Source organism: Pseudoalteromonas luteoviolacea H33-S (assembly GCF_001625695.1).
GTDB classification, from domain to species: Bacteria; Pseudomonadota; Gammaproteobacteria; order Enterobacterales; family Alteromonadaceae; genus Pseudoalteromonas; species Pseudoalteromonas luteoviolacea_B.
This window is the reverse complement of record NZ_AUXY01000046.1, coordinates 1-57,671: the sequence shown is the minus strand read 5'-3', so window position 1 is coordinate 57,671 and position 57,671 is coordinate 1. Positions and strand designations below refer to the sequence as shown.

General features: G+C 42.1%; 50 protein-coding genes (1 of these 50 running past the window's edge). 28 read left to right on the top strand and 22 right to left on the bottom strand.

Going from position 1 to position 57,671, the window contains the following annotated elements:
• From N477_RS03420 to arfB, 4 genes are all read left to right on the top strand, one after another.
• Nucleotides 1–220, top strand: partial view of an ABC transporter ATP-binding protein gene (locus N477_RS03420; RefSeq protein WP_063364315.1) — the 3' portion only. The gene continues 470 nt to the left of window position 1, outside the view; the window shows 220 of its 690 coding nt (coding positions 471–690); the start codon falls outside the window, past its left edge; it ends in the stop codon at nt 218–220.
• Nucleotides 221–231: 11 nt separating this feature from the next.
• Nucleotides 232–1,560: an ABC transporter permease gene (locus tag N477_RS03415; RefSeq protein WP_063364314.1), complete on the top strand. Its 1,329-nt coding sequence runs from the start codon at nt 232–234 to the stop codon at nt 1,558–1,560.
• A 13-nt stretch (nt 1,561–1,573) separates the two neighbouring features.
• A complete protein-coding gene (locus tag N477_RS03410) occupies nt 1,574–2,779 on the top strand; it encodes an ABC transporter permease (protein WP_063364313.1) in 1,206 nt (401 codons plus the stop codon).
• A 207-nt stretch (nt 2,780–2,986) separates the two neighbouring features.
• The gene (arfB, locus tag N477_RS03405; RefSeq protein ID WP_063364454.1) at nt 2,987–3,400 is read left to right on the top strand and encodes an alternative ribosome rescue aminoacyl-tRNA hydrolase ArfB; all 414 of its coding nucleotides are present in this window, start codon (nt 2,987–2,989) and stop codon (nt 3,398–3,400) included.
• On the opposite strand, the gene N477_RS03400 is transcribed toward arfB, so the two are convergent.
• Genes N477_RS03400 through N477_RS03385 form a run of 4 tightly spaced genes read right to left on the bottom strand, consistent with a single transcriptional unit; the run spans nt 3,390 to nt 6,722 of the window.
• Complete coding sequence (locus N477_RS03400) at nt 3,390–4,640, bottom strand: ATP-binding protein (protein ID WP_063364312.1); 1,251 nt, start codon at nt 4,638–4,640, stop codon at nt 3,390–3,392. The two genes, arfB and N477_RS03400, sit on opposite strands and share 11 nt — an antisense overlap.
• Before the next feature lie 6 nt (nt 4,641–4,646).
• Nucleotides 4,647–5,339 carry a response regulator gene (locus tag N477_RS03395; protein ID WP_063364311.1) on the bottom strand — a complete coding sequence of 231 codons (693 nt, stop codon included), beginning with the start codon at nt 5,337–5,339 and terminating at the stop codon, nt 4,647–4,649.
• Complete coding sequence (locus tag N477_RS03390) at nt 5,339–5,737, bottom strand: DUF3019 domain-containing protein (RefSeq protein WP_063364310.1); 399 nt, start codon at nt 5,735–5,737, stop codon at nt 5,339–5,341. The genes N477_RS03395 and N477_RS03390 overlap by 1 nt, the downstream gene beginning before the upstream one ends.
• Complete coding sequence (locus tag N477_RS03385) at nt 5,727–6,722, bottom strand: MipA/OmpV family protein (protein WP_063364309.1); 996 nt, start codon at nt 6,720–6,722, stop codon at nt 5,727–5,729. Before N477_RS03385 ends, N477_RS03390 begins: the two co-directional genes overlap by 11 nt.
• Before the next feature lie 155 nt (nt 6,723–6,877).
• Here N477_RS03385 and N477_RS03380 point away from each other — a divergent pair, with 155 nt between their 5' ends.
• Nucleotides 6,878–9,022, top strand: coding sequence for a beta-propeller domain-containing protein (locus N477_RS03380; RefSeq protein ID WP_063364308.1), 2,145 nt, complete (start codon nt 6,878–6,880; stop codon nt 9,020–9,022).
• An 80-nt stretch (nt 9,023–9,102) separates the two neighbouring features.
• Here the strand turns inward: N477_RS03380 and N477_RS03375 are convergent, their stop codons facing one another.
• The 4 genes from N477_RS03375 to N477_RS03360 form a co-directional block, all read right to left on the bottom strand.
• Nucleotides 9,103–9,630, bottom strand: coding sequence for a GNAT family N-acetyltransferase (locus tag N477_RS03375; protein ID WP_063364307.1), 528 nt, complete (start codon nt 9,628–9,630; stop codon nt 9,103–9,105).
• 27 nt (nt 9,631–9,657) lie between these two features.
• Nucleotides 9,658–10,392 carry a 5-oxoprolinase subunit PxpA gene (locus N477_RS03370; RefSeq protein ID WP_063364306.1) on the bottom strand — a complete coding sequence of 245 codons (735 nt, stop codon included), beginning with the start codon at nt 10,390–10,392 and terminating at the stop codon, nt 9,658–9,660.
• 17 nt (nt 10,393–10,409) lie between these two features.
• On the bottom strand, nt 10,410–11,207 hold the full coding sequence (locus N477_RS03365) for a D-glutamate cyclase family protein (RefSeq protein WP_063364305.1): 798 nt from the start codon (nt 11,205–11,207) through the stop codon (nt 10,410–10,412).
• Between the two features lie 79 nt (nt 11,208–11,286).
• Nucleotides 11,287–13,056 carry a glycoside hydrolase family 3 protein gene (locus tag N477_RS03360; protein ID WP_063364304.1) on the bottom strand — a complete coding sequence of 590 codons (1,770 nt, stop codon included), beginning with the start codon at nt 13,054–13,056 and terminating at the stop codon, nt 11,287–11,289.
• Between the two features lie 215 nt (nt 13,057–13,271).
• Between N477_RS03360 and N477_RS03355 the strand changes: the two genes are divergently transcribed.
• Nucleotides 13,272–14,063 (top strand): substrate-binding periplasmic protein, encoded by a 792-nt coding sequence (locus N477_RS03355; protein WP_063364303.1) that lies wholly within the window; start codon nt 13,272–13,274, stop codon nt 14,061–14,063.
• Here the strand turns inward: N477_RS03355 and N477_RS03350 are convergent.
• Both N477_RS03350 and N477_RS03345 read right to left on the bottom strand, forming a co-directional pair.
• Nucleotides 14,060–14,464, bottom strand: coding sequence for a hypothetical protein (locus tag N477_RS03350; protein ID WP_063364302.1), 405 nt, complete (start codon nt 14,462–14,464; stop codon nt 14,060–14,062). The genes N477_RS03355 and N477_RS03350 overlap by 4 nt on opposite strands.
• Nucleotides 14,465–14,476: 12 nt before the next feature.
• Nucleotides 14,477–15,676 carry a hypothetical protein gene (locus N477_RS03345; protein ID WP_063364301.1) on the bottom strand — a complete coding sequence of 400 codons (1,200 nt, stop codon included), beginning with the start codon at nt 15,674–15,676 and terminating at the stop codon, nt 14,477–14,479.
• A gap of 258 nt (nt 15,677–15,934) precedes the next feature.
• On the opposite strand from N477_RS03345, the gene N477_RS03340 reads away from it, so the two are divergent.
• Nucleotides 15,935–17,554, top strand: coding sequence for a methyl-accepting chemotaxis protein (locus N477_RS03340; protein WP_063364300.1), 1,620 nt, complete (start codon nt 15,935–15,937; stop codon nt 17,552–17,554).
• Nucleotides 17,555–17,612: 58 nt separating this feature from the next.
• On the opposite strand, the gene N477_RS03335 is transcribed toward N477_RS03340, so the two are convergent.
• A complete protein-coding gene (locus N477_RS03335; RefSeq protein WP_063364299.1) occupies nt 17,613–17,969 on the bottom strand; it encodes a hypothetical protein in 357 nt (118 codons plus the stop codon).
• A gap of 300 nt (nt 17,970–18,269) precedes the next feature.
• Between N477_RS03335 and N477_RS03330 the strand changes: the two genes are divergently transcribed.
• From N477_RS03330 to N477_RS03315, 4 genes are all read left to right on the top strand, one after another.
• Nucleotides 18,270–18,989, top strand: a complete 720-nt coding sequence (locus tag N477_RS03330; RefSeq protein WP_155731783.1) for a winged helix-turn-helix domain-containing protein — start codon at nt 18,270–18,272, stop codon at nt 18,987–18,989.
• 135 nt (nt 18,990–19,124) lie between these two features.
• Complete coding sequence (locus tag N477_RS03325) at nt 19,125–19,685, top strand: RNA polymerase sigma factor (protein ID WP_196760570.1); 561 nt, start codon at nt 19,125–19,127, stop codon at nt 19,683–19,685.
• On the top strand, nt 19,678–20,736 hold the full coding sequence (locus tag N477_RS03320) for a FecR family protein (RefSeq protein WP_063364297.1): 1,059 nt from the start codon (nt 19,678–19,680) through the stop codon (nt 20,734–20,736). The genes N477_RS03325 and N477_RS03320 overlap by 8 nt, the downstream gene beginning before the upstream one ends.
• A 12-nt stretch (nt 20,737–20,748) precedes the next feature.
• A complete protein-coding gene (locus N477_RS03315) occupies nt 20,749–23,580 on the top strand; it encodes a TonB-dependent receptor (RefSeq protein ID WP_063364296.1) in 2,832 nt (943 codons plus the stop codon).
• 61 nt (nt 23,581–23,641) lie between these two features.
• On the opposite strand, the gene N477_RS03310 is transcribed toward N477_RS03315, so the two are convergent.
• The 3 genes from N477_RS03310 to N477_RS03300 all read right to left on the bottom strand — a co-directional run bounded on the left by N477_RS03310 (nt 23,642) and on the right by N477_RS03300 (nt 29,788).
• Nucleotides 23,642–25,753, bottom strand: coding sequence for a hypothetical protein (locus N477_RS03310; RefSeq protein WP_063364295.1), 2,112 nt, complete (start codon nt 25,751–25,753; stop codon nt 23,642–23,644).
• Between the two features lie 293 nt (nt 25,754–26,046).
• The gene (locus N477_RS03305; RefSeq protein ID WP_063364294.1) at nt 26,047–28,305 is read right to left on the bottom strand and encodes a calcium-binding protein; all 2,259 of its coding nucleotides are present in this window, start codon (nt 28,303–28,305) and stop codon (nt 26,047–26,049) included.
• Nucleotides 28,306–28,807: 502 nt separating this feature from the next.
• Complete coding sequence (locus N477_RS03300; protein WP_063364452.1) at nt 28,808–29,788, bottom strand: GlxA family transcriptional regulator; 981 nt, start codon at nt 29,786–29,788, stop codon at nt 28,808–28,810.
• 94 nt (nt 29,789–29,882) lie between these two features.
• On the opposite strand from N477_RS03300, the gene N477_RS03295 reads away from it, so the two are divergent.
• Complete coding sequence (locus tag N477_RS03295) at nt 29,883–30,488, top strand: LysE family translocator (protein ID WP_063364293.1); 606 nt, start codon at nt 29,883–29,885, stop codon at nt 30,486–30,488.
• A gap of 71 nt (nt 30,489–30,559) precedes the next feature.
• Nucleotides 30,560–31,912 carry a serine hydroxymethyltransferase gene (gene glyA, locus N477_RS03290; RefSeq protein ID WP_063364292.1) on the top strand — a complete coding sequence of 451 codons (1,353 nt, stop codon included), beginning with the start codon at nt 30,560–30,562 and terminating at the stop codon, nt 31,910–31,912.
• A gap of 72 nt (nt 31,913–31,984) precedes the next feature.
• On the opposite strand, the gene N477_RS03285 is transcribed toward glyA, so the two are convergent.
• On the bottom strand, nt 31,985–32,719 hold the full coding sequence (locus N477_RS03285) for an MBL fold metallo-hydrolase (protein WP_063364291.1): 735 nt from the start codon (nt 32,717–32,719) through the stop codon (nt 31,985–31,987).
• Complete coding sequence (locus N477_RS03280; protein ID WP_063364290.1) at nt 32,716–33,333, bottom strand: hypothetical protein; 618 nt, start codon at nt 33,331–33,333, stop codon at nt 32,716–32,718. Before N477_RS03280 ends, N477_RS03285 begins: the two co-directional genes overlap by 4 nt.
• A 171-nt stretch (nt 33,334–33,504) precedes the next feature.
• Between N477_RS03280 and N477_RS03275 the strand changes: the two genes are divergently transcribed.
• The 9 genes from N477_RS03275 (at nt 33,505) to N477_RS03235 (ending at nt 45,718) form a co-directional block, all read left to right on the top strand.
• Complete coding sequence (locus N477_RS03275; protein WP_196760569.1) at nt 33,505–35,784, top strand: EAL domain-containing protein; 2,280 nt, start codon at nt 33,505–33,507, stop codon at nt 35,782–35,784.
• A 665-nt stretch (nt 35,785–36,449) separates the two neighbouring features.
• Nucleotides 36,450–36,659 (top strand): cold-shock protein, encoded by a 210-nt coding sequence (locus N477_RS03270; RefSeq protein WP_023398377.1) that lies wholly within the window; start codon nt 36,450–36,452, stop codon nt 36,657–36,659.
• Between the two features lie 330 nt (nt 36,660–36,989).
• The gene (locus tag N477_RS03265; protein WP_063364288.1) at nt 36,990–37,655 is read left to right on the top strand and encodes a GntR family transcriptional regulator; all 666 of its coding nucleotides are present in this window, start codon (nt 36,990–36,992) and stop codon (nt 37,653–37,655) included.
• Nucleotides 37,656–37,678: 23 nt separating this feature from the next.
• The gene (prpB, locus tag N477_RS03260) at nt 37,679–38,557 is read left to right on the top strand and encodes a methylisocitrate lyase (RefSeq protein WP_063364287.1); all 879 of its coding nucleotides are present in this window, start codon (nt 37,679–37,681) and stop codon (nt 38,555–38,557) included.
• A gap of 84 nt (nt 38,558–38,641) precedes the next feature.
• A complete protein-coding gene (gene prpC, locus N477_RS03255) occupies nt 38,642–39,763 on the top strand; it encodes a bifunctional 2-methylcitrate synthase/citrate synthase (protein WP_039610685.1) in 1,122 nt (373 codons plus the stop codon).
• A 102-nt stretch (nt 39,764–39,865) separates the two neighbouring features.
• Nucleotides 39,866–42,454: a Fe/S-dependent 2-methylisocitrate dehydratase AcnD gene (acnD, locus tag N477_RS03250; protein ID WP_063364286.1), complete on the top strand. Its 2,589-nt coding sequence runs from the start codon at nt 39,866–39,868 to the stop codon at nt 42,452–42,454.
• 55 nt (nt 42,455–42,509) lie between these two features.
• Entirely contained in the window at nt 42,510–43,685 is a 1,176-nt protein-coding gene (gene prpF / locus N477_RS03245; protein ID WP_063364285.1) for a 2-methylaconitate cis-trans isomerase PrpF, read from the top strand.
• Between the two features lie 106 nt (nt 43,686–43,791).
• A complete protein-coding gene (locus N477_RS03240) occupies nt 43,792–44,397 on the top strand; it encodes a LysE family translocator (RefSeq protein ID WP_063364284.1) in 606 nt (201 codons plus the stop codon).
• A 22-nt stretch (nt 44,398–44,419) separates the two neighbouring features.
• Complete coding sequence (locus tag N477_RS03235) at nt 44,420–45,718, top strand: hypothetical protein (RefSeq protein WP_063364283.1); 1,299 nt, start codon at nt 44,420–44,422, stop codon at nt 45,716–45,718.
• A gap of 3 nt (nt 45,719–45,721) precedes the next feature.
• Here the strand turns inward: N477_RS03235 and N477_RS03230 are convergent, their stop codons facing one another.
• Nucleotides 45,722–46,495: a putative porin gene (locus N477_RS03230; RefSeq protein ID WP_196760568.1), complete on the bottom strand. Its 774-nt coding sequence runs from the start codon at nt 46,493–46,495 to the stop codon at nt 45,722–45,724.
• 162 nt (nt 46,496–46,657) lie between these two features.
• On the opposite strand from N477_RS03230, the gene N477_RS03225 reads away from it, so the two are divergent.
• From N477_RS03225 to N477_RS03215, 3 genes are all read left to right on the top strand, one after another.
• Complete coding sequence (locus N477_RS03225; RefSeq protein ID WP_063364451.1) at nt 46,658–47,038, top strand: STAS/SEC14 domain-containing protein; 381 nt, start codon at nt 46,658–46,660, stop codon at nt 47,036–47,038.
• 86 nt (nt 47,039–47,124) lie between these two features.
• Nucleotides 47,125–47,823: an SDR family oxidoreductase gene (locus N477_RS03220; RefSeq protein ID WP_063364281.1), complete on the top strand. Its 699-nt coding sequence runs from the start codon at nt 47,125–47,127 to the stop codon at nt 47,821–47,823.
• A gap of 147 nt (nt 47,824–47,970) precedes the next feature.
• Complete coding sequence (locus N477_RS03215) at nt 47,971–48,222, top strand: YdcH family protein (protein ID WP_063364280.1); 252 nt, start codon at nt 47,971–47,973, stop codon at nt 48,220–48,222.
• 108 nt (nt 48,223–48,330) lie between these two features.
• Here N477_RS03215 and N477_RS03210 read toward each other — a convergent pair whose 3' ends face one another.
• The 3 genes from N477_RS03210 to N477_RS03200 all read right to left on the bottom strand — a co-directional run bounded on the left by N477_RS03210 (nt 48,331) and on the right by N477_RS03200 (nt 50,760).
• Nucleotides 48,331–48,735: a hypothetical protein gene (locus N477_RS03210; RefSeq protein WP_081216640.1), complete on the bottom strand. Its 405-nt coding sequence runs from the start codon at nt 48,733–48,735 to the stop codon at nt 48,331–48,333.
• A gap of 130 nt (nt 48,736–48,865) precedes the next feature.
• Nucleotides 48,866–50,203 (bottom strand): NAD(P)/FAD-dependent oxidoreductase, encoded by a 1,338-nt coding sequence (locus N477_RS03205; protein WP_063364279.1) that lies wholly within the window; start codon nt 50,201–50,203, stop codon nt 48,866–48,868.
• Nucleotides 50,203–50,760: a GNAT family N-acetyltransferase gene (locus N477_RS03200; protein WP_063364449.1), complete on the bottom strand. Its 558-nt coding sequence runs from the start codon at nt 50,758–50,760 to the stop codon at nt 50,203–50,205. Before N477_RS03200 ends, N477_RS03205 begins: the two co-directional genes overlap by 1 nt.
• 303 nt (nt 50,761–51,063) lie before the next feature.
• Between N477_RS03200 and N477_RS03195 the strand changes: the two genes are divergently transcribed.
• A complete protein-coding gene (locus N477_RS03195) occupies nt 51,064–52,479 on the top strand; it encodes a chitinase (protein WP_155731788.1) in 1,416 nt (471 codons plus the stop codon).
• 33 nt (nt 52,480–52,512) lie between these two features.
• Here N477_RS03195 and N477_RS03190 read toward each other — a convergent pair whose 3' ends face one another.
• Together N477_RS03190 and N477_RS03180 are read right to left on the bottom strand one after the other, a co-directional pair.
• A complete protein-coding gene (locus N477_RS03190) occupies nt 52,513–53,874 on the bottom strand; it encodes a hypothetical protein (protein ID WP_063364278.1) in 1,362 nt (453 codons plus the stop codon).
• Between the two features lie 510 nt (nt 53,875–54,384).
• On the bottom strand, nt 54,385–55,770 hold the full coding sequence (locus tag N477_RS03180) for an FG-GAP repeat domain-containing protein (protein WP_155731782.1): 1,386 nt from the start codon (nt 55,768–55,770) through the stop codon (nt 54,385–54,387).
• A 288-nt stretch (nt 55,771–56,058) separates the two neighbouring features.
• Between N477_RS03180 and N477_RS03175 the strand changes: the two genes are divergently transcribed.
• Nucleotides 56,059–57,285: an RsmB/NOP family class I SAM-dependent RNA methyltransferase gene (locus N477_RS03175; protein WP_081216638.1), complete on the top strand. Its 1,227-nt coding sequence runs from the start codon at nt 56,059–56,061 to the stop codon at nt 57,283–57,285.
• A 106-nt stretch (nt 57,286–57,391) separates the two neighbouring features.
• Nucleotides 57,392–57,643, top strand: coding sequence for a DUF2999 family protein (locus N477_RS03170; protein ID WP_063364275.1), 252 nt, complete (start codon nt 57,392–57,394; stop codon nt 57,641–57,643).
• The last annotated feature ends 28 nt before the right edge of the window (nt 57,644–57,671 follow it).

The window sequence follows — 57,671 nt, the reverse complement described above, 5'->3', positions numbered from 1 at the left end:
CGGCTCCCCCTCATTTTTATTGGCAGATGAACCGACGGGAAATTTAGATTCTAAAATGGCCAGCGGTGTAATGTCCTTGCTACAAGAGATCAACCAAAAAGGGACTACCATTATTATGGTAACGCATGACCTGTCACAGGTTGCGTTTGCCAGCCGAGTCATAGAAGTAAAAGATGGTGTAATTAATGATGTAGAAAACTACGCTCAAGAAATAGCTTAAGGGGATATTTCATGGGGATTTATTACACCAAATTGGCGATGCTGAGCTTGTGGAAAACCCGTTATATGAGCTTGTTGGCAATCATCATTATAGCAGTGGGTATTGCGGCGACGATGACGACTTATACCATCAACTATATGATGACAAAAGACCCTATACCATCGAAGTCAGATTCCCTTTTTTTAGTGCGAATTAATAATTGGAGCCCAGACGTCATTTATGGCAACGAGGATGAAGAGCACGCGCCTATCTACATGGCTGTGCAAGATGCTGTCAATCTAATCCGCCACGATAAAGCTCAAGCGCAAATTCCAATTGCTGGGTTTAAGGATATGCTTAAATTGCCCACGCAGGATGCTGTTGATGCAAAGATGACGTTTGTGCGCAGCTCCACTCGAGATTTTTTCTCTTCCTTTGATGTGCCTTTTTTATATGGGTCACCTTGGCCCCAAGGCAGTGATAAGAGTGGTGAACAAGTTGCGGTTATTTCAAAAAAACTTAATGATCAGCTGTTTGCTGGTAAAAACTCGGTTGGACAAGTAGTTGAACTTGGAGGGCACCAACTTACAGTGGTTGGAGTGCTTGACGACTGGTCTATTTTACCGCGCTTTTATGGTGAGTCCACGCGTGCATTTAAGGGCCCGCGAGATGTATTCGTGCCATTTCAAACCCAGTTGAATTTAGAGCTATGGTCGCCAAACGTGCAGGCTTTTGAGTGCTGGAAAGAGGCTGACAATGCATCAGTAGAAGCGTTTTGGGCATCAGAGTGTATTTGGGTCTACTTCTGGGTAGAGCTACATAATGAACTAGAAAAAGATGCTTATATGGACTTTTTAGAGTCTTATGTAGAGCAACAAAAAGCGTTGGGTCGTTTTCAACGTCCCATGTTAAATGAATTGCAATCACCTGCCGAGTATTTGAAAGAACGTGAAGCTTATTCATCAGACAGTGAGATAGCGGTTTGGCTTGCTATTTGTTTTTTTGCACTGTGCTTGTTAAATGCGATGAGCATCATAATGACCAAATTCCAAAGCAAAGCGGGTGAAGTAGCGCTTCGACGTGCAGTTGGTGCTAGTAGTGTTGATTTGATCCAACAGTATATGATTGAAACAGGCATTATCGGCTTATTTGGCGGCCTGTTCGGGTTGCTACTGAGCCAAGTTTGCTTGATGTTGTCGAGCCAACTTTATACGCATTTGAGTAAAGATATCATGGCAATGAGCGCACAGTTAATGGTGGTGACAGTCTTGTTGTCTATCGTTTCTAGTTTGATTTTTGGATTGTTCCCAATCGTGAAAGCAATTCGAGTTCAGCCTGCAACACAGCTGAAAAGCTTGTAATGGAGAAGGATGAATGAAGGATTTATTACCAATTATAAAGTCACTCAAAAGTAACTTGAGCGCGTCACTGCTGTTTATTTTACAGGTTGCGATCACCTTTACGATATTAGTTAATGCAATATTCCTTGCCATGGATAAACGGCAGTCGATAGGTCGTGCCTCAGGTCTCGATGAGCAAAATGTATTCTATATTGCGACTAACTTACCCGTTGAAGAGGATGAGCGAGCGAGCATGTTAGACCAAGACCTGGCCAACCTCAATGCGTTATCAGGCGTTGAGTACGCATCGGTTTCCTCCGGAGTACCGCTAAGTGGCTGGGGCCGATTTTTAGAAGTTGCAACTGAGCCCGACGCCAGATATGACACTTTTTCGGGTTACTACGGTGGCGACTTAAATCTATTTAATGCATTCGGCGTAAAACTTGTTGCAGGCAGTGAATTTAGCCCCAGCTCAGAACTGAGAGCCCGTACAGATGGCCACAAGGTTGCCATTGATATTATGATCACTAAGTCCCTCGCTGAATCATTGTACGCTGAGCAATGGGAGCAAGTTGTTGGGAAGACCATTTACATTGATAAAAAGCCACAGCGAGTTGTCGGTGTTATTGATAAATTACAAGCAGCATGGCCAACTTGGGTCGTTGTCGAACATGTGATTTTGGGACCAGTTAAAGAGGCTGATGCCATGGTGTATTACATTATTAGAACACAGCCGGGGCAGCAGAGTGCAGTGATGGAGAGTGCCTTGGCGTATTTGATGTCCTTTCACGGTAGAAAGATAGATAAAATTGAGACGTTTGAGCAAGTAAAGGCAAATGCCTACAGTGCTGAAAATGCCGCAAGTAACACGTTATTTGGCGTGATTGGTGGCTTACTGATGGTAACGGCATTGGGGATTTTTGGTCAATCTCGATACAGTATTATTAAGCGCACTAAGTTGATTGGTATTCGACGTGCTATGGGTGCAAGTAAAGGGCAAATAATTCGATATTTTGTGTTAGAAAACTTTGTACTTTGCAGTATAGGAATTGCTATTGGTATTGTGTCAGCGATAGTCCTGAGCAATGCTTTTAGTAACGCTTTTTCCTTAGGTACTGTGCCTGTACACTACATGTTTTACGGTACGTTGAGCACAATTTTTCTAGGCCAAATAGCTGTATTATATCCCGCTTTAAAAGCATCCCAATTGTCGCCTGCGATAGCGACGCGCACAGTGTAATCTCTTTTAATTAGAAATTGTTAAAGTACTAAGTTCTAGGTAATGGTATTTAGAGCTTAGTACCTTAAAACATCCCCATTACTTGCCTTTTTGTTATAATGTGTATTGCAAACAACGATACACTTACACGCTTATTTACGATGGTAGACGTTTCATTCGGTTTACATGCGAGTACGTGAGTCAATTCAAAAAGGCAATTTAGTTAGTATGTTACGTTTATCAAATAATGTAGAGCTGTCCGCTTGGGAAATAGAATTAACGGCAATTAGAGCGCAAGGTGCCGGAGGCCAAAATGTCAATAAAGTATCGTCAGCTATCCACTTACGTTTTGATATAAATCGCTCTACTTTACCTGCTTTTTACAAAGAACGCTTATTTGCACTTAAGGATAGCCGGATCAGCAAAGAAGGCGTCATCGTGCTAAAAGCTCAGACGTATCGTACTCAAGAGCAGAATAAAGAAGATGCGCTTAATCGGTTGAAGCAGCTGATCCTTGATGCAATCAAAGTTGAGAAAACACGCCGACAAACAAAGCCGACAAGAAGTTCGCAAAAAAAGCGTTTGGATACAAAAAATAAGAGAGCACAGACAAAAGTGCTCAGACGTTCTGTTAAGTTTTAGCGTTTAAATGAGCTGGTAATAAAACGTTGAAGCTCGCACCTCGCATTTCAGACTCTGTGACCCAGCACTTACCATTGTGCCAGCTGAGTATTTTGGTCACAATAGCAAGACCAAGGCCAAATCCGCCTGTTTCCTTGCTGCGACTGCTATCGAGACGTGTAAATGGACTAAATACACTGTCACGCTTGTCTTCAGGTATGCCAGGACCATCATCAGATACAGATAAAATTGCGTGTTCACCTTGAAGTTTGAGCTCTATTTCAATTCTTCGAGCGCCGTATTTTTCAGCGTTTTGTAGCAAGTTTTGTAACACGCGTGCGAGATAGTGCTCGTTTCCTATCACCTGAATATCTGAAGCAATACTTTGCTCAATCTGCTTGTTAGATGACGCTAAGCACTTATCTACCTGTGCTTTAACTAGATCACTAAAATGAACAGTTGTTTTGCTCATTTCACGTTCAGAAAACTCTAAGCGGGCATAACTCAACATTTCGTCGATTAAAAGCTCCATTTCTGTGACATCTTGATTCATAGCCTGAACTTGCTGTGGATCTTTTGGTGCCAACATTGCAAGCGCAAACTTTAATCTGGCAAGTGGGGTTCTTAATTCATGTGATACTGCGTTGACCAAATGTTTTTGGTTTTGCATCAGGCTAGCAGTTTGCAGGGCGAGCTTTTGAATATGCTGAGTAAGCGCTGAAATAGCGGAAAACCTCGAAGGTTTTGTCGCAATATCTAGTTGACCTTTTGCCAGTTGCTCTGTGATCCGTTTAAGTTGTTCTAAGTCACGCCAAAGAGGGCGCAGCCACAGGATTAATAGCAAAGCTAAAAGAGAGAATGAAATGAACTTAAAACCATATTTAATCCATATAGAGGGGCGTTTGGGCTCGAACGGGCCCAGTTTAACGATACTTACCTCATCAGCTAGTCGCATGAAAAGTTGGTAGTTATCATTACTGTCGAAAGAAATGACCACATCGCCCTTATCCAAAGCAGCGCGCTGCTCTGGAAACCAAGCGACATCGTTAATATGAATAATATCTAAGTTGTTTTCTTGAGGGGAGCTTTTAATGCCAACGGTGTTTAGAACGTCTCTTAAGTTGTCCGCAACTTGTTTTGCATAGCCTAATTCATTGGGTGTTTGATTACCCCAGTGTTTCCATATGTACTCACTACTTTGATTGATAGCGATAATACTAAAAAAAACAAAGAAATATAAACTCGCTAACAGTCGGAGCATGGCGCATTAATCCCAAGCTGATTTAGAGCACAAGTAACCTTTACCCCAAACAGTCACTAATCTAAATGGTTGTTCGGGATTATCACCTAGCTTCTTGCGTAGGCGAGAAATACGCACATCTACACTGCGGTCTAAACCATCATATTCACGCCCAACGACTTGATTATAAATGTGCTCGCGGCTTAATGTCTGTCCTGCGTTATTAGCAAGCTCCCATAGCAGGTCGAACTCATAACTGGTTAATTCGACTTCTTGACCAGATAGGTAGGCTTTACGGGCAGCTTTGTTGACTTCTAATTGGCCAAGCTTGATATTGTCAGCATTTTCTTCTTGCTGCTTGCCACCACGTCGTAGCAGTGCATTAACTCGGGCGAGCAAAACGTATGGTTCAACTGGCTTGATCACATAATCATCGGCGCCAATTTCCAACCCTCTTACATGATCAAAATCACTGTCCTTGGCTGTTAAAAATAACACGGGACCTGAATAGGCTTGCCTTATTTCTCTACAAATAGAAAAGCCATCTAAATTGGGCAACATAATGTCCAAAATAACGACATCAGGCTGTTGCTCTATGATGGTATTTACTGCTTTAGCGCCATCATTAACTATGGTGACAGTAAAGTTATTACCTTCAAGAAATTGTCCGGTTAGCGTTGCAAGTCTTTCATCGTCTTCAACAAGGATTACTTTAGCCATTAAAAAAAGCTCCAGTCAGATTTTAGTTTGCGCCTATACTTTCGGCTTACTGCTGCGTTTATCTTTACTTTCTGATTTGCTAATACATGCATCTTTTCGTTTCTAAGTGAAAAAATCATGTCTTCAGAAATAGAGATACTAATATTGGTTTTTGCTTTTTGCGTGTTCTGCCAACACTGCAAAGAGGTATCGTTTTTAAATAAGCATACATTTTGTGGTTTTTGGATAGACCAGTCGACCGAAATAGTCATCTCACAAATTTGGCCCATAGATTTAACCATGCAAACCATGGGTTTAATTTCAAGTTTTGCTTTTTTTGTTGGTGCATTAGCTTGTGCGTTAACCGTTTTTGATAATAACAAACATAAAACAAGGATAGAGGACAGCTTAAAACTCATATAATCCCCCAATAAAAATATTGGACGAAGAGCTTTGATCTACAAGCGGACTATCTTTAATGCCTGCCCCGAGCCAAGTATGTCTTGCACTAAACTTGAATTGCCAGTTTGAATTTAACTTATAGTTAAAAGCAACGCCTACATATGGGTTTACAGTGGCTTTACCTTGATATAAATGGTGCTGTGATTGTGAGTCTTTGAGACTGATCCCATAATAATAATCAACTAAGTGCTTGTTTTTGTATTCGGCCCCAAGTTTGACTTTTAAACGGGATGGACTGTCTGTTTGTATTGGAATGACAAAACTGTAATCGAGGCTGCCGTGATATCCCTTGTAAGTATTTGTAACATCATGGAGCCAAACTAGAGTTAGTTTAGATGAGTTTTCAAAATACCAATGTGCAAGTATGCCACCATCTAACGCCCAATCCCGTTTAGAAATTGTATCTAGTGAGATTGATTTCGCGGGCTCATTTGGTTCAGGGTCTTCTTTATCATTATTCGAATCATTATCGCCATCTGTAACGCCGCTATCACCATCAGAGTTTACGCCATCCGAGTCGGGTTGGCTCGTGGGTGGATTTGAGTCACCTGGCTCGGGTGTTATAACTGGATTACTGGACTCTCCAGTAAATGAATTTTTGACTAATATATTACTCGGGTGGAAGCGTTCAAAATATGCTTGCTCAGTGTTGAGTTGGGTGATAACACTGACATCGAACTTGTTTTGTTCTACAAAAGTGTAGCCAGCAGTTGTGTTGTCAAAGAAGAACTTATCACCGTAATAATTAATGTAAGGCAATACCACTAAAGGCACATTATCCCCGCCCCTGACTGGGTTGGTCGCAACACCCGCACCTACGGCAACAGAGAAATCCCATCTGCCTATTTCGGTGCATTGCTCATTGTTCTCACTACAGTTTGCAATACTATCCTTTGCGAATAAGCTGCAGCACAGAGATAACAATATGAAAAACTGTTTCAATCAATTTACTCCTGTAAAACCTAGAGCTAAATTTACCAGTAATTTTCGTAATTACCAGAAGTGGTTACATTAAATAACAAATAGATCGAGCGAAATAACAGAAGAATGTCGTCACTGTATTAAAGTAAAGTTACTTTCATTCAAGGAGCAAAACTATGTTTTATTCAAAAGTTACGCTTTCGTTAGTACGAGCTGGTGTTGCATTGGTTGTACTACCAGCATTGGTTGCATGCGGAGGTGGCAGTGATAATAATAGCAATAGTGATAATAATGGAGATCAAGGACCGTCGACTTTACCAACCAGTGTCCCTGAATTGAATTGGTTAGGTGAATCATCAGCTAAATTAAAAAAAGCATCGTCCAGTGAGCTTAGTTCACTACTAAAAAATGGTGCTTATTTAAGTCGGGTACCAGTTAACGAAACTGATTCTTCATTGCCTGTCAATGCTTCCCCTGTTTCCGATGGGGAGTCAAGCCCAGGGTTTTCTTCAACCAATGTGGTTGAAGCGGGCGTTGATGAAGGTGATCGTATTGAATATGATGGGGACTATCTTTATATAGCCGCTCACTCTGAACAAGAACTCTCGCATAGTGCTGTATTTAGGCAGTATGTGCGTGTAATGAAGCGAACTGACCAAGGTATCGAAGAAATTACACAAATAGAAGCCTCTGACTCGCTGTATAGTCATCAGGATTTATATTTGCATGAGGGTCGACTTGCATCTGTATTCAAATATCCAGTGCTCACTCTAGAAGCGCCGACTGATTCAAATGAGACTGCCTCTACTTCTCCTTCGTTAAATACGTTTTCTAATACGTTTGAATTAAGTTTTGCGGATGTCAGTTCACCAGAGCAACCACAAGTTATCAACCAGTATCGCATTGAAGGAAGTATTCTTGATAGCCGAGTGATAGGGAGTGAGCTGTATGTGGTCAGTCAGTACCATGCTGCGTTTGATACCGATGAGACAGATGAACTAGCAATTTATCAGGCTCTTTATCAAGCTAATGTGTTGGATCTAATTCCTAAAATTAAGGACTTAAACTCTGGGGAAGAGTCCCCACTGTTTGATGCAAGTGCGTGTTACATACCAACAGATGCAACTGAATCAGACAGCGAAAATATAATTACGACCATCACTAAAATCTCTATGCAGAATCCTACAAGTATTGAATCTACTTGTATTAATGCGCCGTCTGATGGCGTTTATGCTTCTCAAGAGAGCATTTATTTACATAAACGTTTTTGGCCTAGTGACGTAACAAGTTTCGATGACTTATCGCAAACCGCATTGCATAAGTTTTCACTCGACGGTGGGAAGGTTGCCTATAGTGCATCCGGGGCAATAGAGGGGTCGCTCGGATTTGGTGGTAATTTGATAGGTATGATTGAACCTATTCTCGTGTCAAATGTCAGTAATGCGGCTTTCAGGTTGAGTGAATATAACAGCCAATTACGCGTTGTCACTACGCGTTTTAGCGAGTCGAAGGGCATGGTACATCAGTTATTTGTATTGCAGCAACAAGGGACTGATCTTGAAGAGATAGCACGTTTGCCAAATGAAGCCCATCCGACGCCGATAGGTAAGGTTGAGTCAAATGGTATGGTAGAGGAAAATATCTATGCGGTTCGCTTTATGGGCGAGCGAGCTTATGTGGTTACTTTTAGACAGATAGACCCGTTGTATGTATTAGATTTATCTAAGGCGGATGAACCTATCATGGCTGGTGCGCTTGAAATCCCAGGTTACTCTGCATACCTTCACCCCGTGTCTGATGAGCTGCTCATTGGTGTCGGGCAAAATGTCGATGACTTTCCATTTAATGCCTCCGATGATTCCTCAACTGATATAGCGCCCAATTTTGGCGCCAAAGTAAGTTTATTTGATGTGAGTGATATGACATCACCCAGTTTAATTAAAGAACATGTTTTTGCAGGTGGATATACTCCTGTCGAATTTGACCATCACGCTTTCAGTTATTTAAAAGTCAGCGATCAAACGTTCCGCATGACATTACCTGTGGAGTCATGGGAAGTCACTATTCAAGATGACAATACCAGTAATTGGGGTAACAAAAATGAGTTGGCAGCTTTTGAGGTTAGCACCGCAGATTCAGGGTCTTTAACTTACATCGGGAGTAGTGTTGCAACCTATGATGAGCCCCCGCAAAGCGTTCCTTATGTGCGCGCAGCAGATGATAGAGGCGTCATTCATGGAGATACGATCTTTTATGTCCATGGAAATTTCGTCTGGTCTAGTTTATGGCAGTCGCCTGATGTAAACGCTGGCCCTTTCTAAATCGCGTACATTCATGTTCCAAGTGACATCTTGGACAGACCAAGCGCCACCTAATTTACGCAGGGTGGCGCTTTTATGTTTTATCGATGTGGGTTATGTAACGTAAGTTGAAGATCATCAAATATCTGTTCACCTATTTGATAATTTTGTTTAATAATTTGAAAAACAGTAAATCCGAGCTTGTTTAGTAATTGCTCAGATGCATTATTGCCAACAGTGACAGTAGCCAATAGAGTGTCATAACCTTGGTGAATAAATGCATAGTCAATAACGGCTTTGGATGCTTCAAACGCAAAGCCATAGCCTTGTTGAGTAGGACATAACATAAACCCCAGCTCTGCAATGTTTGGCTTGTCAGAGAAGCTTTTAAACCCATGTAAGCCGATACACTCTTCTGTATCAACTCGCTCTATGACTAGCGTGAGCCACGCATCAGTTTGTTTTTGCCAACGAGTACAGCGTTCATCAAAAAGTGATTTCAAAGTTTGCTGTGCTTGTATATCTGCGACGTAAGCCATGACATCTGGATTTTGGTTTAATTTCTTAAACAGCTGCCAGTCATTTTTAGTCAGCGGCCTGAGCCTTAATCTCGGTGTGATCAGCTCCATCGTTATCCCTACTTAAAATGCAAACAGTTACTGTGGATCGTTGAGTATCGTTCTTATTTTCTCTATTTGTTTTATGGCGTGAAGGTTATCGCCGTGCACGCACAGCGTGTCTGCTGCCAGCACGAGTTTGTGTCCGCTTGCGGTTATCACGGATTGACTGCCAGCGAGAAGCTTTACTTGCTCTAATAATTTCTCTTCGCTATGCACTGCGTGAGGCTCAGAGCGAGGTGTGAGCATCCCTTCATCGGTATATAATCTATCGGCAAACGCTTCCAAGAGTAAAGTCACCTCATATTGCTGGGCAAGGGCGCGGTGCTGCTTTGCTTGTGATGTGGCTAAAATCATTAACTTCAGATCACTTGGGTATTGATGGATCGCTTCTATGAGCGTGGTTAATATAGACTCATCACGCATCATGTCATTGTATAGCGCGCCATGGGGCTTAACATAACTGAGCGTCATTCCAGCAACTTTTGCCATCCCTTCTAGCGCTGCTATTTGATAGTGAATACAGTTGATGAGCTCTTGTTTAGCCATGGTGAGCGAGCGGCGGCCAAAACCTTGCAGATCAGGGTAACTTGGGTGGGCACCAAGTAGTACATTATGCTGCTTAGCAAGTGCTATCGTTTTTTGCATAACACTAGGATCACCTGCGTGAAATCCACATGCAACGTTTGCCATGTCTATGAATGGCATAGCCTCTTTATCAAGCCCCATCTCCCAAGCACCAAAGCTTTCGCCCAAATCACAATTTAACAGCATGCCAACCTACTTTTTAATTATTGTATTAACAGATCCATATCTGGCCTATCTGTGACCAACATATGTTGAGGACTGTTTATAATACACAATTCTGGCGCTGCACGGGTAATTGCGAGATGAGCGGTGAGGCTGGTTGTCCAAAATACAGGTTGCTTGTCGTCTGGAATGAAAATCGGGTCGCCAAAGTTGGGCTTTTGCAAATTATTAATCCCAATATCAGCTGGGTTGCCAAAATGAACAGGAATACCATGTGGTACGCGACTGATGCTACCGGCTTGTATGGCACGAATAATTTCTTGTGTATCCATTGGCCTTAAACAGACTACTTTATTCCCTTTAAACGGCCCTACCGATTCACTGGGTATATTACTGATATACATGGGTAGAGTATGTGCAGGGCTGGACGTGGTGTTATCAAAGCCAAAAGTGTGTAATACATAATCAAAGGCGACATAGCTGGCAAGCGCAAAAGTGACGAAGTCATCGCGCCAAAGCCTTTCAATGTCAGTGACTTCATCTACCAGTTGCCCATCGCGAAGCACTCGATATTTAGGCACATCTCTACGTATGTCGATGTTAGTTCCCAGTGCACTGAGGTGGTATTCGCCGTCGTTTACACTGGTTGCTAATAAGGGACAACAATCATGGTTATTTTGGCAATACTTTTGAAAGTCAAAAGCATAAGCCTTAGGCAAAATCACAATATTACATTGCGTGAAGCCGGGCACAAATCCATTGGTTGGACCTGAATAATCCCCGGCTCTGATCATTTCACGAATCGCGTTAGGTGCCGTTAAGGACGCCTTTGGATCCATATTACCCCCACAAAAATAGACGTGATTTCATCAATGCGAGGCGGCTTTTAGGTGACGTATTACTAGTTTGGGTCACTTATTAATCGATGCTGACTGGCAATGTCCCATGGGCTTTTGCGTTACCAGTTATCACCTTTGCCAATGCTGTATATGCAGGCCCGCGCACATCATTTTCAATAACTACATCCACATTATAGGCATAGCTTGCTAAAACCGCTTGATTGTACGGTGCATATTTTGCAATTTCGTATGGCGCACGCAAGCTGACAAATAAACTTTCTTTTTTATGTGTGTGTGCAAACTGCATTAGCTCAAATAATGCTTTGGGCTGTTGCTGCTTTGATACTTCATAAGACGCTAGTTCTGCTAAATCATCCATCCCACCAATTTCTGCCGCGCTTTGCTCGGGTGATGCATAGGCACTTATCACCCAATCAGCTTTTAATATTCCCTGTTTTGCTCGCTCTGGTTTAAAAGCTTGGAGGCTAGTAACTGAGATCGTAATATTTTTATTTATCTCAGTGAGCAAAGCTTGCTTTAAAGCCGCTGCTTTTTGTCTATCAGGCATAATTAAATGAATATGGGCACCTTCTTCAGCTTTGATTGGCAGCACGTTTTGATTTTTCACTTCGGTTATCGCCGCAAGCGCTAATTCAGCTTCAATTTTTCTATGCTGAGGGTTGCCAAGCATGCTTTTTGCGATAGCAAGACTGGGTGTTCCATTTTTGCTGAGCATGCGAGATTTGAGCTTGGCAATTCGTTGATTTGACTGGATCAGGTCATGTTGATTTAGTTTACCCGTTTCAACTGCGTTTGCGAGTGCATCAAAAAACGTGACAAACTCTGCCAAATCTTTTGGATTTCTTACTTGTATTGGCATTAGCGCTATATCCACCCCAGCATTAAAGGTTTCAATAACCGCATCAACAGGTGTAAAGAAGTCACTGACACCAGCCATATCAAGCGCGTCAGTGATAGTTACACCTTGGTAATTCATTTTACTTCTGAGTAAGTCATGCATAATGGCGCGCGACATCGTGGCAGGGCGAATCATTTTTTCACCTTGCTTATTCGTCACTGTACTGCTGTCTAATTCTGGGTATTGAATATGTGCAGTCATGATCATACCCGGTTGTTGTTGCTTGATAATCTGTGCAAAAGGGTAAAGGTCTTGGCGCTCAATTTGTGCCAATGTATGATCAACTCTTGGCAGTCCAGTATGGCTGTCTACATGGGTATCTCCGTGACCTGGAAAATGCTTGAGTGCAGAAATAACCCCGTGATGCTCAAATGCTTTCACTTGTGCAGCGCCTAAAAGTGCAACTCGATTTGGGTCTTCGCCAAAAGAGCGGACATTAATAACTGGGTTCAGTGGGTTGGCGTTTACATCAACAGTAGGCGCAAAGTTAACGTTGATCCCAAGGCTGATCAGCTCCTTGGCGATCACTGTTGCAACGCTTGTTGCATACTTATCACCGTGTTTATCATAGGTTGCACCTATGCTCATATTGCCAGTGAACGAGGTTGCTTCTGCACGGTTGATCCGCGCTACGCGTCCACCTTCTTGGTCAATAGAAATAAACAGTGGCGTCTCGCTGGCTTGTTGCAAGTCGGTTGTGAGTTTAATGATTTGGGCTGTTTGCTGCACATTTTCAGCAAATAAAATCACGCCACCAATATGATATTGTTTGATAAGCGAAGCCAGTTCAGGGGGCAAGGACGTCATGGGCTGACGGCATTGGACGTCGTTTTGGCAAAAGTAGCGAAAGTCCAGCATGAGCTTTTGTCCAAGCAGCTGGCGAATATCGGTTTGGGCGCTGTTGGCGCAGGCTAGTGTACTCATTGTCATAATGCTCAGTAAACCTACAATTTTGAGAGAATTAAAAATACGCACGGCATCAAGTAGTTAATTTTTTGCTTACTGTATCATGTGAATGGCTGAGTTTAGAGGCTTAAAATTGAATTTAATGAAGTTTTTAAACGGCCTAGTTGGTGCTTGTTCAAGGTCTATTTATTTTAAATGGTCTATAACTAACATTAGGAATTTGTGGGCGCGAGAGCCGCATGAATAAGCAATGTTGCATATGTCTATTTTTTTGCCTTTTTAAAAGTGTCGCAAGTGATGCCCAGTGCACGTTAGTGCGTTTGTCTGGTAGTCCAGATATGCCGCCTATTAGTTATGCCATCAATGATGAAAAGCAGGTAGGAATTGGCTTTGAGTTTGTGCGTACCATTATACCCAAAGAAATCACGGTCGAAGTGACAAGACCTGCGCCAATGCAGCGCGTGATGCAGTGGGCACGTGATGGTCATATTGATATGTTTGTTGGCTTACAAAGCGATAATTACCCCAAAGATTGGTTTACTGTACTACACCCTGCCATTACGGATTCTGCTTATGCGGTATTCTATCGTCGTGGCAAGCGCGTTATGAACATGAATAAGTTATATGGTTTGAGAGGCGCAATTTTGCGCGATATGTCGCTTAACCCAGAACCTTCGCTTAATCTTGAGATAGATAATTTACAATTACTTCGTACCGACAGTATCGCTAAAGCCATTCAATTAATTAAATTAAAAAGGATCGATTATTTCATCGCACCTCAGTGGCAAACAATTAATACGTGGTTTGAATCTGGCAAAACAGTGCCTTTGGCGATGTTACCTGAGCCTATTCAAATTAATCATGTGTATCTGGCTTTGTCTAATTTCAGCCCCTGTTTAGATCACAAAGCCTCGATTGAACAAGAAATTGTAAAAGCAAAACGAAGTGGTGTTATGGAAGCTCTGCTAGAGCAGAGCTTCTTATATACTAAAGCAATTGATCAGTTTTATAACTTGATTGAGTCACCTTAGAAGGACATGAGCACTTTAACACTGCCGTCGGCACTGCCACTGGTGACATATCCAATTACATTCGGGTTATCAGCAACTAACTTCATAACTTCCTGATCATTCGCCATGCTTTTAGGCGGTTGACCTTTTCCTGTAAATAAGAGTTTGGACCAATAGGCTTTCAGTTGGCTAGCACTGCGACCAACGACCTTGGTATTGAACTCTTCCGTTACTGGATTGCTGTCAACTTGGCTAATGGGAATAACCTTGGCTGAGCCATCAAAAGTTTTTAATTTACCCAAAAAGATTTGCTCAATTTTGCCTTTATCTAGCGCTGCGTTATTAGAGGGGTGGACAACCACATCAACGGCGAGAGCTGAGGTGGATAACATAAATACAGTAGTAAGTAGTATAGCTTTCATGTTGTCACCCCATTAAAAAACGATGTCTACGCCAGCGCTCAAGACAGTAAAATCTTGGACGTTGGGGCGCGTGTCTTCACCAGATAAATACTGGAATTTGAACGCGGCATTAGAGTGAAAATCATAGCGAACTGACACACCAATCGCATCAAACTCTCTGAGCGACAGTGTATTTCTCAATGCTTTTGCAGTAGCAAATAAGGTTGGGTGAGAGATGCCTTTGAGGAACTCTAAATCCCCTTCATCTTGAATCGATTTCTCGTGATGGACGGTAACAATTGTTTTATCCATCAAGCGATAACCAAACGCGGTATACCAAGCTCGGTTGAAGCCATCTGATGAGTCTTCAACGCCATAGTTAGCGAATTCGAAATCAACAATAAATTTCTCATAGTCGATATGAAAGCCTGAATAACCATATAAGCCGTCCTTACCACCCCAAATGACAGCGTTTTCGTATTCTGTAACCTGTTGCGCGGTCGCGCCCTGGCTAACGGCTAGCTCGACTGCACTTTTAGTGGCACCTAAAATGGCATTGCTGTCGACACTACCCCCTTCAATTTCCACCATGAAGAAGCCTGCAAATACGGTCCACCAGTCTTTGCTCAACTCGACTCTGACAGATATTTCGTCTTTAAAGCCAAATGTTTCGTCATTTTGTGTTGCTGCAAGGAAGGTGGTGCCATCCCAATTACCATAAAGTACCTTAGTAACAAGTGAGTAATCACCAAAAGTGAAGTTACTGTCTAAGGCTATCCCTTCAATGGTTGAAAAATCAAAGCCAGCGTACACGGCGCGAGGAAGGCGGCCAAAATTATTGGTAAAGCCGACGTTTTGATATTCAGATTGGTAAAAGCTTGGGTTTGCAAAACGGCCCATGCTGATGGTGTGCTGAGGCGATAGTTCATAACTGATATATGCCCAACGAGCCTCTGCGTCAAAATCCTCAGTGCCCTCGGCCATAATTTGTATGGTTGCACTAAGTCCTTCGCCAAGGTCGGTTCTCGCTTGAAGTGCAAATAGAGATTCATCTGAAAATGAGATATCTCCATCAGTTTTGTGTGTGGGAAATGCAGATGTTCCGCCGTCACTATCCGCTGAGGTTGCGCGCAGTGATGCGAAGCCATTAAATACCACGTCTGCGTAACTGCAGAAGCTGCATGATGCAAGTGCTCCCCCAATTAACAACTTTACAGCATTATTAGATTTCATAGTTTCACCCTGTCCTGTGGTTGTATTAGGTGCAACCGACTACATGCACCACTCTAACCGTAGAACAAGATTACTTATTTACTAGTTTGTAAAAAAAATTTCCTATTACGAAGACGAACTAACTAGATTTATCGAAAATTGTCGAATAATTGGCAATTTACGTAATTTTGTCCAAGATTATATTTACAAATGTACCAAATGAAGCTGTGTGGGTTATCCCTACTGCTTTTCTAATGACGCTCATGCAGGATACTGAACATGCTGTGGTTCAAAAACCTTCCGCTATTTTATAAAGTTTGTCTGATCGTGGCTCTGTCCATTTCTGTCTTTATTATCAACTTAATCATAAACTTTGCCGCTTTTAAAAGTACGCAACAAGAGCTGTTATTGTTGGAGCAAAAAATATATAAAACGGTTCAATTATCGACGATTAATAGCGTGCTTATCAAAAGAGCTGATGAGTTATTCAGTCAATCAGTGTCTTTTGCTGACAAAGATGTACTTGCTCAAGCGTCGCAGACAGTAGCCGAATTGACCGACAATATTGCCCAACTGGCTGATTTAGATGATAACAATCGGGCCATGCTTAACGAACAACTCGTGGTGATTGACCAGTATCGCAAATTATCTGAAAAGCTGGCTGATGGGATGATCACAAACACCATTGATTTTAGTCAGTTACCTACGCTTGCAAAGCAAAAAGCCGATTTATTTGAGCAAACAGATGCTGACTTAACAAACTACAGGGAAGTGGTCGGACAGTATTTTAAGGAAACCATTGAAAAAGCAAATCAAAGTGGTAACGATGGGCTTTGGATGTCGGTGCAAGCAGGTCTTGTGTTGAGCATTCTGTTATTGGTCGTGGCACTGTCTGTGGCGAGAAATATCAGTAGCACTGCGAATGCTCTGCGTTTATCTTTAAGGGAACTTGCTGATGGGAAAGGGAATTTAAATCAACGCCTAACCGTGATTGGCAAAGATGAGTTGGGACGCACGGCATTTAACTTTAATAAGTTTATGGATACTTTAACAGAGTCTATTAAAGGCGTGATGGCAGTTTCTCAGCCCTTGTTAGATACGTCAAAAAAGCTAGTACATAGCACGGAAAATGTGCGTAACCTCACGGATGAACAAGCGTCACAAGCTTCACAAACTCAGCAGTCTATCAATGAACTCATTCAGTCAATAACGAGCATTAGTGAAGCAGCCTCAGCGGCTAACACTGCAGCGCAAGAAACGGAAGTTGAAGCGCAAAATGGCCTTAGGGCGGTATCTGATAATATCGCAAACTCTAAAGATTTAAACTTACAAATTGGAGAGGCGGCAGACGCGGTCAATGATCTGGCAAAAGGCACTGATAGCGTTTCGTCGATTTTAGATGTAATAAGCTCGATTGCTGAACAAACAAATTTGTTAGCACTAAATGCGGCGATTGAAGCAGCTAGGGCGGGTGAGCAAGGACGTGGTTTTGCTGTTGTGGCCGATGAAGTAAGAACGCTTGCATCCAGAACTGGTGATGCAACAACAGAAATACGCACTTTGCTGGACTCGTTGCAAAATGCGGCTGATCGCAGTGTGAAGATGATGACGCAAGCCAATGATCAAGCGAGTAGTAATGAAACGCGATCGCTTAACGCAGGGCAGGCCCTTGAGGAGATCCAAAGCAAGATCGCTAATATTACCATGATGAATAACCAAATTGCGTCTGCGGCGGAGCAGCAGAGCTCAGTTGCTAACATTGTTGCTGAAACGATTGAAAGAATGAATATTTCTCAGCAGAAAGTGCATGCCTCGTTTTCTGATTTAGATGAGGTATCTCATCAACTTCACGATGCTTCAGACCACTTAATGGAAGCAACAGGTAAGTTCAAGATGTGATCCTCGTGCTCATCTTTATGAATGGCGCGATGAGAACTAGATTGCGCCATAGTTGAGGTTAAAACTCAAAAGTTGCAGTTGATCTATTCGTTCTATCCCATGTACCGTCCTTATATAAAACAATTGCAGACGCTGATGTTGTTGAGCCTGCTCTTACATAGGAGCTGCAGCTTTTCGCGTTATTGCTTGCCCTACAGCCTTGCCATACATGTGCGTTCACAAGGTTTGTTAAATCATTGATTGTAAAAACAACTCGTGCATAATTTTCATTTGTCAGATTAATCGCATAGCAATCTTGACCACTGAGGTTAAGGCCACCTCCCTCTGTGAATATTTCGCATGTAACGTTTGCTGAGTATACAGAGCTTGCAAAGAGAGAACCTGTGACCAAAAAAAGTGCTTTTAAGCTTTTCATATAATTTTCCTTTTATATCAGTTAGTGAGGCGATTTATCGTCTCCACATTAGTTTATGGGGTGTGATAAATTTGTGTCAATAATGTTGGTTTTCTAATTTGGTTAAGGGTACGACGTAATTTATAAGGTGTGGGGCAGTGACAAAGGTTCCATACACCATATTTTTGTAACAATAAAATAAGTAGGGTTTACAGATATTACAGAGTCTCTATTTTATTACCTGAATGTATTCAAAAGTTTGGACGATTAAGATTTGTTACCCGTCATACTTGCAATGAGTGTAATTGTGAGGTGTTAAAGTTGGGTTTAGCCATTTACGGTTATGACCGCTTAATTATCGTTATGGCGAAGATTTTATTGTTTGAACAAAATGAAGCATTGGCAGATAAATTAGCTTCATATATCAATGGCGAAGGACATCAGTGCTATCAGCTGAGAAATGAAAATCATATTGTAGATTGGATTTTATTAAACCACCCTGATCTTGTTATTCTCGACCAAGCTTCCTTAGCTGGGAATGCCATAAAGTTTTGCTCTGAAATATACTATTCATCTAGCACATTATTGATAGTTACAAGCTGTAGTCAGCAAGGAGTTGATCAATTAATTGCATTAGGTTCTGGGGCAGATGATTTTATTTTTAAACCCTATCTCCCTGAAGAAATGGTGGCACGAGTCAACGCCATGTTACGTCGGTTACAAAAACTAGCCGCAATGCGCCATCGTGTTCAATTGCTTGAGCACCATTTTAGAGTCAAATATGCGGATAAAGAAGTGCAGCTCACAGAGGTGGAGTTTAATTTATTTCACTTATTGTATAGCCATCCTCATACTGTCTTTAACAGAGAGGATATTCGCAAACATATGTATAAAGATCATCGAGTTGTATCTGAAAATACAGTGAATAGCCACATTCGTAACCTACGTCGGAAGTTAAAGGTTATTTCCCCCCAACATATGTTAATTACCAGTGTTTATTCAGCGGGCTACAAATATCAACCATGTTTAGATCAGAAATGAGCTTAATTTGGGCACTCAGTATTGCGTTTTAGTAAATTTGGCTGACTTGTCATACTTAAGGGCGCAGTGATAAAATCGCGCATCATTTGGCCATTTCATTGCCACCGTTTTACTTTTGAGCTAGAGAGCACACACTTGTCTGAGACAGTAAAGACAACATCAAAAATCAGCCATTTAAAAAGTCATTTGCTCACTAGTTTGTACCACAAATACAGCCAAGAAATTTGTGCTTTTTTAAAAAGTAAGTTTGGCGAGCCACCAGACTCTGAAGATATAGTACAAGCAACATTTGAGCGCTTTTCCCGGCTTGAGCATCAAGAAAAAATCGAAAATCACCGTGCATTTTTGTATAAAATGGCGCAAAACTTGGTGTTAGATTTTAAGCGTTCAGAAAAAACACGACAGCGCTATATTGACGAACAAATCTCTGATCCTGATGTCAGTTTGGATGACAGAGAGCCTTCACTCGTTTTAAATAATAAGCAGAAATTAGCATTGATAGATAGAGCTTTAATGCAGCTTCCAGCGCAGCAGCGACAATTATTCCTGCTCAACAGGGTTCATCAAATGTCTTATGCCGAAATTGCCAGACGGTGCGAGATGTCGCAAACAGAAGTAAAGCGCCAGGTCGCTAAAGCAGTGCTTATTTGCAGTAATGCGTTAAATCACCAGACAAAGGTAAGTGCTAATGACTAAATCCAATGATGTTTTCAGTCGCATTGACACCGATTTAAATACAACATCTTCGAAGCAACTTATCGAACAACAGGCTACCCACTGGTTGCTGATTCAAGATGAACTGGATCTTGAGCAAAAAGTGCAATTTGAACAGTGGCTGATCATAGACCCTGAACATGAGCGTATTTATAGACGCCTAGAGGACGCGCTTTCATTGGTAGAGCAAGTACCGGTGGCACAAAGCTCAGATCCTGAAATGCTGGTTGAGCAATTAAAAAGTTCGTCAAAAGTCACAATGAGTACTGATGAGTCAGCAGCGAATAACCACATATATCGCTGGTTTGCTGTTGCGGCGAGTGTCATGTTGATAGCTATGTTGGGGTGGTTTGGGCAAGAGCCGCAAGGGGCGAGCCCTGTAATAGCACAGCAGATATATCAAACTGAAACAGCGCAAGTTGAAACATACCAGTTAGTCGATGGCAGTGTGGTGACGCTTGGCCCTGATAGCAAGTTGCTGGTGTCTATCTCAAATCAAGTTCGGTCATTGAAGCTACTTTCCGGTGAAGGGTATTTTGATGTTGTTGGCGATAAAGCTCGACCCTTTATTGTCTCTTCCGGTCAAGTGGCTATTACCGTAATAGGCACTGAGTTCAATGTGCGTTTCAACCCGAGCTCGATTCAGGTGGCGGTTGCTGAGGGGCAAGTTGAAGTGGAGCTGCAAGGCAAGCATGCCAAACTTCAAGCAGGAGAGGTTATTTTTGCAGATAACAGCAGAGGGCTGAGTCAAGTAACGCCTATTGACCCGACGTTGATTGATGATTGGCAGCAAGGCCAGTTGATTTATCAAGATGCGCCTCTGGGTCATATTGTCGCTCAGCTAAACCGGTATTACGCTGGCCAGATCATTGTGGTTGGTGACAATGTTGAACAGCTGAGAGTCACAGCTTCATTTTCAACCCAAGATATTCCGTCTGTGATACAAGATCTTGCTGCGATGTTGTCATTAGAATACACGCAATCAGGTGACACATGGCTGCTTACTAAGCCTGCCATGGTTAAAACGAATTAATGTAAGAGTGTAATGCGAAATCTATTTTTATTGTTGAGTGGTCTGCAGTTAAGCACATTAGCAACTGCAAGTGAGCAAAGTATTCGTGTTGATATTGAGCCTCAGCCCCTAGTCCAAGCGTTATTTCATGTGGCTAAGCAAAGTGAGCAATCTATTTTTACTCAGCCCGCTTTACTTAAAGGGTTCCAAACGGCACAAGTCAAAGGCCAATTTACACTTGATGAACTACTCCAAATATTGCTCAAAGATACTGGCCTTAAAGTTAAGCAAGCAAGTTCTGGCTACATTGTTTACCGGCCAAATAAGGCAAATGATGCCAAAGGGAAAAAGCGTAAGTCTGGGTCCAAGCATAATAGTGAGATCGAAAGAATAAGCGTATTAGGTCAAAAAGGGGCAACCACTGAGGCGGTGTGGCTGAAGCACAATTATCAAGTGGGTCTTGTTGATTTAATTGCTGCGGATGATATTGGCGAGCTGCCGGATATTAATGTCGCAGATTCATATCGTCGCATCGTGGGTGTGCACACCATCAATGATTCAGATGAGGGGCAGTTAGTGACTGTTCGGGGTGTGCAATCAGGCATGAATTCCGTCACGTTAGATGGGATGGCGCTTGCTAGTGACCGGCAGCACACTCGGGGCGTCAATTTGGAAACTATTCCGGCCTCTTCTGTGGGTCAGTTGTGGTTGTATAAAACCCCTGATGTGAGCTTTAACGGCAATTCTGTTGGGGCGGTGATGGACCTTAAGAGCTACAGTGCTTTTGATAAACGCTCCCCACACTTCAGGTTTGATGCTGAATTATCTCAGTATAGTTATCAAGATGTGCCCGATGACGACGACAAGTTGGGCTTAAATATACGTAGCCAATACAGCCGTGTTTTTGGACAAGATTCACAGTTCGGTTTGGTTGCATTTGGGATGTATTCAGAAAAATCACGAGACCAAAGTAACCTCAGTAATCAGTATCATGTCAATAAAGAGGGGCAAGCGTTTATTAATCGCTCTCGCCAATCGGCATATTCAAATGTCTGGGTACGTCAGGGCGGTTCAATCAAGCTTGAAGCGGCTCCAACAGAACAAAGCTATGGGTTTTGGCATAGCTATTATTACCAGCAGACAGAAAATGAGCCGCGTAATAGCTTTGCATTTGAGCAAGTGTCCAGAACGCCAGTAAAAGTGAGGCAAGATCAGGCTGAGATTGAACAGGCTGATTTAGTTATGGATACCATCTACAGGGACACTGAACGTAGACAGCTTGGCAGTCATATACATTTTAAAAATGAGCTTAGCTCACGTCAAAACCTCAGCTTTGATATTGCTTACAGTGAGGCGAGTTCAGATAGGCAAGATGAAGAAAGCGTGTGGCAAAGCGCAACCAGTCTAAAAGAATATCACTTGTTGGGGTATCAATATACGGGGTTCGACAGTGATAGGAGCTGGTCAGTAAACGATCCTCGTTTTGCACAGAGCCCTCGTGCCATAAAGCTTGACGAATTTGAATTACAACGCAGAGAAAATAACAACACCATATTAGACTCTCGAGTATTGTATAACTGGCATGCCGACGGTAGCAGGTTGGGTTGGAGTGTTAAGTCTGGACTGCGCTATACACACAGCAAGGTGCGATCTAATAGAGATGTAAACCGATACGATGTTAAAAAAGATATCTCAATCGGCAAGCTTGTTGGTGACAGCAGGTATTCGGTAGATGCTTTTGGGCTTAATTTACCTTGGTTGTCTAATGAATATGTAAGTAATTACTTTTATAAAAATACCAGTGATTTTGAGTTAAACAATAACGCCAGTGAGTTTGCAAGTTTGAGGCATGACTTTAATAGTGTCGATAAAGTCAGTGCTGCACACCTTGAGTTAATTAACCAATCTGATAGGTGGCGCTGGTCTATCGGTACTCGTTACGAATCATGGCAGCAAGAAACGCAAGGGCAAGATATTAATATGAACACCCGCAGCGTCACGCCAAATGACCTTGCTCTGAAGGACTCACAGTGGTTGGGAGTCTTGCGCGGTCGTTATGATATCACTGATAATTGGCGCATATTTGCCAGTGTTGGGCAAAGCGTTGCGAGACCAGATTATTTTGCTAGTAATAACCTAAATTCTGTGAATGGAAGGCGCGACTATACGGTTATCAAAAGAAGCGATCCAAACTTAAAAACCAGCCTTGCAGAGAGTTGGGATGTATCAACTGAGTACTATTGGCGAGATGGCAATCTGGCCTCAATGGCGCTGTTTAAAAAGTATATTGATGACACCGCAGTGGATACGCGCACAGTACTGGGTGAGCAAGATAACCGAGTGATACTTGAGCAAAAGTCTAACTATGGTCAATCTGAAGTCAATGGCGTTGAACTCAGTTTAACACTGCAGGATTGGTCTGCATGGTCAAAGCATCTAAGAGGTTTTGGGCTGGTGGCAAATGCGACGATTTTGTCACATGAGGTGTGCTACGAAATACCCAATCAAGCAGTGTCCTGCTTAGACTATCAATTTGGCCAAGCTGATAAAACGGCGAACGTGATTGCACATTATCGATTTGGTGGCAGCAAAACAGAGATCCGTTTAGGCTACCACTACGCAGGAGAGTACTCACCTTATCAGCCTTTGCCGCTTACTGCTCAAACCCGAGAGGTGTGGCAAGCCTTTTCTCAGTGGGACATGCAACTGCGCTATGACGTTAACAAAAACTGGGTGGTGAAAGCCAAAGTGCGTAATCTCACCAATGAAAAGCGCCGCAGTATGACAGGCGAACATCAACACATGTTGGCCAGTGAAATTGAATTTGGCCGCTCTGTTTGGTTTGGGTTTTCTTACCGAGGATAATAGAGCTTATGAGTTATCAAAGCCCGATAGTTCGGGCTTTTTTAATTTCTAAGTTAATTATTTAATGTGATGATTGGTACACCATAACTTCCCATTGCTGATGCTGTGCACCTATATGATTACTGAGTGTAGGGTTGTTTATGTAAGTCCAAGCAACTTTGCCATCACCAATGTAGATCAGGTCATCTAGGCCACCCCAACCATAATCTGTAAATGATAATGTCTCAGTGAGTTTGTCACCTTGCTCATTAATTTCAACCAAGTGATATGTTTTTGGTATGAGCGCGCGGTCGGAGCCAAGCGGCTGCAAGCTTTGGTTGTCACCAACGCATTGGAACTTGGCATAGCCCAGTAAAAATCGACCATTATGCAGGTTGACCAATTGCGGATCTGAGTATTGGCAATTATCATCGCCCACTAGCCAACGTGTGGAACTGGTTTGATCTTCTCTAGGTGTATTCCTGCTGCCACCAATTGGAATGCCAAATAAGCCAATTCTTGTGGAGCTGGTGCTGTCCATGTGTTTTTCGCCCATTAAGTTTTGTGTCGGAACAAGTGGGTAGTGCTCAATTTTGATTTCATTGTGGCGAAGAGCAGATAAGTAATCTAACTCACAGTTTGAGAATATCCCTTTTTTTAAACAGTTTGTACGGTAAACATCTTCTTTTGGTGTGATATTTAAATGTGCTATGAAGTTTATAAGGTCTGATTCAGCCACTTTCTTTGGGGCTACAGCAACAGACAGGCCGTAATTGTCACGAACAGGCACAAAGTTATGTATACCGCCTCGAGTAAAAGATGCGTTGTTTGCTGGAACAGTAAATAGATATGTGCCAGGACCCCGGTTAGAGTTGGCTTCAGATTTTATGGCGAGCAACCCATGTGCACGCTTTGGAGATTTTTTATGGGGTTTGACAGCTTTTGAGAACTCTTTATCGGTCATATCTGTCGTACAGACTGCGCCAAATTGGTCGTTATTTTGATCATAATAGCCGCGAATGTGCAGCACATGTCCTTTGCCGCAGTTCCACTCCCAGCCACGTTCATTATAGTCGATCTTGAGAGTCGTTCCTTCGCGCTGTAACACGATAAGCTGCGCTGACTTATGTTTGGTACCATTAATATGGTTATACACCGCAGCTACATTGGCGATGGCATAACTTTGGTCTTTTTCTGAATAGTTTAATGACACGTTTCCTAGGTGTTGAGACTTCATTTTCGTCGCTACATAGGCATCGTATTCGTGGCTAAGAGGCTCGTTGTGCCATTCAAGCAGCCAGGCCTCGGTGTTTTCATTTTTTGCCATCGCTTCGACACACTTGAGAAATTGTGCTTTTTGTTCATTATTTGGCAAAGCGTTAAGTAAGTACTGCCATCTATCTTGTTGTTTAAACGCATTGCCTTGTACGACAGTAGAGAAGGATTTGAGCTTTTTTCGATTTGCCCCAAATTGATTAACCAAGGTGTCGATATAAGGTGTAACAGACAGCGTATTATATGGGTTATTGTCCAAACACTGAGAAACATAATAGCGGTTGCTGGCTATCAGTGAGGGCAGTGTCATGGGGGATTTTCGTGATTTTCGAATACTTAAATCATGCATTGCTCTGTCAATGGTGGCGTGATTATCGGCGTGTTTATTGACAAAATTTCCTTTTGTTTGAGCTGGTAAATCAATCACATGCCCATCCCGCTCAGATGCACCATGCGGCTTTTCACACACCACGGCAACGCGCTTACAGTCCTTACTCACGCTAATGCCATGGCTTGCAATGCACTCATTGAGTACACGTTGGTTTTCTGTGTTTTCAAAGATGCCGCTTTGTGGATTAAACTTGAGCTCGTAAACAGCACCAAACCTTGACGAATGTGTATCACCGCTGATTGATTGAACGGTCGTAGATACAAACATACTGGGCGAATCTGTATGGGTATTGCAGCTGGCGATATAGTTGCGGTGGGGGATTTGTACTTGCTGCTGTTTTATCTCTTGCGCGGTTCGGCCAATATAGTGGGCAACGGCAGGTCTCTCTTTGGCGTTGAACATATTATCTGGCAGTGAAACCATCGCACTACTCACTGTACCAGTAGCGTCGTTTGTCGTTGCGTGGCAGGCCAGTGAGGTGAAAAGTGCAGTGACTAATAAGGATGACTTAAACTCTGTTCTAAACATCAGACATTCCCTCTTTATAATTAAAACTCATTGCTTGGATACCTGTTTTGATGCGTGTAAAACAGGCGATGACAGCCTGAGTATACTGACGAGTAAGAAGGAAAAAATGGCTCGCAGTGATGTTGCATACAATCTGCATAATTGACGCAGATTTCTGCATATTGTGCAGGTTTTTTAGTGATTTTATATGAGGTTATTTGGTTATGTTTGGAAGAACAGATGTGCGTTTGGCTGAGTATAGAAATAAAAAAGCCCCGCATGAGCAGGGCTAAATAGTGATTATTTAACTCGTATTAATCTTTGGACTCGATAAAACTAATTTCTCCAAGATAGTTTTGCAGCATCATTGATATGTCTTCTGAATAGATAAAGGTGCTTTTTTCTCGCCTTTCAATGATGATATCCGACTGCAACAAACCGAGTTTAGACAAATCAATACGATCATGTTTACCAAAGTCTTCTATGACATCATTGCCAAGACTCATCACGAATATATCGCGGCCAGAGCCACCAATGAGAATATCATTGTTTGCGCCACCATTGAGTGTATCAGCGCCTTTGTCACCGACTAATATGTCTTGACCATCATGGCCGAATAGCTTGTCTGAGCCTTGGCCGCCGGCGATGAAGTTTTCTAAGTGGTTACCATGAAGTTCATCCACATATGGAGTTCCCATTAGGTTCTCTACTCGGTCAGAAATTTGTGATAGTTTGACTGTCTGTCCGGCAGCTAAAGACTCCAGAGTTATTGTATCTATGCCTGTACTTCCGTAATAAAAGTCATTTCCTAAGCTGGCGATAAAGAGGTCGTTCCCCATACCACCATATAAGTTGTCATCACTTTGCCCACCACGGATCACATCGTCGCCTTTACCACCTTTGAGGGTATTATTAAGTGCTCCTCCAATAAGGACATCATCTCCTGAACCTGATAAGAAAGTAACGAGTCCACCTTGCCCAGTAAATACTTGATTTATAGTAATATTACTTGAATCAACAGTGAAGTGTTCGGGTATTAAGTTTACGTCTTTAGTTTCAATAGTTTGATCATGATTTAAAGTTGGTAAAACTTGTCGCCAATGCAGGCTCTCAATGTTACTTATTTCCATCACTTGTAGCGCATCAGATTTGACTTTTATCTGGCCATTTTGCAGTTGGTTAGCTTGAGTTGTACGGATTAATTGACTAATTTTTATCTCAAGGGCATCTTCACCGAGGCCGCCATTGACGATTTCAATTTTGTCACCTCGTGTGGCGTCGAGTCGCAGAATATCGTTTCCATCACCACCGTCTAAGGTATCTAGACCGTTACCTGCTTCAATCAAGTCGTTACCAAACCCCCCCTCTAATACATCATTTTTATTGGTACCAACTAAAAGGTCGTCCTCAGTGCCACCAAATCCGTTTTTGACCCAAATGAGTTTATCCTTGCCACTGCCACCATAAGCTTTATTCACACGGCTTATAAAATCGCCTCCTTCACCACCAAACCCTGCTATTTCACCATAAATTGATTTACCGATGATGATGTCATCGCCCTTTTCTCCATACATACCACCACTGTTGAAGTTAGTGATAAGGTCATCACCATCTCCTGCAAAGGTATTACCTTTCGCATTGGATGCCATATACAAAAAGTCATCACCGCCACCACTTCTTACATTACGAAACTTGATATACGCGTCTGAAGAGTCAGTCGGCATATTAATACTGTGCTTAGAACCCGCAATATACACAAGGTGATAATACTTGTTTGGACTATCATAATGGTGCATATGGTCTTTAGATGAGTCATATGTATGCTGTTGTAATTGCGCTGTATCGCCATACTGTTGGTAATACTCTGGTCGTTTTTGTTTTTTGGTTTGTTGAGGTTGTGAGCTTGAAGAGTTGTTACAGTAGCCCGTATAGTTGCATGTCAGGCCAACTCCTACATCTTCATGCATATCAATATATTCCTTTGCGAAACCAATAGGGTCATTTGTGAGCTTATAACTTAACTCTGAAAATGAGTAAGCAGTCCCTAAAATAGCTTGATTGGGCACATCGATTAACTCGTCTACCCATTCATACTTACCCATATCTACATCTTGACCAAAAAATGCTTTACTCGGTGCTTGGGTTGCAAACTGCTTATTTGGAAAATAAGCAGCTGCATTGTCTTGGCCTGCGACTCGCAGGACGCCACCGATCACACGACCGGCGTAGTCTAATGCATAATATGTCAGATAAGTGCCCGGCGTGGATACAATAAAACTGCCTTTAAGCGCTGGGAAGAATGTACCCATATATCCTTGCATTGTTGTGAGAGCATACATAGTGCCTGAGAAAATATAAGAATTGTCATCGCTGATGTTTTCAGTTTGCATAGACTGGGAAACTGGTAATAAGTGCAATTGTTCTGGGAGCTCAATGTCATAAAAGTGCTGAAATTGTTGCTCTACTTCACTGAGTGTATCAAGCTCAGCGGTGTCATCAATATGTGTATTTGCCAAACTTTGTTGAGTTGATAAGCTCAATAGCAATGCTAAACGGATTTTGCTTAACTTCATAATTTTTTCCTGTGTGAATGAAGAGTTTACCCATAAGACGGCTAAGTCTCTTCGTTCGTCCAAGTTTTTGGTTTACTCAGATAGCAATGTGATGTTCACTCTAATTATGAGTATGAATTTAATCGTTTTCTCTTAATTTATAGGACTCATTTATAAAGCTTTCACTCAAGTTTATGACATGGTTCATTAGAGATTTTTTCTCATATTTAGCCGTGTTTGTTGAGTGCGATTGTATAGAGGGATGGGAACGATAGGGGATTATGGCACCTACAGCACGATCTGAACCCAGCGGGTAGTGTTGGAATTGAGCGTATTTCCTCATCGATTGATATGCATGCGTAGGAGATTGCGCAAAGCACGGTATAAACAGGCAGATGAAAGTACAGAAGTGTGTGACATAACTGCACGTCAAAAACATAATAAGTTCCATTCTTATCATTTATTTATACTGTGACGTGCAAGTCAATGTAATCGTCCAAGCCTTTTGAACTTAACGAATACTTTACTGCGAGGCTTCATCTCGCACTTTACTGGGAGTCTTATTAAAAAAGCGCTTAAACGCCTGCCTAAAGTACTCTAGATTATCAAAACCAACTGACTCAGCTATTTGCGAGACGCTTTGTGGAGTATTGAGCAGCAGCCACCGCGCCTGTTTCATTTTTAATTGATGTAAATACTGCGAGGCAGAGCATTGAAATTGCTTCTCCATTTTTCTATCAAGCTGTCGGCGGCTTATCCCTGTGCGATTGGCAATGTCTTCGATAGTTTGTCTGTGCGCAATAGACTCAAAGATATGGATCAGAGCTTTGTTTAATATAGGGTCGTTGACATTGGGGATATCGGCAAAATTGGGCTCTAACTGATTGAGTCTGGGTTGCTCAATGATCATGTCAGCCAGCCCTTTGTTGGCCTGTGGTTTGCCAAGGTACGTAGAGATCAACTCTATCGCGAGCTCAACGGTAGCAGTGCCCCCAACACAGGTTGTGATCCTATTTTGCGTTTCGAATAGCAAATCTTTGGCGAGATTGAGACGAGGGAACATGGCTAAAAACTGCTGGTGATGTCGCCAATGTACCGTCACTTTCTGATCGCTTAACATCCCTGACTGCGCGAATGAAAACACCGCGTTGTCAATTGATACCAAGTGCGCGCCTAAAGCATATGCTTTTTTTATTAACGGTTTTAGTGTTTGTGCTTTATCAATCGCAGATGAAATATTTCTCCCACCAAAAACAACAATGAAATCAGATTGATAGAAGGGGGTTAAATTATCTTCGTTAGATAAGCTCGTGACTTTATGCATGCTGCCACAGCTAGAGGCAACGAGATCTTTATCTAAAGCGTAGGATGTCCAACTGCAATATTTTTGAGAGCTAAAATCGGCTTCATCAGAGGAAAAACGCAACTTATCTAAAAAGCTAGCATAAGGCAGCAAAGAAAACTCCGGTAGGAGTAATAATGAAAAATGAGGTCTTTTTTTCACACGACATGACCAGAAATCATTAAAAAAAGTCCAGATAACATAGCACTTTTTTCCTCCCTTCTCCATAAAATGTCCCTCGATTAGGGAGGTTTTTATGGTTCTAAGTGATTGGTTTATTTTGGTATTAGCATGCAGTGCTATGTCTTTTAGCCCAGGTCCAAATGCCATGTTAGCCCTGACTACCTCAATAAAGTCAGGGCACAGTAAGGGGCTGCAATTAGTTTTAGGCGGTGCGCTTGGCTTCGCTGTATTGATTTTATGTGCATTGTTTGGACTGAACTCTATGGTTGTGGCATCCGAGCAATTAATAGACTGGTTTAAGGTCATAGGTAGCGGCTATTTGTTGTATTTAGCAACGAGTACTTGGATAAATAGCTCAAAAGGTTTGGTTGAAGCTAGCAGTGAAGTGCACTCAGGTTATTTTTTCAAAGGTTTTTTGTTGGCGTTATCTAACCCCAAAATAATTTTGTTCTGGATTGCGTTTATTCCAACGATTGTTGATGTCAGCACGATAGATTTTTCGTTTGTTTTAATTTTACTACTTACTTTTTTAGCGATTGAAGTCTTTGCTGAGGGTGGGCTGGTTCTACTTGGGGCGAAGGCACAAAAAATACTGCAAAAGCATGTCACTCGTATTGAGAGGGTAAGTGCCATTATTTTAGCTGGGTTTGCAGTTCTAATTTTATCTGCCAGCCAGTAGCAGATGTTTTACATAACCATTTATATAAATATATTAATAATTAATGACAAAGAGGCGTAGAAGGAGCTTTTATGAACTTTGATAGACAACTTATCTCAGGACAACAAGGTTTATTAGAAAAGGGCATACTCGAATTAAGTCGGCAAGACGCTGAACTTGCAAGGTTGCTAGATGATGAGGTTGTCAGGCAGCACAATACATTATCTTTGGTGGCATCTTGTTGCACTGTAGATCCCAGAACGCTGGCCGCATCAGCATCTGCTTTGGTGAATGTGACTGCTGAAGGCGGACCGGGTAAACGTTATCATGCTGGGTGTTTAAATGTTGATAAAGTTGAGTCATTGGCCATTGAACGTGCAAAGTCACTGTTTGGAGCGCAATATGCGAATGTTCAATCACACTCAGCATCTAATGCAAATTACCAAGTGTTTTCAGCATTGCTTAAGCCTGGTGATACTTTTTTAGGGATGTCTCTAGATCATGGTGGACATTTAACGCATGGCAGCCCAGTAACTGTCTCTGGCACTTTTTATAAAGCAATTGGCTATGGGACGACAGAGGAGGGGTTGATAGATTACGAGGAAGTTCGCCGACTTGCACATGAGCATCACCCAAAACTGATTGTTTGTGGCGCAACAGCCTATTCAAGGGTGGTTGATTTTGCTCGTTTCAGAGAGATAGCGGATGAGGTTGGTGCCATTTTAATGGCGGATATTTCTCATATTGCGGGGTTAGTAGCCACTGGGTTACATCCAAGCCCTGTTGATCATGCCCATGTAACGACAACTTGTACGCACAAACAGCTGGCAGGCCCTAGAGGTGGGTTAATATTGTCTGGTCGAGATGCAAATGACATCGTACCCGGCTTCAACTTGCCTTTTTCTCGTATTCTAGATCGCGCTGTGTTTCCTATGATGCAAGGCGCCCCCGCGGTGAATATTATTGCTGCAAAAGCCGCTGCATTTGGTTACGCACAAAAGCCTGAATTTAAACAATATATCTCTCGGATCCGCCATGCTGCTGATACCATTGTAGATGCGTTTAATGCTCATGGGTATGAAGTGATTGGCGGTCAAACGAATAATCATACAGTACTAATCAAGCTCAGAGGAGAGCTCACAGGTACAATCGCTGAAGAGGCCTTGGAAGAGTGTGGGATCACGGTGAATAAAAACAGGATCCCAGGTGAAACCCGTTCTTCATTTGTTACCAGTGGACTGAGAATTGGCACCGGTGCACTTGCGCAGCGACATATGGATGAAATTGGCTGTAAAAAGGTAGTCGAGTTGGTGTGCCGTATTTTAGATGTCGTGCAAATTCTCAGCGAAAAGGAGTACCGCTTGAATCCAGAACTCAGAGATGGGTTTATCAATGAAGTACAAAGTGTGTGTCGTGACTACCCTATTTTAAGTTATACCCAGTAGCTACATAAAAGACCAAGCGCTCTGATATGACAGAGCGCTTTATAAATTCTTACAGATTGACCAATTTAGTGTTCATTTGGCAGCGCTACCTACATCTAATTTATCAAACCATTCCAAAAACTCTTGTACTTGCTCGCCTTTGTAAAGCTTGCCATGATTGGGTGCAAGTATATCAATATCAAGCTCTTTAACTCTGGCAATCCAGTTTGCTTTAGCTTGGTTAGACGGCATCCAGCGTTTGTGAAATTGTTCAATATGTTTCACATGAAGTGAAAAATCTTCCACGAATTTAGTATCACTCGGAGCTTTGATTGCTGAGCCAACATTAGCACTCATTAAAACTTTAGCTGTGGGATCATATAGGTGAAAATTGCCAGCAGCGTGCAAGTAGTGTGCGGGAAGTATGCGTAAGCGCACACCGCCCAATTGAATTTCCCCACCTTCATCACTGACGCCTTCAAAATGAAGATTGTCTAAATCAAAGTGGCCGATAAAACGATCCCATAAAGAGGGCGCGTATAACGTGGCGTTTGCGATGGCTTTATCCCATAAACTTAAGGTTGCGATAATGTCAGGATCTTGATGGGATGCAAACAAGGTTGTCAATTTATCGAGTTCAGTATGCTGTAAGACAGCTGCTAACATTGGAGAGAATAGCTCAATCCCACCAGGGTCCATTAACAGCGATTCATAGTCACTGTGAATGAAGTATTGGTTAACCGCGCTGTGTGTGTCGTTTTTTGAGCCACTGCATTCAAGCATCATCCAACTGTGTGTTTTTCCTTTGTATAATTCCGCTAGCTTCACTTTAAAACTCCCCTTAGAGTATGGATTTCACTTAAGTTGTAAACAACAGCGGTTTTGATCGTTTTAGCTGCACTTGCAATAAAATCAGATACAGATTGCAAACTGTCACTAAAGTCCCCTGCATTGGTGGCTTCAACTCTACTGGTTACGGCAATATATTCGGCGCTTTGCATTTGTTTTTGAATGTCTTCAAAGTGATTTTCAAGTTCGCTCAGAGCCAGAGATAGTTGTGACGCCGCGCGTCGCTGTGATTTAAGCGCTTCTTGATACATGGCATCTGCTTGCTTTGAGTTTAAATGTGTTTTGAGTAGTGTCATTTGATGAAAATATTGACTACAGCGTACTAATTTATGTGCGACTTTAAACAGCTGATTAGATAAGTCCGCAATTTTAGTCGTAGAAGCAATGGTCTGTTCTGAGAACTCATCGATAAAGTTTGTAATGGGTTTGAAACCAAGCGCTGCATCCCCTGCTCTCAGTGCTACGACTCGTGCATTTTTAGCGGTCAGAGAAAGGTTTTTCGCTTGGGTTAAAATGGACTCCAAGTTCGCGATTATTTGCGCTACGCGCACAAAGTTTTCAACCACTTTTACATCGTCGCTTATGCTTATCATTGCTTGATCTCAATAACCTTGCCCTTAATAGATTTAGGACAAAAGTGGGTTAAATTCCAGAAATATAAATAATCAATTAATTGCAGTGACTGTTAAAGTTGACCATCAGAGTCTACGCTTAATCAATACTAAGGATATTTTTATAACTTCTTTGATTTTGCGCGAATGCATATGAATCGACTCACACAAAAACTATTACTCAGTATCTTTTTCCTGCTCGTTGGCCTCTCATTCGGTGTTCAGATAAGTCAGTTTATAGAAAATTGGATTTTTACTGAGGTAGGTCAGTATGGTAACGAATCTCTAATTGAACTTTTTAACTACTTTTCTCTTGGCATCATTGGCTTTGTGATGGCCATTGTTTTAGGCGGAGGCGTGATTTATTTCGCGCGAAAAAAGCAGCAAGAAATTGGTTTTGGAGAACATGGCGAGCTGTATTATGAGGTGTTTAGAGAGTGTCTCACTGCACAGTTTTTGGTTTGTGAAAATGGCACTTTGTATGCTGTTAGCCAAGGGCTGTGCAAACAGCTTCGTACTTCGGAAGACACATTGGTTGAGTTAGGGTTAAAAGGACTCATTGATGAGTCTAGCTTTGAACAATTTACACGTTGGCAAAAAGAAGGGGAAGACTTTGCTCAATTGACCTTTAGACCTCTAAATGCAACACAGGGTCAAGATGAATTCATCGTTTCAATCAATCATACCCATTTACAAGGGGTGTTTCTTGGCCAATTGGTTGATGTTGCCAAGCAAACTGAGTTACAAAAACAGCATGAATTACTGGCGATCACGTTAAGTTCTGTCGGCGATGGGGTTATTTGCACAGATATAGACAACAAGATTACCTTCATGAATCCTGTTGCTGAAGCCGTTTTGGCCCTGTTGAGTGATGAAGTCAAAGGGAAAGCATTTCAAGAAGTCATGCCACTATTTCATGAAGACAGTAAAGAGCCCATTAATGACCCAATGCAGCAATCTATGCAAGAGCTTCAAACTGTTTGCTTGAGTGAACTGATTTGCTTTAGAAATCATCTTAGCCTCGACTTTGCGATAGAGGTTTGTTGCTCACCGATTTTCATTCGCGGCGATAAAATTGCTGGCGCTGTGTTGGTGTTCCAAGATGTCACGGAATCGCGCCTAATGCGAAAAAGGATGAATCACTTGGCCCATCATGATGCATTAACTGGTTTGCCAAATAGGTTACTTTTGCAAGACAGGTTGGTTCAGTCATGTAAAAGAGCTAAGCGTCACAAGCATCAGTTTGCGCTGATATTTTTAGATTTAAACAAATTCAAAGCAATTAATGACTCCCTTGGTCATGACAGTGGCGACGAGTTACTGAAGCAGGTTGCCAAGCGTCTAACCGCGAGTATCAGAGCATGTGATACGGTTTCACGTATTGGTGGCGATGAGTTTGTACTACTAATTGATAGCATGGATGACAGAAAGCATGTTCGGCATGTGGTGGAAAAAATATTTCACGCTTCAAGTGGTGATTATGATCTGAGAGCTACACAAGTGAATGTGTCATTCAGTGCGGGCGTCGCCTTGTACCCTGAAGATGGTGAAAACGCCGACATATTAATGAAAAGTGCAGATACAGCTATGTATAGAGCTAAAAAAGTGGGGCATTCTAATTACCAATTCTATTGCGCCGAGCTCGATAAAGAAGCTGAGCTATATCTTGAGAAAGAAACTGCCATGATAAAGGCACTTAGAGAAAAAGCGTTTTTACCTTATTTTCAGCCCATTTTGAATGCGCAGACGCTGGTTGTTGAAAAGATAGAAGTGCTCGCACGCTGGCAACATCAAGATGAACTTATCGCGGCTGAACAATTTGTTGATGTAGCCGAGAGTGCGGGGATAAATGGTCATTTAAGTATGTATGTCTTTGAGTTGGCTATGCCACATTTTGTAGAGTGGTTAAAAGACTATCCTCATTTGCAATTGTGTTTAAACCTATCGATAAAGCATTTGTTAAATGGCATGTTTACTGAGCAGCTGATGGCACTGTTGGACACATATCAGTTAAGTCCAAAGCAGTTTGAATTAGAAATCGCAGAACGTCCATTACTAGAGCGCGCGGATGAACTTAAGTCAACGCTCAATGCGTTAAGCAGCTTGGGCTTTAGTTTGGCTATCGACGATTTTGGTCTTGGCCACACCAATCCTTCTTTGCTCAAAGAATTGCATTTTGATTCGATAAAAATAGATCCTAGCTTTATTAATGAAATCGGTGGTGCCGAGCATCAAGATGATCTGGCTTTAGTGATGATTAATATTGCTAAAAGTCTTGGTGTTAACTGTATTGCAGAAGGCGTGGAATGTGACGTACAGGCAACGACACTTGCTTCCCATGGTTGCGATCAACTACAGGGGCATTTATTTTCTGTGCCAGTACCCAGTGAACAAGTGGGGGAGTTGCTAGGTAAATCCTTTACGATTAAATAGGCGAGTTACAGCATTATTTAGTCTTCGAACTCGATGCATTCAAAATACATAGTATCGTTAATATTCATTTTCTCTAGACATTGATGGTGCTAATTTACATTATCGGCAGAGTTGAGCTTTTTAGTTAAGTTGCTTTTATTGTAATTATTGCAACTCTTATTTTTTAGTCGGTTAATTATACCTGCCGCAACTTCGCGCCATATTGGCCAATATTTAAAGTATTACGAAAACAAATTTGAGCGTAAATGTACATACTTGAAACGCTATTTTTATGCAGAAAAATCAATAAAAATCGATTGCTATTGATATGTCCAAAAGCCTTATTTTTACTGGGGCTGCGGCGGTGTCTCTAATTGTTCACAATGCTTATGTGATTATGTCATTAAGCATTCATAAATATGTTTAAAAATTAGTTGACTTAGAGGGGCATCCCTATAAGATGAACATAGACAGAATTTCGGTCAGTGTTTATAAATCTCCATTACGTTGTTGTATAAGTGTTAGCTTGTAGTAGTACCGTCCTGAAGTTTTATCACCGGCAAAATTTAGGTCTATGCGCCCACAAGGGCATAGGTTTGCCAGTTTATAAAGATGGATTCTCTTTAAGCAGTTTAGAATTTGCTTTTAAGGATTGGCATTTATATTTTTTATCAGGATTTATTATTATGTCTAATACTTTAACAGGTACAGTAAAGTGGTTTAACGAGTCAAAAGGCTTTGGTTTTATCGCTCAGGAAAATGGCCCAGACGTTTTTGCACACTTCAGTGCAATCAAAGGCGACGGTTTCCGTACTCTAGCTGAAGGCGAGCGTGTAGAATTTAAACTTACTACAGGCCAAAAAGGTCCTCAAGCTGAGGAAATCGTTAAGCTGTAACTGTCACAGTTGATACGAATTTTAAAAGGCAAGCTTAGCTTGCCTTTTTTGTTGCCTATCTCTCGCTGTTCTTATACTTACCCCTTCCTATCCTGCTCACTGCCTTAGCAATGTTTGCCCTACTCCTAATCTTATTTATTAAAAGCATGTCACGTTAGTTTATTACTTTATCAGTACTATTAGATTGGCAGACGCTTGCTTAGCCATAATAAATAAGGTGAATAGTGTGAATAATAAGATTGTCGACAATTTATTTGTTTGTAGGTTGACGTTAACGTAAAGTGTATCTATATTGTTGGCAATTGATAAAAACTATTGCGTGATCATTTGATGAACTTCTTTCAAGAAAAAGCTGTAACCTCTTCAGATAAAACGTTTTTTCAATTGAGGGAAGAGATCGTTGAAGGCCATATATCAGCGGGCTCAAAGCTGAGTGAAGTTGAATTGTCGACAAAGTATGAGGTTAGCCGTGCAGTCGTTCGTGAAGCCATCAACCGCTTAGAAGCGTGCAACATTGTTGAGCGTAAAGCCAATGTCGGTGCGCGCGTTGTGACTTTAACATCCGAAGGCTTACTTGAGCTGTATCAGATCCGAGAAGCATTGGAAGGCATGGCGGCAAGGCTTGCTGCACAAAATATGCCTGATGCTGAGATAAATCAATTGAGCAGTTTGTTAAAAGGCCAGCAAGATGAGGTAAAGCAGCGCAACGTCTACTATCAAGAGGCGGGAGATTTGGACTTTCATTACCGCATTATCGTTGGCAGCCAAAATCAACAATTGATCACTATGCTGAGCAATGGGATTTACCACTTAGCAAGAATGTATCGAGTTCAGTTAGGTATGACTGGACCAAGAGTGACAACAGCTTATGACGAGCACATACATATCGTAAGAGCCATCGCAAATCGTGATGGCGAATTGGCAGAGATTTTAATGCGACGCCATATTCAATACTCAAAAAATAATATCGCCGTCAAGCTATCAAACATGAAGTAAACATCACAGGAGAGTACACCATCATGAGTGCAGGAAAAAAATTTCGTGACGCATTAAATGCAAATCAACCATTACAGATTGTAGGCACGATTAACGCTTATAGCGCGATTATGGCAAAGCAAATAGGTCACCAAGCAATTTATTTATCTGGTGGTGGTGTCGCAAATGCATCATATGGCTTACCTGATTTAGGCATGACCTCTTTAAATGATGTCATTGCAGATGTTCAGCGCATTACATCTGCTTGTGATTTACCCCTGATGGTGGACATTGATACAGGATGGGGCGGTGCATTTAACATTGCTAAAACGATCCGCGATATGGAAAAAGCTGGTGCTGCGGCGGTACATATTGAAGACCAAGTGGCACAAAAACGCTGTGGTCATAGACCAAACAAAGAAATTGTATCAACAGAAGAAATGGCCGATCGAATCAAAGCGGCGGTGGATGCGCGTACTGATAAAGACTTTTTCATAATGGCGCGTACTGATGCCTTTGCTCAAGAAGGCTTAGACGCTGCGATTGCACGTGCAAAAGCCTATGTAGAAGCGGGCGCAGATGGCATTTTTGCAGAAGCGATTCAAACTGAAGAACACTACAGAGCATTTTCAGAAGCGTTAGATGTGCCAATCTTAGCGAACATGACAGAGTTTGGTAAGACTGAACTTTGGAGCAAGCAACAGCTTGGTGAGTGGGGCGTCGGCATGGTGCTGTATCCTCTAAGCGCATTCCGTGCGATGAATAAAGCAGCCGAGCTGGTATATCGTACTTTATTGAATGATGGTGACCAAAAAGCAGTTGTAGATACCATGCAAACACGTATGGATTTATATGATTATCTTGGTTATCACGATTACGAGCAAAAGCTTGATGCATTGTTTGCTCAAGGTAAAAACAAGTAACAAATAATATAAAAGAGCGTGTTTTAGCACGCTCAGAAAAAAGATTCTAAAATTCAGCAGGTAAAAAATTTTCAGGAGAAAGTGATGGCTAAAGTACTAAGTGGTGCAGGTCTACGTGGTCAAGTAGCAGGGAAAACTGCATTATCAACAGTAGGAAAATCTGGTTCAGGGCTAACTTATCGCGGTTATGATGTTAAAGATTTGGCTGAGAACTGTCAGTTTGAAGAAGTTGCATACCTTATTCTTAAAGGTAAACTGCCAAATCAAAGCGAGCTTGACGAATATAAAGCCCTATTGAAGTCAATGCGTGGTTTACCTGTGGCACTTAAAGACGTGTTAGAACGTATTCCAGCAGATGCACACCCAATGGATGTGCTGCGTACAGGTTGCTCTATGTTGGGTAACTTGGAAGGCGAAGCTAGCTTTGATGAGCAAGGTAAAGTGACAGACCGTATGCTGGCGTGTTTCCCAAGCATTATTTGTTATTGGTATCGCTTTAGCCATGATGGTGTTCGCGTTGATGTTGAAACAGATGATGATTCTATTGGCGCGCATTTCTTACACTTACTGCGTGGTGAAAAGCCATCAGAGCTTCACGAGCGCGTTATGCATGTATCACTTATCCTTTATGCTGAGCATGAATTCAATGCATCTACTTTCACTGCACGTGTATGTGCGTCAACACTATCAGACATGCATTCTTGTGTGACAGGCGCAATTGGTTCACTGCGTGGTCCACTTCACGGTGGTGCAAATGAAGCTGCGATGGAGATGATTGAGCGCTTTGAATCAGCGGATCACGCTGAGCAAGAAATGATGGGCATGTTAGAGCGCAAAGAGAAAATCATGGGCTTTGGTCATGCGATTTATTCTGAGTCAGATCCACGTAATGAAATTATTAAAACATGGTCTGAAAAACTGGCTGCAGATGTTGGCGATACAGTGCTTTACCCTGTGTCTGTTCGCTGTGAAGAAGTGATGTGGCGTGAGAAGAAGTTATTCTGTAACGCGGATTTTTTCCATGCATCTGCATATAACTTCATGGGGATCCCAACGAAGCTATTTACCCCAATTTTTGTGATGTCTCGCCTAACGGGCTGGGCTGCACACGTGATGGAGCAGCGTGCGGATAACCGTATTATTCGTCCTTCGGCTGAATATACAGGTGAAGATCTTCGCCCAGTGCCTGCGATTGCAGCACGCTAGTTATAGCCGACGACTTATATTGAGCGTAAGTCGTGAGCATGCAGTGCTTAATAGCGCTGCATGCTAAGCACACCGTCACATCTTCAGTTGGAAAAAGCAGTTATGAACACCCAATACCGTAAACGATTACCTGATTCTACTCTATGTTACTATGATACGCGCGAGGCCATCGAAGCGATAAAGCCCGGCGCATATGATGGATTACCCTACACTTCTAAAGTCCTCGCAGAAAACCTAGTGCGCAGAGCTGAGCCTGAAAAGCTTAATGATTTTTTGACACAAATAATTGAAAGACGCAGAGACCTAGACTTCCCGTGGTTTCCAGCGCGTGTAGTGTGTCACGATATTCTTGGTCAAACAGCACTGGTTGATTTAGCAGGTCTTCGTGATGCCATCGCAGAAAAAGGGGGCGATCCTGCCAAAGTTAATCCGGTTGTACCAACTCAGCTAATTGTTGATCACAGTCTGGCTGTAGAGCATGCAGGTTATGAGGAAAATGCGTTCGAGAAAAACCGAGCGATAGAAGATCGCCGTAACGATGACCGTTTCCACTTTATAAACTGGACAAAAACAGCGTTTAAAAATGTCGATGTGATCCCACCGGGTAACGGTATTCTTCACCAGATCAATCTAGAAAAAATGTCGCCAGTTGTTCAAGCGCGAGATGGGGTTGCATTTCCTGATACGCTAGTTGGCACTGACAGCCATACTCCGCATGTTGATGCATTGGGCGTAATTGCCATTGGTGTGGGTGGCTTAGAAGCTGAGAGCGTCATGCTTGGCCGTGCATCCTATATGCGACTGCCAGATATTGTGGGTGTTGAGCTGGTAGGTAAACGCCAGCCGGGTATCACTGCAACGGATATTGTATTAGCAATTACCGAATTTTTACGTAATGAAAAAGTGGTCTCAACCTACTTAGAGTTTTTCGGTGAAGGCGCAAATGACTTAACCCTTGGCGACCGTGCGACTATTTCAAATATGACACCAGAATATGGCGCAACGGCTGCTATGTTCTACATAGATCAGAAAACGATTGATTACTTAAAGCTCACGGGCCGTGACGATGAGCAAGTCGAGTTAGTAGAGAAGTATGCCAAGCTGACAGGTTTGTGGGCTGACGCTATGACTGAAGCCAAGTATGAGCGCGTATTAAAGTTCGATTTATCCAGTGTAGGACGTAATTTAGCGGGTCCATCTAATCCGCATCGCCGTGTGGCAACGCAAGATTTAGCCAAACAAGGCATCGTCGCGGATTACGAAAAAACAGAAGATCAAATGCCTGATGGCGCGGTGATCATCGCTGCAATCACCAGCTGTACCAATACCAGTAATCCACGAAATGTCGTTGCTGCTGGGTTGCTGGCAAGAAACGCTAATAAACTTGGCTTGAAGCGCAAGCCGTGGGTCAAAACATCATTTGCACCGGGTTCTAAAGCGGTGCGCTCTTATATGACTGAAGCAGACTTACTACCAGAGCTTGAAGCGCTTGGTTTTGGCATTGTGGCGTTTGCATGCACTACGTGTAACGGAATGAGTGGGGCGCTTGACCCTAAAATCCAACAAGAGGTCATCGACAGAGACTTATATGCAACTGCCGTATTGTCAGGTAACCGAAACTTTGATGGTCGTATTCACCCATATGCAAAGCAAGCGTTCTTAGCGTCACCGCCATTGGTGGTGGCTTACGCAATTGCAGGTAGTGTGCGCTTTGATATTGAGCAAGATGTTCTTGGCCATGACCAAGCGGGCAATCCGGTAACACTGAAAGATATTTGGCCAAGTGATGAAGAGATTGATGCGGTGATAGCAAAAAGTGTAAAACCACAGCAATTTAGAGAAGTATACGACCCTATGTTCAATCTCACGGTTGATTATGGTGAAGATAACGACCCATTGTATGAATGGCGCGAAATGAGCACTTATATCCGTCGTCCTCCATATTGGGAAGGGGCGCTTGCGGGCGAGCGTACGATGAAGGGCATGAGGCCGCTGGCAATTCTAGGTGACAATATCACTACCGACCACCTCTCACCTTCTAACGCAATTATGGCAAGCAGTGCAGCAGGTGAATACCTGTCCAAAATGGGCCTGCCTGAAGAGGACTTTAACTCTTATGCGACTCACCGAGGAGATCACTTAACCGCGCAGCGTGCAACGTTTGCGAATCCGAAGCTACTCAATGAAATGGTGAAGGAAAATGGTGAAGTGAAACAAGGCTCTCTTGCACGTCTTGAGCCTGAAGGCCAAGTGACCCGTATGTGGGAAGCAATTGAAACATATATGGATAGGAAGCAGCCGCTTATTATTGTGGCAGGTGCGGACTATGGTCAGGGCTCCTCGCGAGATTGGGCGGCAAAAGGGGTGCGTCTTGCGGGTGTTGAAGTGATTGTTGCTGAAGGGTTCGAACGTATTCACAGAACCAACCTAATTGGTATGGGTGTATTACCGCTGGAGTTTAAGGCTGGCACAACAAGATTGACACTTGAGTTAGATGGCACAGAGACCTATGACGTTGTGGGTGAGCGCACACCGGGTACAACGTTGACGTTGGTGATTAATCGTCAAAATGGTGAGCGTATCGAAGTGGATGTAACGTGCCGATTGGATACCGCAGAAGAGGTGTCTATTTATGAAGCGGGTGGCGTATTGCAACGTTTTGCAAAAGACTTTTTAGAAGCCAACGCTTAATCAATATTATCGAAATAAACCCAAGCAATGCTTGGGTTTATTGTTAGGAAGGATTATGAGTTTTAAACCACAAATTAAAATTCCCGCCACATATATGCGTGGTGGGACTTCAAAAGGTGTATTTTTCAATCTAGAAGACTTACCTAAAGGCGCACAAGTTGCCGGTAAATTGCGCGATGATATTTTACTTCGCGTGATCGGCAGCCCAGATCCGTATGCGAAACAAACTGATGGCATGGGGGGGGCGACTTCTAGCACGAGTAAAACGGTTATTTTGTCAAAGAGCACACAAGCGGACCATGATGTTGACTACTTGTTTGGACAAGTGGCTATCGATAAGCCATTTATCGATTGGAGTGGAAATTGCGGTAACTTAACCGCGGCGGTTGGTGCTTTTGCTATCAGCAATGGTTTGGTTGACAGTACTCGCATACCTGAAAATGGGATTGCAGTTGTCCGTATTTGGCAAGCAAATATCGGTAAAACCATCGTTGCGCATATTCCAATCACTCATGGTGAAGTGCAAGAAACTGGCGACTTTGAGTTAGATGGCGTGACGTTCCCGGCAGCTGAGGTGGTTGTTGAGTTCTTAGAACCAGCCGATGCAGATGCAGATATGTTCCCGAGCGGCAATTTAGTGGACGTACTTGAAGTGCCTGATGAAGGCGCTTTTGATGTGACCATGATAAATGCTGGGATCCCGACTTTATTCTTTAGAGCTGATGATTTGGGTTTTAACGGCACTGAATTGCAAGAGGCAATTAATGGCGATGCAAATACGTTGCAAAGGCTAGAGAAAATCCGCGCATATGGAGCGCTAAAAATGGGCCTGATCAACAAGTTGGAAGAAGCTAAGGTTCGTCAGCATACGCCCAAAATAGCTTTTGTTAGTGGTCCTTGTGCATACTCAGCATCCAGTGGTAAAGCCATCAGTGAGCAAGACATCGATCTAAATGTACGAGCGCTGTCTATGGGTAAGCTACACCATGCGATGATGGGCACTGCCGCGGTGGCCATAGCGACAGCTGCGGCAATTCCGGGTACTTTGGTCAATGAAGCCGCTGGCGGTGGACAACGAAATCAAGTCACGTTTGGGCACCCGTCTGGCACCTTAAAAGTCGGCGCTGAAGCAGAGCAAAATGGACAAAGGTGGTTAGCGAAAAAAGCCATCATGAGCAGAAGTGCACGTTTATTGATGGAAGGCGTTGTTCGCATACCATCACCCGAATAAAACGCAATAGGTTGAGGTGTTCACCTCAGCCATCCCTCGTCATTTTATCGGCGAACTCAACACAAGAAAAAACATCACATAAAGCAAAAGGAAAGTTTGGAAAACCATGCTAGAAGCTATTATTTCGCTCGCATTTACAACATTTTTGTTACTTGGCTCACCTGGCCCTGCCCCATTGGCGCTCGCTGCTGTTGGTGCAAGCTCTGGGGTTAGAGAAGGAGTGCCATTCTTACTGGGTATTTTGAGTGGCTTGCTGGTCGCTATTGTCGCGTCGGCAACAGGGTTAGGTGCATTACTGTTAAGCTTCCCGCAATTAACGCACGTATTGCAAGTCGCGGCTTTACTCTACTTACTTTACGTTGCATATAAAATTGCTACCAACAAAAGTGCTTTATCTTCAACAGGAGATAAGTCCGTTGGTTTTATGGATGGGTTCATTTTAAATTTGTTTAATCCCAAAGCGTATGCTGCCTGTATCGCTATATTTGCTAATGTCGCCTTGCCGTTTGAGTCTCAATTGCAGGCCAGTGTGGTTGCGGCCAGTATATTGTTTGCGGTTGCTGTAGTGGCAGATGCGCTATGGCTATATTTTGGTGGGGTTTTACACCGGGTTGTAAAAACTTCGCAACAGCTCAGATATTTAAGGTTGTTTTTTGCAAGCCTTTTAGTTTTACTTTTGGGGTATGTCACTCTATCCTCAAACCTAGTCTAAGTTTATAAAAAATAGGGAAGTTATGGGGTTATCTAAATCACAGTTTGTCGATGTTGCGCAGGTTTTACTGAGTGCGCCAAAAGGGGCTATCGATAAAGTTGATATCAAAGCCATGGTGGACTATTTAGGTACTGTTACCGGGATATTTACCAGCACAGATATGAATCAGTCTGATAAAACAGAAACCGCGTCAGGTGTTGCGATTTCTCCCGTGCAAGCGGCAAAGTGTTTTGAAGAAACTGTGAGAACACAATTATTTGCTCAAGGCGTCGCACAAGCGATAAATGACTGCATTAGAGAAAATGAAGCACCCGTGAGAATACTCTATGCAGGGACTGGGCCCTACGCTACTTTGCTCATACCTTTACTAGCAGTGAGTGATAACTTACCTGTTGAGATTACCTTAATAGATATTCATCAAGAGAATATTGATGCGGTGCATAAGTTAATTAACCACTTTAATCTTGGTCATTACCACATTCGTACGCATCATGCGGATGCGACGTTATGGCAACCGCAGTCGTCTCAAGAACGCTTTGATATCATTATTTCAGAAACCATGACGGCTTTGCTAAAACGCGAGCCACAAGTATATATTTTTAAACATTTGGTTCAGTTTTTAGCGCCTGAAGGCGTACTTATTCCGCAGCAGGTGAGCTTAAAAGCGTGGTTGACTCAAGGCGAGAACAAGGATGAGCGAGCTGAGTTACTTGGCGAGTTTTTCTGTTTAGATAAATCAACATCTTTGGCTTTAAGCCAGGAAGATTTAAGCTGTTTCTCATCTTGTCTCACTATTCCGGATAAAGATTGGTCAGGTTATACAGTTAAGCTCACCACGGATATTCAAGTGTATGGTGATTTGAGGTTGACCGAGGGGGATTGCAGCTTAAATATTGCATTTCACTTTAGCCCTTATGATGTCGTATTGGCAGCAAATGAGACTATTCAGTTTGATTATGTCGCACCAAGTAGCCCAGACTTTTCTATTGTCTTCCCAAAAGGAAAGTGGCAATGCAGTAATTATGAATTACCGACAAGTGACGATGTTGGAAGACTTGGCTTAGTGCAGTTGAAGCGCAGTTTTCAAAGGTCGTTTATGATAAAGCGAGGGGAACGTTTTGAGGTACCTGATCCAGAGTGGCATGCTGAGTTAGTTATTTATGACATGCTAGGGCTAAGCTGTGCTGAGGTAACAGCAAAAATGTTTGCGTTAGAGGCCTTTGCCGACTTTGAGCTATGGATTGAAGAGAATACGGTCGATATTTCACACATCAAAGTAGAAGCTATCAATGATGCCTTTCGTCAACGTTTACATGTTTGAGGACTAAAACTGAGCTTGCATAGACATCTCTAAAGACTGCTCATCATCGCTTTGCTCTTGATATCTTGCTTTGACAAAAAAGCTATGATTAACGAAGTACTTGCCCTCGACAAGTAGATGTGACTCGTTGCTGCCTAGTCCAAGGGCAAAGTGTTGGTTAAAATAATAATTCGCAATAAAGTTATTGTGGTTTTTACTGCTTGAATTTTCGTGAGTTAAATCAAGTGTGAAGTACTGTTGCTCACCAAGGCGTCGAAAGTAGCGCACTTCCACCTGCCAGTTGTCCAATTCATCATCACTGACAATAGTGGTACCCACATAAGCATTTTCATCGATATCTATATTGAGCTGGCCTTGTAGCCAAATAATATCGTCTGCGCCCGTCTGTTGCTGATGTTTGGCACTCACTTTCAAATTATCAAAAAATAAATAGCCAAATCCGATAGTGTAGTTGTCGTCGGTCTCACCTAAGTCAACAATACTTGCTGTTGCAAACCAATTTGAAATAAACAGCTCACCTTCCAGACCTGTAAATGCAGATTGTTCATCATTGGTATACGTTGCCAGCAGATTGGTGTCTGTATCTAGATAACCGAAGTCATCCCACACCCAAAAGTTGGCTTGAGGTGCAAAGTAATAATGGCTACTCAGCTGCAAGGTATGCGTGTCCGCATCCTCTAGTTTGGTATAAGTGGCTTGATTGAACCAAGTCTTTTCTGTTTGTGCATAGCTGTAAGTAGTGATCAAACTCACTAAAAAAAAGATTATGATTTTCAATGGCTTTTCCATTTTTTTAGGCTTACTCGGAGCAAAGGTTTTAATGAGCGCGTTTTTTTAAGGATAGTATATTTATTAAAATGTGCGCGATAGCTTAAATTGAACTATTGTAAAAAAGGGTATTGTTTACTTATTTTTTACTTTTTAAAAGCGGCATTTGCAATGAGTGAATTCCATGGTATTTCAGTTGGTACAGAGCGTCGGGACTTCGGTTTATTACTAAGTTTTAAAGCCGTTGGCAGGCTCACTCACCAAGACTATGTGGTTGTCTTACCTATAGTTGATCAAGTGGTCATGCACAGTATGAATGAAGATATTTGTGTGTTAATTGATCTAACTGAGTTACAAGGGTGGGAAGTAAGTGAAGCATGGACAGATATTCGACTTGCTTGCAAATACAGTGATCAATTTGCACGTACTGCTGTAATTGGCTGCAATCGGTGGCAGCGAATTATGTCCATCATTGGCGGCTGGGTATTAGGCGGGCAAACTCGTTATTTTTCTGAACCCCACTCTGCACAGCATTGGCTAAATCATCTGTGATGGTCTAAAGCAATGTTGTTACCACTTGATTTGCATTCTCTTATTCGTTAAAACTCCTTTATTTACGGATTAAGTTTGGAATACATATGGCGTGCGTATTGATCACTGGCGCAAACAGAGGCATTGGGTTTGCTCTTGCTAAATTATATCTAGATTCTGGCTGGCATGTTTTGGCAACCGTTAGAGACATAAATTCAAGCGAGGCCTTACGTGATTTGACTGGGGTGGAAGCATCAGGTGTGCTTGATATATACCCATTAGATGTCACTAATTATATTCAGCTTGACGACCTAGCCAAGCAACTTAGTGCGCAGGCGATTGATGTTGTGATCAATAATGCTGGATTATATGGGCCGAAGGGATATGGTTTTGGGCAGTGTGATGTAGAAGCTTGGCGCAGGGTAATGGAAGTGAATGTGATTGCGCCTGCCAAGTTGGCTGAGGCATTTTATCCACACCTGTTAAGAGGGCACGGTAAGATCTTTGCAGCCTTATCTTCACGTGTAGGCAGCCATACAGAAAATACCAAAGGCGGTGGGTATATCTACCGAAGCTCTAAAGCTGCGCTTAATTCGGTAGTAAAGAGCTTGTCTAATGACTTATTGCCACAAGGGATAAAAACCGTTGCATTACACCCAGGTTGGGTAAAGACCCAGATGGGTGGACCAAATGCTTTGATCACACCTCAAGAGTCGGCATCTGGGCTAAAACGCGTATTAGATAACTTACAAGATAAGCAAAGTGGTAGTTTCTTGAGCTTTGATGGTAGCGTCATACCTTGGTGATTTAACATCTTTAAGGCGTATTATCTATGCTTTTGAAGTGATTTGAAAAAGCGGATAACCAATGGATTGCTGATACAGATCAATAACCTTTTATGTGTATCTGCAACACTGAAGTTAAGCCAATAAGTATCTCAGAAGGATCCATTTATGAGCATAGAAAAACACGACTTACTGCACGAATTCCCAGATCATCATCACACTATCCGCCATTTAAAAATGAACGACAATCACTTTGCAAAACTGTTCAATAAGTACAATGAGCTAGACAAAGAAGTGCGTCGAATCGAAGAGGGTGTTGAAAACACCACTGACGATTATTTGGACACGAAAAAAATGGAGCGTGTTCAGCTTAAAGATGAATTATTTGGTTTGATAAAAAAGGCAGAAGCGACAATTTAATTTGTATGCTTTTGACCTAATTTAAAATAGGAGGTCACTGACCTCCTATTTATACATGTTATTTTGCAACTATATGCAACGCTGTTTAGCTTATGGTACCAAATCTGATTATTGGCATTTTATTGTTGCATAAAGCTGATAACACTGGTTTTTACTGCCTGTGCTCTTGTATACCCAAGACTTTCCATACCAGTCGTAATTTGCATATGAAGACTCATCTTCACCACATGTGATTGTGCTGCCACTGACTTCTTGGTTGTGACCACGCTCTTCACAGAACTGGTTACCATTTGTTGAACCTACAAAAAACGGCTGAAGGCGACCATTTACCCAAACACGAGGGCTGTAATAAGTTACGACGCTTGAAGCAAATACACCTTGATTGGCTGCGATAGTGACTTCTGCCTTTTCAAACGCAACATTACTATTTTCCATCGTTTCTAGTTCAATTGCATTGGCCGCTGCAACACCAGACAGGCTTGTAAATAAAGCTGCGATTACTAACTTTTTCATTTTATTTTCCTTATTTGAGTTTAATTGCCTGTCTCATTAAACGGTTCAAATATTGAAATAAGATGTGCTTTTTGTTTAATTTTTGATCTTTTTGTGTGTCTGTTACAATCGTCTTTGGTAAAGCCTGCTACTAAAACAGGCGATCCTTAAGTTGCGCATAGTGATAAAAGCCCAGTTGGCCTAAACGACTAAGTCGCGCAAAGGGCACTTTAGGCGCGGCGGATTGATAGATTGGCAGCGATGGCGTATCTAATGACATGGTCATTTGTGATAAGCGATATGCTGCTTGGGTACTGAAGGCGACGCCTGCGCCACAGTAGCCAATGGCATAGCCAACGCCATCTTGGAAATATATATGAGGATGATCATCCAAAGTCGCTGCAATATAGCCATGCCAGTAATAATCGGTCTCGATTGAATTAAGTGCAGGGAAGCCATTTTGCATGGCGTCTTTGAGGTGGGATTGGTAGGTTTGCTTGTTTTGATCTTTCCCATACACAGCACCTCTGCCGCCAAATAGCAGTCGGTTGTCTGGTAATAGTCGGTAGTAATATTTGAGCGTTCGGGTATCCATCATAACTTGGTGTGTTTTGAGGCCCGTCTCGGCTAACTCGTTACATGTAAGTGGGCGGGTAACCAAAATACTACTTAATATCGGGATATATTTATGATTAATGGCAGGGTGAAAACGTTTGCTGCCATACGCATTTGAGGTAATAAGAAGCTTGTTAGCTCGCAGTAAAACATCATTTACTTTTACTACGTGAGTATTACCAATTTTAGGCATATGCTCTGCAAGACTGTGCTCGAATATATCCACACCAGCTTGCAATACCAAGGCTTTGTATGCACTTAGGAGCTTTAAAGGGTTTAGGCCAAACCCATGCTGATTTCTCACTGCCCCGTGGGTGTGAGGCATATTCAGGTAGTGCTCTTTTAGCTCATTGGGCGTGATAACCGATAGCTTCTCATCACAAAAGGCCTTTTTTGCAAACTCATAACCTTGATGTAAGGTCTCCATTGCAGGTTTAGAGTGGGCAATTTTCAAATATCCATGTGATTGTTTGTCGCAGTCAATATTGTGTTCTTGAATTAACCCTTCTAAACGAGTGACACCATTTTGGTATTCTTGATATACCTGTGAAGCAATATCTCGTCCCCAAATTTTCACCATGTTTAATGGAGTTAATCTGCCTGTGGTGGGCAATGCAAACCCGGCATTTCTCGCGCTTGCACCAAACCCCACTTGGTTTGCTTCAAGTACACAAACTTTTTGATTGTGCATGGTGGCAAGATTGAAGGCGGTTAGTAACCCAGTAAAGCCGCCCCCAATAATGATGACATCATACCTATCAGCTTTTGTGGGCTGCCTAATATCTGCTTCTAGGGGGAATTGACTTGCCCAGTAACTAGAAGGCAGCGGCTGATTTTTGCAATTAGTCTGATAAAGAGGGTCGTATGTGCTCATTAAAATTCAATAACCATTTCAGCAGCTTGACAATGGCACTCATTACCACAGATAGGGCATACATAGCCATCATTTATACAGTTTTCAAGCCATCGGTCATCGTGCAGTTTTACCAGTTTTCCTCCAGACTTGAAGAAATATTTGACCGCGCCATTCCCCGGGCTTTGACACCAAAGGTGAGCAACGCCTGCTTTTGCACCCTGCTGTTTTAATACGTCGATTGAAGCTGCTAATAATTTGGGGCCAATGCCTTGTCCTTGTGCATCTGGATGTATCGCAATGCATTTAAAGTAGGCCATTGTCTCAACTGCAACGGGCCATTGTGATGGGGTGCACCATTTATCTATCTCCCATTGGCTTGGGCAGAAAGTCAGCCGTAAACCAACGACGCGATCTTTTGCATCAACAGCAACAAATGAAGAATTTAAACCATTTTTTAGGCCCATTTGATAAATTTTCTCAAGCTTTTCGTCATCGAGATAGTTTTCTCCATGTACCAAATTACCGAGAGAAATTACTTGAGAAAAATAATCATGGTTTAGCTGAGTCAATCTAATCATCTTACTTATTCTTTTTTCTAATAATATTTCCCTATTTTGCCGAAGACTGAGTGATAATCAAGTGTACAATTGTTCAAAAAATGGGTAATTCACATTGACAGCGATGTCAATGTGTAATATTTGTTAATTTGATGATTATTGATATTCATCAAGTCAAAAGCAGCTGGTTACTGCTTTTTAGATACAACAGACAAAGAAAAATTGAATTCTAAATTCATTTAATTCAACAACATGTAAAGGTAAATTATGAATAACGGCAAAAAAGAGGTAAGTAAACTTACCAAACTCGCGGCTTTGTGTATGCCAATATTGTGTGCAAGTGCATTTACACATGGGATGAATGTGCAGCCTGATCCAAACAATCCCGGTGGATATGTTGTCTCCCGTGCAGATTTGAATACAGCGGAGCAAGCATTAACTTCTGACCCTATGTATGCAATTTGGTCTAAGGCACTTGAAACACGCAGCAATACAATTGTTGAGGCTATTTTACCGGGAGCTGCGAACAACCCAAGTAACGTTAAACGTGTTGAGCGAGTTTTTGGTCAAGCTGAGTGGGATTTCTTAACGCAAATGGCTGCGCCTGAATATACATATACGCGTTTTTTGCGTGCGATTGGTAAGTTCCCAGCTTTTTGTGGCGAGTATACCGATGGCCGAGATGCCGATGCAATTTGTAAAGAGTCTATCGTTACGGCATTTGCTCACTTTGCTCAAGAGACCGGCGGTCATATCTCTAAAGATAACACGTCTGACAATCCAAATGGACTAGAAGAGTGGCAGCAGGCACTTGTACATGTCCGCGAAATGGGATGGTCTGAAGGACAGGGCGGTTATCGCACTGGATGTGGTCAAAATGATTGGCAAAATCGCCGTTGGCCTTGTGGTGAAGGGCAAGGCTATTTTGGCCGTGGTGCAAAACAGCTCTCTTATCACTTTAACTACGGCATGTTTTCTGAAGTCATGTTTGATGGCGATGCCACAGTACTGTTGAATGACCCAGGTCGCGTTGCTGATTCATGGCTTAATTTAGCGTCTGCTATTTGGTTTTTCCTAACGCCTCAAGCGCCAAAGCCTGCTATGTTACATGTGATTGATAGAACTTGGGTGCCCTCGCAGGTTGAGCTCAATGCGGGCATTGGATATGGCTTTGGCACAACTATCAATGTCATAAATGGTGGTATTGAGTGTGGAGAACACAATCGTTATAAAGGCCAGCCTGTAAATCGTATTCGCTATTGGGAAGGGCTATCGCATTACTACAACATTCCAATTGAGGCTGATGAAGAGAATACGTGCTGGCAGCAAACCCCGTTTGGCAGCCTTAACCTCGATGGCGCAAGTGGTGTGCTTTACACTAATTGGGAAGCGAATTGGGCACATTATTCAGACAGACCGGGCGGTCACTCTTTTGAATGTAAATTAGTTGGATATCAAACAGCTTATTCAGCACTTGTCCCAGGTGATTATGAAAAATGCGTAACAAATTTCTATCAATCACACACCGGGTGGCCAAGTGTAACTGTGGTTGATACATTACCACCGATCGATGTTAAGCCGCCTGTAGGTGGAGCAAAAGCTTGGGATAGCAATAAAGTGTACCTTAAAGGTGATAAAGCCAGCTACCAAGATAAGGTCTATGAAGCGAAGTGGTGGACTAGAGGGGATACTCCAAGCCCTACAAATACCAGTGGGCCATGGAAGTTAATAAAATAAATACAGTGGGGAAACTGCGCGTTTCCCCAAAAACTACTTTGGCTGGTGGGTGAGACTATAACTGGCCATTTTATCAAACAGCTTAGACTCTACGCGTTTTTCGAAGCTTATCATACTGTTGAGATAGGCTGCTCTCAAGTCATTAAATGTGTGCTCTGTATTCAGCGCGTTTAGGGTTAATGTAACTGATAAATTATCAGGTTCAACTTTTTGCACAACGTCATCAAATTCTAGCTGTGGAATCGTTTCTTCTCCATCAGTGATGATTTGCCAGTGAGCTTTACCTTGTATGTCATTTTCCCATGCGTAGTTAACGGTTGCGAGATTTACTCTCTTGTCCACCGCACTAAAATCTAACTCAGCCATGTGGGACTCTTCTTTGATTGAATTAACAAATGACTCGTAGGCTGAGGTGAGCACATCATCTAGTTGGATGTGGGTAAGATCTGATATCTTTCCTTCATCGCTAACGCGATTCATCGCAGTGAAATATGAAGTATATGAAAGATCATCTGTGAGCTGCATATGACGTGGTCGGTTTAAAGATAAATAATTGACCGTTTCTAAGTCATTGAAAATCACAAGTTGGTTCTTATCTTTATAAGATGGGTGGGTGTAAGCGGCTTGATTAACTATCACTGAGTGTACTTCGTTATTACCTGAATGGGATGAGAAGTTAATTGTCTCTTGGTCATCAAACTGCATCGTACTTAAATCGACCAAAGTGCCAGGTGCCGTGATTTGCTGATCTGATAATGTGATAGTTGCGGCTTTCGATGTATCATACAATCCACCTTTGTGACCTGCTTCCGACTGAGTAAAGACAAGTGTTTGGGCATCAGTAGCGCAAGTATTAAACTGTTCTTGTGCTTCTGATAATAAAATGGGTGTTGCGCCGACATTAAACACTGTTGAATCAGGTGATTCGGCTTTAAGTGTTCTTAAATCATATGTGATTGCACTGCATCCACAAGGTTCTTTATCATTAAAACTGAGTGAATCGATTTTAAAACCTTCAGCGACATTTAATAAGGTTTGGATCTGGAGGTGCTTCTCACCATTTTCAGTTGTGGCATTATAAACGAGAGAGACATGTTGTGTATTCTCAGGAAGCGTTGATGCTACTTCACCAGATGTAGATGTTTTCTCTGAAGAGATAAAACTGCCATCTGCACTGTGATAAACAATATCGGCGACAACTGCTTTACTACCACATGCATTGCTTTTAAATGTAGTTAATGAAAAATTTGGTTCCACAGTACTTGGTGGATTTTCTGTGCTTGGTCTTTCCGCGACTGGTTGGTTTGCCGAAGTATTATTATCACTTCCTCCACACCCTGTGAGTTGTATTGCACCTAATATGGCAATTAAAAGTCCATTTTTTTTAAGATTCATTTTTTGTGTCCTTTTGAGTTATTTTTTGATTAAAAAGTGATCATACATTGGTGTTGGAAGATTTAAAATAAGTGAATGTCGTTTATAAAATAATAAATATTTTATCTTTATTTAAGTAAACTTTTGTAAAGTTAACGTATTGGAATTTTTATTTCGAAGAATATAACCATCTTCCATATGGAAAATGATGTCCATATCCCGTGTTGAATAGTAGCATTGATTTTTTGTATGGTTTTGATTGCAAGTACGGCGCATTCAACTGCGTCGGAGATAAGGCTTGCTATACTCTGCGTTAGTAGTTGTGGAGGTATTGGTATTAAGTCTACCTCCGGATCCTGTAAAAGCATTGCTGAGGAAACCGCGTTAAAAATCCCCTTGTATTTGAGTTATATTGCTTGTTATTGTTTTATTATTAAAAATAGTAATGTTAAAGCATATTTAACAATGTGCTGGAGATTTTTTGGGGTGGAACAATGCATTATTATTGAAAATAATACATTGTTTATATGATTAGTTTAGCAGTGTTTTAATCTCAACTTTCCCTTGTTTATCTGCGTACTTGAATACAAAGTCTTCTGTGCCATTTTCATCAATATCAACAAGTACAATGTCGTTAGGATTATTAGGTAGAGTATGGTTTATCTTCTTTTGTTTTTTTCTTAATAGATTATTACTTTCACCATAAAAAATACTTAACGTATTATCTGAAGATTTAAAAACCAAATCATGCTTATTATCACCATTTAGGTCGCCAGTATAATAGGGCATGCCTTGCATTGAGCGTTTCATATCAACTTCTAGTTCAATTTCCTTTTCTGTATTTGGTGTCGTTTTAAATAATGTATGTGGATGCTGCTTAAAAAAGTGCATGTCAACGTCAATATCAGCCTTTCCACCACCTAGCGCCATTGCCGCAATGGTTGTTAAGCCGATGTCGACATTGAGGGTTTGCAGATCAAGCAACCCGTCACCATCAAAATCATATTCGATACGCATTCCTCCAGCACCAATGGTGTGGGGCAATTTTATAGCGCCGGAGTTAAAGCCTTTAGCTTGACCAAGATATAAATCATATTCTACTTTGGCCTCAAGGCCTGATATGCCTTCAGTGATAGGTCTTATTCTCGTGACTAAATCTAAATGTCCATCTTGGTTAATATCTAAAAGATCTTGTGTGGTTCGAATGCGGTTACCTGTAATTTTTCCAAATGAGGTAGGAAGGTGAATATATTCCACATTTGGTGCGTAACCTGTTTTATTACCATACAGCACAGCGACTTCTTGGCGAGTGCGAAACACTAAATCGGTAAAGCCATCAGCATTAAAATCATGAACAATGGGTAGTGAGGTAAAGTTTGTGCTGATTTCGAGCGATTCCCTATAGGAGTTGCTTCTCAGGGGCAAGTTGTATTCAAAGTCATGCTTTATAAATTGCCCAGTTGGCTGCTGAACAAAAAGCTCATTACGAGTAAATCCTGGTAAATAAATATCACTCAAGCCGTCACTATTGGCATCCAAAATAAACTCGACCTTCTCAAAGTCGTCCACCTGCAGGCGAGTGAGTAAACCTTTTGATTCAACAAGTTGTGTTGTTTTTTTTGGAGTGACCAAATAGACACCGCCGTTATCTAATACGAATGCTTGAACCTCTTTGGAATTCGCTATGTGTCCATAATGGAATCCTTTGGATGTCGCACTGATTGGCAGTTTCTGAGAGGTATTTTGGCTCAAATTGATACGCTCTAACGCCTTTTCTTCTTTATTCACAGCGAAAACAATAGGAGAGTCGGTTAGGACTAATGGGCTATCGGTGTCTATTTTTAGTGGCATCTGAGCGCTATAAGCATGGCTTGATATGATCATCCCAGTTGTCAAAATAGCTTTAAAGTTCATCATGTTTCTCCAAAACACAAGTTTACCCTTTACGAGTAAAAAATTTTATTGGGTTATTTTTCTCTTTTTATTACCAACTAGAATGGCTGAATTAGCTTTGCTAACTCGGTATTAGTTGAATTTGGCCATAAATAGTTCAATTTAGATGCTATGTGAGCAGTTTAAAGTGCGCAATGTAGAGGTTGTAATTATTTGTGACGACCTGTATGAAAAGGAGTGGTTTATTAAGTGGTTTAAAAAGCATAAAAGCGCTACAATTCGCGCCTTGTACGATACAAATGAGAAACCACCGTGACTGCAACCCGCCAACTGCTAGAGAGCCTAAATAGTGCCTTATTACAGGCATCAACATTGGAACAATATGCTGACAAAGTAGTACAACAGCACTTACAGGCAAACCCTGCTTGGACTGTCGAACAGCGCGCATATTTTGTTACAACTCTCTACGATTTGATCCGCTATAGTCGAAAGCTTTGTTGGGGACTAGGCCGTCGAGATTTAGTTAACTCTGTCACTGGATTAAATTCTGATGATGCGTGGCATATGTGGGGCGCGTACACTTTACTGAGCGGGCAAACACTCCCAGAGATCCCTGAAGTATCAGCATTGAATATAGCTGATATCGAAAAAGAACTCGCCAGTGCGCCTGAAGATGTGCTGCTGAGCATGCCAGCTTGGTTGGATGAGCGAGCGCGAAAGGAGTTGGGCGCAGTATGGGAGCAAATTGCCAGAGCGCTAAATAAGCCGGCTGAACACTTCATTCGAGTGAATTCACTCAAAAGTGACGCTGTCAGTGTTCAAGGGAGTTTGGCGAAAGAGCAGATAACCACTGTGCCTGTTGATGGTTTACCAAATACGCTTAAGGTTGAGCAAATGGGGTATTTGTTTAGAACAGATGCATTTCAAAAGGGTCACTTTGAGATGCAAGACGCCGGCTCTCAGCAAATAGCCAGTTTATTGGATATAAAGCCAGGCATGAAAGTCGTGGACGCGTGCGCTGGTGCGGGAGGTAAAAGCCTTCATATTGCTGCTTTGCTTGAGAATAAAGGGCGTTTGTTATCGCTAGATATTCATCAATATAAGCTGGATACGTTAAAAAAGCGTGCTAAGCGTGCAGGCTCTCATGTTATAGAAACGCGTCTGATCCAAAATAGTAAAACGATCAAAAGACAAAAAGAAAAGTTTGATCGTGTGCTGTTGGATGTGCCTTGTTCAGGTACGGGTATATTGCGACGCAACCCGGATGCAAAATGGCATTTGAATGAGCAAAATATTAATGACTTAATTGTATTGCAAAAGGATATTTTGCAAAGATACAGTCAGATGTGTCGAGTGGGTGGCAAGCTTGTCTATGCGACTTGCTCTATTTTACCCTCTGAAAATGGGCAACAGGTTCAAGCATTTTTAGCCAATAATCCACATTGGACTTTAGAGGAAGAATTAAGCTTAGTTCCCGGTGTAAATAGTGAATATGATGGTTTTTACGGCGCAGTATTAGTAAAAAATGATATTTCATGATTTATGGGGTTGAAGTTACACACTTTTGACCCAACAAAAAAGAATATATTACTAGGCGCGTATTTGACTGCATCTAGCGAACACATTAATCGTTTAAGGTTTGACAATGAATCCTATCATCGCACTACTTAAAGAGCACAATATTTCTGATGAACAAATTAAAGCTGTATTTCAGGCATTAACTGAAAACCCTTTAATGGCAATGGCGACTGTACAACAATTACCAATTCCACCTGAAAAATTACAGCAACTGATGGGACTTGTGATGCAAAACCCCGCCTTAATTAAAGAGGCCGTTGCGGAACTAGGGTTAGATTATTCGAAAGTAGAAGCCGCGAAGGCACAGCTAAATAAATAACTGACGATAACAAAGACAAAAAAGGCTT

What these genes read in the sequence shown, in the direction of transcription:
- N477_RS03235 (WP_063364283.1), top strand. Translation starts at nt 44,420, where the DNA reads ATGGGGTTATCTAAATCACAGTTTGTCGATGTTGCGCAGGTTTTACTG.
- N477_RS03205 (WP_063364279.1), bottom strand. Translation starts at nt 50,203, where the DNA reads ATGAGCACATACGACCCTCTTTATCAGACTAATTGCAAAAATCAGCCG.
- N477_RS03190 (WP_063364278.1), bottom strand. Translation starts at nt 53,874, where the DNA reads ATGAATCTTAAAAAAAATGGACTTTTAATTGCCATATTAGGTGCAATA.
- N477_RS03335 (WP_063364299.1), bottom strand. Translation starts at nt 17,969, where the DNA reads ATGAAAAGCTTAAAAGCACTTTTTTTGGTCACAGGTTCTCTCTTTGCA.
- N477_RS03265 (WP_063364288.1), top strand. Translation starts at nt 36,990, where the DNA reads ATGAACTTCTTTCAAGAAAAAGCTGTAACCTCTTCAGATAAAACGTTT.
- N477_RS03375 (WP_063364307.1), bottom strand. Translation starts at nt 9,630, where the DNA reads ATGGAGCTGATCACACCGAGATTAAGGCTCAGGCCGCTGACTAAAAAT.
- N477_RS03305 (WP_063364294.1), bottom strand. Translation starts at nt 28,305, where the DNA reads ATGAAGTTAAGCAAAATCCGTTTAGCATTGCTATTGAGCTTATCAACT.
- N477_RS03180 (WP_155731782.1), bottom strand. Translation starts at nt 55,770, where the DNA reads ATGATGAACTTTAAAGCTATTTTGACAACTGGGATGATCATATCAAGC.
- N477_RS03400 (WP_063364312.1), bottom strand. Translation starts at nt 4,640, where the DNA reads ATGCTCCGACTGTTAGCGAGTTTATATTTCTTTGTTTTTTTTAGTATT.
- N477_RS03210 (WP_081216640.1), bottom strand. Translation starts at nt 48,735, where the DNA reads ATGAAAAAGTTAGTAATCGCAGCTTTATTTACAAGCCTGTCTGGTGTT.
- N477_RS03380 (WP_063364308.1), top strand. Translation starts at nt 6,878, where the DNA reads ATGTTTTATTCAAAAGTTACGCTTTCGTTAGTACGAGCTGGTGTTGCA.
- N477_RS03410 (WP_063364313.1), top strand. Translation starts at nt 1,574, where the DNA reads ATGAAGGATTTATTACCAATTATAAAGTCACTCAAAAGTAACTTGAGC.
- N477_RS03365 (WP_063364305.1), bottom strand. Translation starts at nt 11,207, where the DNA reads ATGGATCCAAAGGCGTCCTTAACGGCACCTAACGCGATTCGTGAAATG.
- N477_RS03415 (WP_063364314.1), top strand. Translation starts at nt 232, where the DNA reads ATGGGGATTTATTACACCAAATTGGCGATGCTGAGCTTGTGGAAAACC.
- N477_RS03310 (WP_063364295.1), bottom strand. Translation starts at nt 25,753, where the DNA reads ATGTTTAGAACAGAGTTTAAGTCATCCTTATTAGTCACTGCACTTTTC.
- N477_RS03370 (WP_063364306.1), bottom strand. Translation starts at nt 10,392, where the DNA reads ATGCTGTTAAATTGTGATTTGGGCGAAAGCTTTGGTGCTTGGGAGATG.
- N477_RS03355 (WP_063364303.1), top strand. Translation starts at nt 13,272, where the DNA reads ATGAATAAGCAATGTTGCATATGTCTATTTTTTTGCCTTTTTAAAAGT.
- N477_RS03215 (WP_063364280.1), top strand. Translation starts at nt 47,971, where the DNA reads ATGAGCATAGAAAAACACGACTTACTGCACGAATTCCCAGATCATCAT.
- N477_RS03240 (WP_063364284.1), top strand. Translation starts at nt 43,792, where the DNA reads ATGCTAGAAGCTATTATTTCGCTCGCATTTACAACATTTTTGTTACTT.
- glyA (WP_063364292.1), top strand. Translation starts at nt 30,560, where the DNA reads ATGAACTTTGATAGACAACTTATCTCAGGACAACAAGGTTTATTAGAA.
- N477_RS03275 (WP_196760569.1), top strand. Translation starts at nt 33,505, where the DNA reads ATGAATCGACTCACACAAAAACTATTACTCAGTATCTTTTTCCTGCTC.
- N477_RS03345 (WP_063364301.1), bottom strand. Translation starts at nt 15,676, where the DNA reads ATGAAATCTAATAATGCTGTAAAGTTGTTAATTGGGGGAGCACTTGCA.
- N477_RS03390 (WP_063364310.1), bottom strand. Translation starts at nt 5,737, where the DNA reads ATGAGTTTTAAGCTGTCCTCTATCCTTGTTTTATGTTTGTTATTATCA.
- N477_RS03360 (WP_063364304.1), bottom strand. Translation starts at nt 13,056, where the DNA reads ATGACAATGAGTACACTAGCCTGCGCCAACAGCGCCCAAACCGATATT.
- N477_RS03280 (WP_063364290.1), bottom strand. Translation starts at nt 33,333, where the DNA reads ATGATAAGCATAAGCGACGATGTAAAAGTGGTTGAAAACTTTGTGCGC.
- N477_RS03315 (WP_063364296.1), top strand. Translation starts at nt 20,749, where the DNA reads ATGCGAAATCTATTTTTATTGTTGAGTGGTCTGCAGTTAAGCACATTA.
- N477_RS03270 (WP_023398377.1), top strand. Translation starts at nt 36,450, where the DNA reads ATGTCTAATACTTTAACAGGTACAGTAAAGTGGTTTAACGAGTCAAAA.
- arfB (WP_063364454.1), top strand. Translation starts at nt 2,987, where the DNA reads ATGTTACGTTTATCAAATAATGTAGAGCTGTCCGCTTGGGAAATAGAA.
- N477_RS03170 (WP_063364275.1), top strand. Translation starts at nt 57,392, where the DNA reads ATGAATCCTATCATCGCACTACTTAAAGAGCACAATATTTCTGATGAA.
- N477_RS03350 (WP_063364302.1), bottom strand. Translation starts at nt 14,464, where the DNA reads ATGAAAGCTATACTACTTACTACTGTATTTATGTTATCCACCTCAGCT.
- N477_RS03340 (WP_063364300.1), top strand. Translation starts at nt 15,935, where the DNA reads ATGCTGTGGTTCAAAAACCTTCCGCTATTTTATAAAGTTTGTCTGATC.
- N477_RS03320 (WP_063364297.1), top strand. Translation starts at nt 19,678, where the DNA reads ATGACTAAATCCAATGATGTTTTCAGTCGCATTGACACCGATTTAAAT.
- N477_RS03395 (WP_063364311.1), bottom strand. Translation starts at nt 5,339, where the DNA reads ATGGCTAAAGTAATCCTTGTTGAAGACGATGAAAGACTTGCAACGCTA.
- N477_RS03225 (WP_063364451.1), top strand. Translation starts at nt 46,658, where the DNA reads ATGAGTGAATTCCATGGTATTTCAGTTGGTACAGAGCGTCGGGACTTC.
- prpF (WP_063364285.1), top strand. Translation starts at nt 42,510, where the DNA reads ATGAGTTTTAAACCACAAATTAAAATTCCCGCCACATATATGCGTGGT.
- prpB (WP_063364287.1), top strand. Translation starts at nt 37,679, where the DNA reads ATGAGTGCAGGAAAAAAATTTCGTGACGCATTAAATGCAAATCAACCA.
- acnD (WP_063364286.1), top strand. Translation starts at nt 39,866, where the DNA reads ATGAACACCCAATACCGTAAACGATTACCTGATTCTACTCTATGTTAC.
- N477_RS03295 (WP_063364293.1), top strand. Translation starts at nt 29,883, where the DNA reads ATGGTTCTAAGTGATTGGTTTATTTTGGTATTAGCATGCAGTGCTATG.
- prpC (WP_039610685.1), top strand. Translation starts at nt 38,642, where the DNA reads ATGGCTAAAGTACTAAGTGGTGCAGGTCTACGTGGTCAAGTAGCAGGG.
- N477_RS03220 (WP_063364281.1), top strand. Translation starts at nt 47,125, where the DNA reads ATGGCGTGCGTATTGATCACTGGCGCAAACAGAGGCATTGGGTTTGCT.
- N477_RS03195 (WP_155731788.1), top strand. Translation starts at nt 51,064, where the DNA reads ATGCCAATATTGTGTGCAAGTGCATTTACACATGGGATGAATGTGCAG.